Here is a 57154-nt window from a genome sequence, read left to right on the forward strand (position 1 = left end):
TAGCTGCCGTTGCCGCTGCCCTGCAGGGTGATGCAGGTCGTCGTGCAGGTGAGCGTGCCACCGGCCGCCTGAGCACCGGGCACATCGTTGTCCAGATCCACATCCGCAGTGGCCGTGCTGGTGCAGCCGTTGGCGCCCGTCACCACCAGGGTGTAGGTGCCGGCGGCGCACACCGTCGGGTTCTGATCGGTGCTGCTGAAGTTGTTCGGACCCGTCCAGCTGTAGCTGCCATTGCCGCTGCCCTGCAGGGTGATGCAGGTGGTGATGCAGGTGAGCGTGCCGCCGGCCGCCTGGGCACCTGGCACATCCACATCCTCCAGCACATCGGCCGTCGCCGTGCTGGTGCAGCCGTTGTCGCCCGTCACCACCAGGGTGTAGGTGCCAGCGGCGCACACCGTCGGGTTCTGATCGGTGCTGCTGAAGTTGTTGGGGCCCGTCCAGCTGTAGCTGCCGTTGCCGCTGCCCTGCAGGGTGATGCAGGTGGTGGTGCAGGTGAGCGTGCCACCGGCCGCCTGAGCACCTGGCACGTCCACATCCTCCAGCACATCCGCAGTGGCCGTGCTGGTGCAGCCGTTGGCGCCCGTCACCACCAGGGTGTAGGTGCCGGCGGCGCACACCGTCGGGTTCTGATCGGTGCTGCTGAAGTTGTTCGGACCCGTCCAGCTGTAGCTGCCATTGCCGCTGCCCTGCAGGGTGATGCAGGTGGTGATGCAGGTGAGCGTGCCGCCGGCCGCCTGGGCACCTGGCACATCCACATCCTCCAGCACATCGGCCGTCGCCGTGCTGGTGCAGCCGTTGTCGCCCGTCACCACCAGGGTGTAGGTACCGGCGGCGCACACCGTCGGGTTCTGATCGGTGCTGCTGAAGTTGTTGGGCCCCGTCCAGCTGTAGCTGCCGTTGCCACTGCCCTGCAGGGTGATGCAGGTCGTCGTGCAGGTGAGCGTGCCACCGGCCGCCTGGGCGCCGGGCACATCGTTGTCCAGCTCCACTTCCGCCGTCGCCGTGCTGGTGCAACCGTTGGCGCCCGTCACCACCAGGGTGTAGGTGCCGGCGGCGCACACCGTCGGGTTCTGATCGGTGCTGCTGAAGTTGTTCGGACCCGTCCAGCTGTAGCTGCCATTGCCGCTGCCCTGCAGGGTGATGCAGGTGGTGATGCAGGTGAGCGTGCCGCCGGCCGCCTGGGCACCTGGCACATCCACATCCTCCAGCACATCGGCCGTCGCCGTGCTGGTGCAGCCGTTGTCGCCCGTCACCACCAGGGTGTAGGTACCGGCGGCGCACACCGTCGGGTTCTGATCGGTGCTGCTGAAGTTGTTGGGCCCCGTCCAGCTGTAGCTGCCGTTGCCACTGCCCTGCAGGGTGATGCAGGTCGTCGTGCAGGTGAGCGTGCCACCGGCCGCCTGGGCGCCGGGCACATCGTTGTCCAGCTCCACTTCCGCCGTCGCCGTGCTGGTGCAACCGTTGGCGCCCGTCACCACCAGGGTGTAGGTGCCGGCGGCGCACACCGTCGGGTTCTGGTCGGTGCTGCTGAAGTTGTTGGGGCCCGTCCAGCTGTAGCTGCCGTTGCCGCTGCCCTGCAGGGTGATGCAGGTGGTGGTGCAGGTGAGCGTGCCACCGGCCGCCTGAGCACCTGGCACGTCCACATCCTCCAGCACATCCGCAGTGGCCGTGCTGGTGCAGCCGTTGGCGCCCGTCACCACCAGGGTGTAGGTGCCGGCGGCGCACACCGTCGGGTTCTGGTCGGTGCTGCTGAAGTTGTTGGGGCCCGTCCAGCTGTAGCTGCCGTTGCCGCTGCCCTGCAGGGTGATGCAGGTGGTCGTGCAGGTGAGCGTACCGCCGGCCGCCTGGGCGCCGGGCACATCGTTGTCGAGCTCCACTTCCGCAGTGGCCGTGCTGGTGCAGCCGTTGGCGCCCGTCACCACCAGGGTGTAGGTGCCGGCGGCGCACACCGTCGGGTTCTGGTCAGTGCTGCTGAAGTTGTTCGGACCCGTCCAGCTGTAGCTGCCATTGCCGCTGCCCTGCAGGGTGATGCAGGTGGTGATGCAGGTGAGCGTGCCGCCGGCCGCCTGGGCGCCGGGAGGTGTGGTGTTCACGGTCACGTCGACCTGGTCGGTGGCCGTACAACCGGTCTGGGGATCGGTGACGGTGAGGACGTAGGTACCTTGTTGGTTGACGGTCGGGGTGGCCGAGCCTGCTCCGGAGACGATGCCTGGACCGGTCCATGCGAAGTTCAACCCGGACGGGATGCTTCCTCCGTTCAGTTGAACGGAGGCACCCGTGGTGCAGTTGATCTCCGCATCGCTACCGGCGAGTGCCGTGGGTGGCGTGGTGCCGGAGATGTTCACCGGAAGGGTCACCGAACATTGGTTGAGGTCGGTGACGGTCACGGAGTAAGGGCCTGCGGGCACGTTGGAGAGGACGGGTCCCACGGCACCGGTGCTCCAGACGTAGCCATAGCCCGGGGTTCCACCCGTTCCGCTGGCCGTGGCTCCGCCCGTACCGGTGTTGCAGGCATCCAGGGTGGTGTTGATGGTGGCGGAGAGCGGTGCGGGCTGGCCCACGACGAAGTTCGCCGTGGCACTGCAGCCGTTGGCGTCGGTCACCGTTACGCTGATCGGCCCTGCGCCAAGGTTGATGGCAGTGGCTCCGGTCTGTCCATTGCTCCAGGCGAAGGTGAAGGGTGCCTGACCATCGGCGGTGGCGGTGACGCTGCCGTCATTGCCGCCGTTGCAGGAGACATCGCTCACCGTGCCACTGGCGGTCATGATGCGCACCTTCACCACCTGGTCGGCGGCTCCGGCGAGGATGCAGGCATCCCCACCGATGATGCGACGGATGTAGGTGTCTGCCGTGATGGCCCCGATCGAGGAGCCGGGCAGATCCTGGCCGGTGGCACCTGCGATGTCCGTCCAGGTGAGGCTGTCAGTGCTGATCTGCCATTGGTACGTGGCGGCGCTGCCGAACGAAGGGTAGGGGGAGGACGCATTGTTGCGCAGGATGGTGGGCAGCACATAGCTCGGTTCCGAGCCGGTGACGTCGCCCGGCGTACTGCCCGGGCAGATGGCCACGCCTTGATAGATGATGCTGTTCCCAAGGAGGTCGGGCGGATTGGCCCACACCACCAGGCCGGGTTCGTACCGCGAGGTGGAACTGTTCTTGGTCGTATTGATCGCGCCTTGGGTGAGGGGGATGTTGTTGCTGCGGGCCGTGACGATGGTATAGATCCGGCAGTTGCTGAACTTGATGCCGCGCTCTCCGACCGGATCGTAATCGTCCGCCGTGCCGCCATAGTAGGTGCTGAACAGCAACGCGCTCAGGTCGTTCTCCAGTTTGGAGAAGGTCTTGTCGTTGCTGCCCTGGTTGGTGGTCTGCAGCGGCACGTTCGGCGCGGCACTGATCGGGAAGTTGGTGCTGTTCGAGTACCCGAAGACGTACACGTCATTGTTCTGGTCGACGTTGAGGCCCATCATGTTGACCTCATTGCCGCTGCCGCCGAGATAGGTGGCGCCGAGGAACGTCTGATCGATGCCCATGCGGCACACGTAGAAGTCGTTGCTTCCGTTGTGTGAACTGTCGAACACTCCGGACCCGCTGATATTGGCGGCGGCGAGCCCGGTGGTGACCCCGCCGAAATAGAGCTCCGTCCGGGTCGTGTTGAACTCCATGCACAGCACGGAGGCCGCCGCACTGGAGGCGGAGCTGAAGTAGCTGCTCCAGGAGACCGCGCCGGTGGAGGTGAGCCGCTGGAGGAAGCCGGCCGAGTTGCCGCCGCGCGTGGCCTGCCTGGGGCTGACCGTCGGGAAGGTGGTGCTGGCGGTGCTACCCCCGACGAAGATGTCGCCGGTGTTGTCATCGTTCAGCATGATCGTGGCGACATCACTGCCGGAGCCACCGCTGTTCCGCATCCAGACCATCGCTGAGAGGTCGGCGTTCACCCGGAACACCAGGGCGTCATTGCTGCCCGCGTTCGAGTTGGTGGCACCGCTGCCCGGGTTCGTCGTAAGCAGGTTGTTGCTTGTGGTGGCGCCACAGACCAGCACATCGCCGTTGGCCGTGGTCCGGAGGTCATAGGACAGTTCGCCACCATTGCCGCCGACCACGCAGGCCTTGATGCCGGTGCCGGCCTGGTTGATCTTCAGGACGAAGATGTCGTCACCGGACTGAGCCTGCTGATCGATGCTTGTGCCGCTGAAGCCGGTGCCGCCGAGGAGCGGGAAATTGGTGCTTCCGGTAAGGCCAGTGATATACAGGTTGCCGTCCGGTCCCTGTTCGATGGCGTAAGGGTTGTCGTCCTGTCCGCCGCCGATGTAGGTCTGCCATACGCGGGTGCCGGCACCACCGACCGTGGCAGGCTCCAGGTACTTGCCCACGATGATCTCCAGGTTTCCGTTGGCGGTCTCATCGAAGGCCCCCACGGTGATGTTGTCCGTGGTGCCCACCACGCGGGCCAGGACGTAGATGGCCCCGTCGTTCGGGTCCACCCAGATGCCGTGGCCGTGGTTGCCGCCGCTGCTGTTGGTGTTCACCCAGGTGGCCCAGCGCAGGGCGATGGGATCGATCACCAGGGGCCGGGTGCGGTCGTAGGCCCCCAGGGTGAAGCGCACCACGTTCCCTTGAACGGTGTATGCGGCATCCACACGTTGTTCGCCAAGTTCGCCACCTTGGTACACCACCGGGGCGGGAAACAGCATCTCACCGAGGCTGGTCGGCACCACGAGCTCACCCTTGTCGGTGACCCGAAGCTTCTCAATGCCCCGGAGCTCAAGCTGGATGTCGGCCGGATCGCTTCCGGGCTTGCAGATGATATCGTACTCCAGCGCGCCGTCCTCGGCCGCGTAGTAGCGCACATCGGTCCTGGGGTACACATCCTTGTACCAGATCTCCTCGAAGCTGCTGACGCCGGTGGCGTGGCGCGAGGCATCGCCCAGGAAGTAGTTGGCCGCATCGCCATGCGGCTTGAGGCCTTCGATGCGCATGGTGGGGAGGGCCCCGCGGAAGTGCATCATCCAACCATGGCCCCGTTCACGCCAGACCAGGGGACGGTTGGGCAGGCCTTGGCGGGCCTCCTCCTCGATGCGATGCCCCTCGGCCTCGCGGGCGGCCACGGCCTCCGGATCATACGCCTTCACCAGCATGCCCTCGGATGTGGCCAACGCCTGGCCGAGCGGGAAGTCGGCCCGGAACATCACCCCGGGGTTGAACTGGCCACGGTTCTCGGTGAAGTGGATGCGCTGCTCATAGGCGTGCAGCAGTTCATCCAGGCCGTCGGCATGGCCGTTGTGCGGTCGATCGGGCGGTGTGTGCGCCAGCGCGCCCGTGGCCGCGAGCACCAGCGCCGACAGGCAGGCCTTGGCGCGTCGCAGCAGGTTCGTGGGGTGTGATCGGTGTTGCATGGGTCCTTGGTTCGGTTGGCGGTTGTTCAGGATGCGATGCCGGAGCACGGCATCAGGGGTGGAGCAGCATCAGGAGGCCGACCAACAGCAGGCACCAGAGTTCACCATCGGCCATCCAGGCCGGCAGTGCCTTCCACCGTCGGTACATGAGCGCGCTCACGCGCTCCGGGGTCTTCGCGGTCCTCATCGGTGATCCTGTTGGTGTCCAAGTAGCCCACAGGGTCGATCGAAGCCGGACGAACGGGCACAAAGCAACGGCGAAGCGGCCGCCGCTGTCAAGTTTCATCGAACAAGAAGAGGGTTTCGTCGATACTTTCGGCTGGTCCAGAGTCGCATTGCCGCTTCTTCACCCAGGCTGGAGCGACACGACCTGTTGAAAACTTTCCGCCGGTTTTTTTGGCGATCGGGGTGACGCGTTGCTTAATTGTCCGGCGTTCGACTGACGTAAAAGACGTCAAGCGGTCAGGCGGACGATCAACGCGACAACAAACCCGAAACACATGGCAGCGGTGGAGATCAACAAGGAGAAGCTGAAGGCGCTTCAGCTTACCATGGACAAGATGGAGAAGACCTTCGGCAAGGGGGCCATCATGAAGCTGGGGGACGATGCGGTGGAGCAGGTCGAGGTGATCCCCTCCGGATCGCTGGGCCTTGATCTCGCCTTGGGCGTGGGCGGCTATCCGAAGGGCCGGATCGTGGAGATCTATGGACCTGAGAGCTCGGGAAAGACCACCCTCGCGATCCATGCCATTGCGGAGGTGCAGAAGAAAGGCGGCATCGCGGCCATCGTGGACGCCGAGCATGCCTTCGACCGCTTCTATGCGGAGGCGCTCGGGGTGGACACGGAGAACCTGCTGATCAGCCAGCCGGACAATGGCGAACAAGCCCTGGAGATCGCGGACAACCTGATCCGCTCGGGCGCGATCGACCTCTTGGTGGTGGACAGTGTGGCGGCTTTGACCCCGCGGGCGGAGATCGAAGGAGAGATGGGGGATGCCTCACCCGGCATGCAGGCACGCCTCATGAGCAAGGCCCTGCGCAAGCTCACCGGCACCATCAGCAAGACCGGCTGCTGCTGCATCTTCATCAACCAGTTGCGCGAGAAGATCGGGGTGATGTTCGGCAACCCGGAGACCACGACCGGCGGCAATGCGCTCAAGTTCTACGCAAGCATCCGCATCGACATCCGTCGCACCAGCCAGATCAAGGATGGGGAGAACGCGGTGGGCAACCGCACCAAGGTGAAGATCGTGAAGAACAAGGTGGCTCCGCCTTTCCGCAAAACGGAGTTCGACATTCTCTTCGGAAAGGGCATCAGCAAGTCCGGGGAGATCATCGACATGGGTGTCGAGCAGGGCATCATCAAGAAGAGCGGAAGCTGGTTCGCTTATGAGGACAACAAACTGGGTCAAGGCCGTGACGCCGTTCGGCAGCTGCTGGAGGACAATCCGGAGCTGTGCGAGGAGCTGGAGAAAAAGATCAAGGACGGTCTAAGGGAAGCCGCTCCTCAAAACGCCTGAGGCGCCCTCCGGTCCGACCCTACCTTAGAGGCCCCTTCCCCCGGAAGGGGCTTCTTCGTTCCCATGACCCACGGCGCACGCCCCCTCGGCCACCTGCTCGTCCTGATGATGCTGGCCTGCCGGCCCTCGACCCCGCCGCCCGCCGACAGTACCGTCCCTGCCGCGTCCACGGGCGGCCTTGCCGAACAGCTGGCCGCGCTTGAGCAGCGGATCGTGGCCGACCCCACCAACGCGTCGCTCTACGCCGAGCGTGCGCGGTTGTACACCGCGGCGGACAGCCTCCGGCAGGCCTTCCGGGACTGGGAACGGGCCATCGCTGCGGACAGCACCCATGCAGGATACCGGATCGAGCGGGGCGACCTGTACTACCGGCAGACGATGGTGGATCGGGCGCGGTCCGAGTTCGAACGGGCCATCGCCCTGGCACCGGATCAGCCCGAGCCGAGGTTGAAACTGGCGGAGATCGAGCTGGTGCTCCGTCACCATCGCGAGGCCATGGAGCTGGTGAACACCGCGCTCCGCATGGACCCCCACCTGGCCAAGGGGTACTACCTCAAAGGGTGGATCTACAAGGAAGCAGGCGACACCGCGCTGGCCATTTCCAGCCTGCGCACGGCGGTGGAGCAGGACCCGGGCCATTACAGTGCCTTCATCCAGCTCGGGCTGTTGCACGCCGGGCTCCACGACCGACTTGCCGTGGACTACTACCGATCGGCGCTGGCCATCCGGCCCAACAGCGTGGAAGCCCTGTACAACCTGGGCATGTATCAGCAAGACCATGGCGAGGACAGCCTGGCGATGGACACCTACGCCCGCATTGCCGAGGTGGACAGCCTGAACGCGCTGGCGCCGTACAACACCGGCTACATCCATCTGGAACACCGGCAGGACCCGCGCAGTGCCATCGCCTGGTTCACCAAGGCCACGGAGCTGAACACCAACTATCACCAGGCCTGGTACAACCGGGGTGTGGCGTACGAACGGCTGGACCGGCTGGACAGTGCTGCGGCCGATTACCAGGTGGCCCTGCTCATCCGCCCGGATTATGACCTCGCCGCGGAAGCCCTTCAGCGGGTGTATGCGAACGGTGCGTACGTGAAGGCCTTCGACCGCGAACGAGGACGCTGAGCAGGAGCCTCAGGGCACGTACTCATAGCAGCCCAGATCGGGCGGGAAGGAGCGTGGCTGCCCATCCAGGTCCGTGAGCGCCTCGATGGTGCTGTTGATGCCCCGGTCGATGCAGGGTGACCCGGAGGTGAGGTGCTGATCGCCCGTGCTCACGAACGCCGGGTTCAGATTCCGGATGATCGACGGTTGATCGGGGAAGTGGACCCCATCGTTGGTGGGCTGGTCGGTGCGGAACAGGTAATTGGTGAAGGTGTAGTCCGTGGTCGCACCAGGCTCCAGTTCGATGAGGAACTCGTTGCTGTTGGCCCCGTGGATGACCCCGTTCCGGAAGGTGCTTCCCGTGATGTCGCGCACCTGCACGACCCCGTCGATGCCCTGATAGGTATTGGTCAGCAGGAAGGCCGGATCGTTCCGCACATCGTAGGACCAGAAGTTGGAGATGGTGGTGTGGTTGAAGAAGTACTCACCACCGCCGGTCAGGGCCATGCAGAATTGCCCTGCATCGGCCACCAGCAGGTTGTTGCTGGTGATCCGGTAGTTGCGGCTCAGGATGCCGGCGGCCGAGCAGTTCCGGATGCTCACATTGTTCAGGACGAGCTTGGCCGCGCTCGTTGGGGCCAAGGGGTCGAGCGGGAAGGTCTCGCATTGAACACCGATCAGGGCGTTCCGAATCTGCACATGCTCGAACACGTTGTCCTGATTGGCCTCACCTTCATTGATCCAGATCCGATCCCACTGGCCGGGCAGATCCTGATAGGCGGGCTCCAGCCGATCGCCCTGGAACACGATCGGCTGGTCCACAAGACCTTGGGCGGTGATGCGCCCGTACTTGTAGACCCACAGCCCACCCCCTCCATGCACATAGATCCGCGTACCGGGCTGGATGACCAGCGCATTGCAGCTGTCCACCACGGCGTAGCCCAGGATGAGGATGGGCTTTTCAGGGGTCCAGACCACGGTCTCCCCACAGATCTGGTTCCCGTTCTGGTCAAAGCCGCCCGCGACATAGGTGAAGGGGGGGAATCCCTGAACGAACTCATCCGGCCGGTACACCACCGCATCCTGCCCCCAGACCTGAAGGAGCACGGACTGGTCCACCCCGTTGGTGTTGAAGCGGATGAAGTCCTCCACCAGGAACGGGGTGTTCACCCCGCCGGCACCCGGCAGCACTTCGACGAACACGAACAGGCTGTCCTCGCCAAGGATCTCCACGTCCTCAAAGCTCTCTCCGCTGAGGCCGTCCACATTGATCCGGAACGGCGAGGGGGCTCCGCCGACCAGGGCGATGTCGACCTTCACCGCGTTGGCGTCCGGGTTCCGGACGGTGAAGCGCTTGGTCACCGAGGTGGTCAACGTGGTGAACACCGTGTCGAACAGCACCGTGTCGCGGCTGAAGTCCAGCGTGACCCCATCCTCGGTGAACCGCAGGTCCTTACGGCAGCCCGCCAGAATGATGAGACCGGCGGACAGAGCGAGGAACGTGCGGGTCGACATGGGGTGCAAAGATGGCTCGGCCTCCAATACGGAAGGGGCCGGACGATCATTGCCCGGAAGACCATTTGGTGAACTCGTCGATCCGGCTTACTTTTGCGCCCCCGCTGCACGAAGTGGCGGATCGAGAACCGCAGAACCATGAAGGACGGCATCCACCCCGAGAACTACCGCGTCGTGGTGTTCAAGGACATGTCCAACGACTACATGTTCCTGAGCCGCAGTTGCGCGGCCACCAAGGAGAGCATCAAGTGGGAGGACGGCAACGAGTATCCCCTCGTGAAGCTGGACATCAGCCATACCTCTCATCCGTTCTACACCGGCAAGATGATGCTGATCGACACCGCTGGCCGGGTGGACAAGTTCAACAAGCGGTACGCGCGCCACAACAAGGAGGCGAAGTAAACCGCCCCCTACGGAGATGGAAGCCCTCGGTCCCTGGACCGGGGGCTTTTCCGTTCGTGCTGGTGGCCTCAGCTCTTGACGCGGTATCGCTCGTTCCGTGTCCGCCCCTCCCGGATATCCTGGTACGCCTCGGCCACCCGGCGTTTGCGGGTCTCGTCCTTGCGTGCGTCGGTGATCCACTCCACGTATTCACGCTGCTGCGCCGCGGTCATGTCTTCCCAGTGCGACCAGGCCTCGTCGTCCTTCCGCAGCACGGCATCCAGTTCCTCAGGAAGGACGAGGGCTTTCCGGAGCGGTTTGGCATCCGGAAGCTTTGCGCCACTGAGGTTCACCTTCACGGCCTGCTTCACGAGGTCCATGAAGGCCTTTTCATCGATCGCCCCGCCTTCCTCGATCCGGTACTTCCGGATGCCCTTGGCTTCATCTTTCTCGGGCTTGTCGAAGAGCTTGTGCGCGTCCTTCAAGAGGGCGCCCTTGTGGAACCAGACGCACACGGCGTGTTTCAACCCGATGGTACCGATCATGATCCCGTCATGATCGAAATGAGGCATGTTCCACCGCCAGGTCTCCTCGATGGTCTCGTCCACCGAGTGGATGAGCTGGCGAAGGCGGACCAGGGTGCGTCGATGCCATTCAGGCTGTTCGGCGATGTACAGGTTGATCTGTTCCTGAGGGAGCATGGCAGAGGGTTCAGAGGTCGGTCCGATCAGCGTCTGGTCTCTTGTTCGAACTGCACGGACAACGGGAACGTCTTGTCTCCTTGGAGCTTGAAGCCGGCCAGCATGACGGTCTCGTTCGGCGCCACGGTCCAGCGCCGCTCGGGCAGCACGATGGCCACATCAGCGCCTCCGTTCACCACGGAGCGGGCCTTTGAGGTCCCGTCCGCCTTGAACTCCAGAAGGAGGGCCTCGCCACCACCGTCCAATGGCGGCACGGGTTCGCCGGACTTACGGCGCTCCTCATTGGCCATATCGTCGTTCAGCAGCACATGAAGGAGGTCATTCTGCACGAAGGCCACAGGCGCCCCGCGTCCCGGTTTCTCCAGGTTGATCTCGCGGTCCAGGACGGTGTACCATACCGTCTCGCCGTTCGCATCCACACGCATCACGTGCAGGTCACGGGTGACGTAGCTTTCACGAGTGACCGGCTGGTTCGCGAAGTTCTTGCTTTGAATGGTGCGCAAAGCGCTTTCGTTCGCCAGAAGGACCGCACCTCCGTCGCTGAACACCTGAAGGTCCTCGGCCACCATGTCCATCTGGAGCTCTTTTCTGTCCTTGATCACCACCGGTTGGAGCGTATGCAGCTTGAACGCCCCCCAGGTGAAGGTCGTGCGGTCGAGGGTGGTGAAGAACAGGCCTTTTGATCGATCACGCGGCAGGGTGGGCTCGCCATAGGTGCCCGCGACCATCAGCGCACCATCCTTCCGAAGGGCCAGGCGTACATCCTGAGCGTAGGGGGCGCCCGGCAGGTCCAGCACCACCTGCTGCTGTCCCGCGCTGTCCATCCGCACAACGGCCCAGGAGAACCCCATCTGTTCCTTGACCTTGGGTGCCGGATCGGTCACCCATTTCACAAGTCGCCAGACCACACCATCGCCATCCAGCACGGTAGCGGCCACAACGATCTCCTTCACCGCGGCATCCACCTCCATGGCGCGCGCCCAATGCAGGCTCATGTCCTTGTGGAACACGGCCGCGAACCAGGGAGCCCCCGGTCGCTGGGTGCTGCGGGGGTCAAGGGTGAGCATGAACCGGGATGTGTCCGAACTGGGGATGCACATCAATCCGACCGCGGCGCCAGGCGTGAACCAGCTATGATCCTTGCCGAACCGATCGAACGGGAGCAACACGTGTTCCTGGGCTCCCTTCACACCTTGGAGGCTCCTGGGATTCATCTCCTGCCGGAGGACCTGGACCCCTGACCGCTCCAGATCGATCTTGGAACCGAACAACCAAAGCTTTCGCTGATGGCGCCCGACCGTTTCCACCGCCACCGGGGTCTCGCCGTACACCATCTTGGGCGCTGCGCTCTTGATGGGGGAGAGGGTGGCGCGGTCGTAGGTCACCAGGCCCCACGTCATGCCCGTCTGCGGATATCCGCCAAGGACCTCGGCGTCAGCGGGCACCTGCATGGCGACCAAGGCCCCTTCATCCCCTTTCACCACCGTATGCAGGGTGGTGCCATCCTCGATCCGGCGACCGAGGTCGGCCTTCACCTTCACACGGACCTTCGGTGGTTGTTGGGCCACCGCCATCAGACCGGTGCTCAAAGCGAGGAGGGCAAGAGTTCGCAACATGGGGTCCTGGAATAGCTGAGGTGAAGGTAGTTCAGCAGCGTTCGAGAATGACGGCATAGCCCTGACCCACGCCGATGCACATGGTGCACAAGGCGTATCGCTTACCGGTGTCCTGGAGCTCGAGGGCGGCGGTGTGCAACAACCGCGCACCGCTCATGCCCAAAGGGTGTCCCAAGGCGATGGCGCCCCCATTGGGATTGAGCCTTGGGTCATCATCAGCGATCCCGAGTGCGCGCGTGCAGCTCAGGACCTGGGCCGCGAACGCTTCGTTGAGCTCAATGATCCCGATGTCGTCGAGCCCGAGCCCGGCGCGCTTCAAAGCCAGCTTGGTGGCGCTCACTGGGCCGATGCCCATGACACGTGGTTCCACCCCTGTCACCGCGGCCGTCACGATCCGCGCCAAGGGTCTCAGGCCATACCGGTTCAAGGCGCCATCCCCCGCCACCAGCACGGCAGCGGCACCGTCGTTCAAACCGCTGCTATTACCGGCCGTCACCGATCCGTTGCGCCGGAATGCCGGCTTCAACCCGGCCAGGGCCTCGAGCGTGGTCGCCGGCTTGATGAACTCATCCTTCTCCATGATCCTGGGGTCACCTTTCCGCTGGGGTACAGGCACCGGTACGATCTCGCGAGCCAGGCGCCCACTGTCCAGTGCAGCTGTGGCTTTGCGCTGGCTCCATAGGGCGAACCGGTCCTGGTCCTCACGGCTGATGGGCGCGGAATCGAGGAGATTCTCCGCGGTCTCGCCCATCTGATCCACACCGTATCTCTCCTTCATGCCGGGATTCACGAAACGCCAGCCGAAGCTGCTGTCGAAAAGTTGAGCGTCCCGTCCATAGGGAGTGCTGGTCTTGCTCATCACCCAAGGGCCGCGGGTCATGTGCTCCACTCCGCCCGCAATGAGCAGGTCGCCATGACCCGCTTGGATGGCCCGCCCGGCCTGAACAACGGCGCTCATGCCACTGGCACAAAGCCGGTTGACGGTCTCACCCGGCACGCTTACGGGCAACCCGGCCAACAACAGCGCCATGCGGGCCACGTTGCGATTGTCCTCACCGGCTTGGTTCGCGCAGCCCAGGATCACATCGTCCACGGCGGACGGATCAATGGTGGGCTGCCGCTTCACCAGTTCACGAAGCACGTGGGCGGCCAGATCATCGGCACGCACGGGTGCAAGGGCTCCGGCGAAGGCCCCGATGGGTGTACGGACCGCATCGATGAGATAAACGTTGGAGGCCATGGGTTCTGGACAAGGCTGCGAAGATGCAACAGGGGGTGTTAAGGTCCGGGCGCAAGTGGCAGAGGAGGGGCCCAGTGAGCCTGCTCAGCGTAGTCGACGCGCAGTCCGCGACCCTGCCCGGCATCCCTCATTCACTTGAGGATCAGAGCCATATCGCGGCGCACGCCTCGATCGTCAGCAAGACAGGGTAGAAGGTGTTCCGCCTTGGGCTTGACGGGGAAGCAGGCCGTTGAAACAGGGATTTGCGGATGTCGTTCTCTGTGGAGCGGGATCTGAAGACGTATGCATGGCCATACATATGTGTGGCTAGGGTGCGCTTTGTACTGGCGTTCGGTAACCTGCTGATCAACAGGGACAAACCATCAACGCCAGCAATACTCTTCACTTGTTCCTATACGGTTCGTAGGCGGGCAACCTGGGTGCATTGGCCGAGCGGATGTCTAGCATTTCCGCCCATTTCCTGGATGATCGAGAAGGTGGGAAAGCCCCATGAACATATGTATGGCCATACATACGATAGAGACCACCGGAGCCATCTACCTTGGCACCATGGACACGCATGACCTGGCTCAACGCGTGGTCGCGACGATGTACGATCGCGACCCCTTCAGCCGGTGGTTAGGGATCGAACGGCTCGTGGTGGCTCCCGGCCGGTGTGTTCTGCGCATGACCGTCAGGGACGAGATGCTGAACGGTTTCGCCATCGCGCACGGGGGCATCGCGTACAGCCTGGCGGACAGCGCTCTTGCATTCGCATCCAATTCGCATGGCGTCCAATCCGTGAGCATTGAGACCAGCATCACCCATACGCGTCCTGTGCGCTCGGGGGATACCCTTACGGCGACCACAACGGAAAAGAACCGCTCCACGCGGTTCGCCACCTATGAGGTGATCGTGACGGACCAGATGGAGCGCACCGTGGCCCTCTTCAAGGGGACGGTCTTTCGTACCGGTGAGGAGTGGGCGGTCTAGTGCTCAGCGGGTCCGCGAGCCAATGGGCAGCGACACGCCCGTGACGTCCAGGACGCTGGTAGGGGTGCACGCGAAAACGCGCTGCATCGGTGTGGGCCTGATCTTGAAGAGACCTTGCCGAAGGCCGAAGGCCGGAAGAACGGTGCTTGTCGGGCTTGTCACGAAGCATGGCAGCGTGATCCGTTGCTGACCGGCTCCGCTCAGCACCACTCCCGGGTGCAAGTGACCTCCGATGCGGTGTCCCGGGCGCTCATCGCTCCGATCCATGGGGTCATGGCGCAGGATGATCCCATCCACCAAGACCTCCTCCTCATGGACCATCAGGCCGGCATCCCGATATCGCCGTTCGCTGAGCCGGTCGTGATTGCCCGGCACGAGGTGGACCTCCTCGTTGCGGGACCGGCACCAAGCCTCGAACCCATCCCAGCTCCGGTTCAGGTCGCTGTGGAACAGATCGCCCAGGATGATCAGCCGGTCAGGCTTGAAATGGTCCAACACCTGCGCGAGCCGCTCCAAGGTGGCCGCATCATCGCCTTCCGGAAGCGGCACACCGGCCTTGCGGAAATGGGCCGCCTTGCCGAGATGCAGATCGGAGACCAGCAGCCAGTTGCGCTCGCGCCAGAACAAGCCGCCCCATGGGTGCATGGTGAATTGAACGCCTGGGCGATGGATCTCAATGTCGAAGGGCAGCATACCGGCCAAGGTACTTCAGTCGCAAAGCGGTCGACTCCTTAGGCACGTACATTCACCACGAACCCATGTTGATCGCCATCCTCGGTTTCGGTGCCTGCGCCGCTGCCATCTGGTTCAGTGGAACACACCTCGCCCGCCTCGGCGACCGCCTTGCCGAGATCACCGGCCTGGGTCGCGCCTGGCTCGGCCTGGTCCTCATGGCCACCGTCACGTCGTTGCCGGAGCTCTTCGTGGGGATCGGATCCGCAGGCATCCATGGCAACGCCGACCTCGCCGTGGGCGATGTGCTCGGCAGTTGCGTGTTCAACCTGCTCATCCTTTCGGTGCTCGATGCCTTCCACCGCGGACCGGGCCTGTTGCGGATGGTCGAGCCCAAGCATGTGCTCAGCGCGGCCTTGTGTATTGTACTCCTCTCTTTGGTCGGCTTCGGCCTCTTCCTGCCCGACCAGTACGTGGTGATGGGCTGGGTGGGCGCGCTCAGTCTGGTCTTTGTCGGCGTCTACCTGGTGGCCATGCGGATGGTGTACTGGCATCTGGGCCAGGCCGCCGGACAGGACGGAACGGAAGCGCCGGGCAGGACGGGGCTCGGTCGCGTATTGGGTTGGTATGCCGTGCATGCCGCCGTGGTCATCGCCGCCGCACTGTTCCTGCCCGGCTTCGCCGAGACCATCACCGAGGAGACAGGTATGAAGGCGTCCTTCGTAGGCACCCTCCTTCTGGCTTTGTCGACCTCATTGCCCGAAGTGGCCGTATCGGTCGCGGCACTGCGCATCGGTGCGTTGGATATGGCCGTATCCAACCTGCTCGGAAGCAACCTCTTCAACATCGTCATCCTCTCGATCGACGACCTCGTGTACCGCGGTGGGTTCCTGCTGAAGGAGGCTTCTGATGCGCACCTCTTGTCGGTCCTCAGCACCATCATCATGAGCGCCATCGTCATCGTTGGGCTCAATTTCCGCACGGCGCCCAAACGCTTCCTGCTCGCTTGGGACACTTTCCTGATCCTCGTGGTTTACATAGTAAACCTGATCCTCCTCTACCGCATCTCGTGAACCATGAAATGGCACTTGCTGGATCTCGGCGAACTGCGCCAGGCCTTGGGCGTGGGCGAGCAGGGCTTGAGCGAGGCCAATGCGGCGGACCGCCTGCTCGAGCAAGGCCCGAACGAACTGGAGGGCAAGCGCCGGCGCACGCTGCTCGGCCTCTTTCTTGCCCAGTTCAAGGACCTGATGATCCTGGTGCTGCTCGCCGCAGCGATCGTTGCAGGTTCCATCGGCGATCTCACGGACACCCTCATCATCCTGGCCATCGTGGGCGTGAACGCGGTGATCGGTGTGGTGCAGGAGTTCCGCGCGGAGAAGGCGCTGGAGGCCCTGCGGCGTATGGCGGCCCCGCAGGCCACCGTGCGGCGCGGCGGCGCGCTTCGTACCCTGCCTGCTCGTGAGCTCGTGCCCGGCGATGTGGTGCTGCTCGAAGCGGGACAAGTGGTGCCCGCCGACCTGCGTTTCACCGCCTGCCACGGCCTGCGCATACATGAGGCCGCGCTCACCGGCGAATCGCTCGACACCATGAAGCAGCCCGGTGAGCTGGAAGGGGAGGACCTCCCGCTCGGCGACCGCAGCAACATGGGCTTCAAGGGCACCGTGGTGGCCAAGGGTCGCGGCGAGGGCATCGTGGTGGCCACCGGCATGCGTACCGAGATGGGACGCATCGCCCAGTTGCTGGACCAGGGCATCAGCGCCACGCCCCTGCAGAAGCGCATGGCCGCCTTCGGCAAGGTGGTGGCCGCGGCCGTGCTCGCCATCTGTGCAGTGCTGTTCACGGTGGGCTGGCTGCGTGGCGGCGATCCGCTCACGTTGCTGCTCACGTCGATCTCGCTGGCCGTGGCCGCCATCCCCGAGGCCCTGCCCGCGCTGATGTCCGTGTCGCTGGCCCTCTCCGCCGCCCGCATGGTGAAGCAGGAGGCCCTCGTGCGCCGGCTGGCCGCAGTGGAGACGCTCGGCTCTGTCACCGTGATCTGTACGGACAAGACCGGCACGCTCACCCGCAACCGCATGCGTGTGGAGGAGCTCGTGGTGCTGGACGAGGCGCAGCGCGCGCGGCTGCTCCAGGCCATGACACTGAGCAACGACGTGCTGCCAGGACCCGATGGTCCGGTGGGTGAGGGCACCGAGCTCGCGCTCTTCGAGCATGCCGAGGCCAATGGTGTGCTGAAGGCTGAAGTCGAACTTCAGCTGCCGCGCGTGGCCGAAGTGCCCTTCGATGCCGTGCGCAAGTGCATGAGCACCATCCACCGCCTCTCCGACGGCCGCCACCAGCTCTTCATCAAGGGCGCGCTCGAATCCCTGTGGGAACGCGTGCCTTCGGCCGATCCCCGCTGGCGCACCGAGGCCGACCGCCTCGCCGCCGAGGGGCTGCGTGTCATGGCCCTGGGCTGGCGCGAACTGCCGCCGGGGCCCTTACCCGAGGACCCGCACCCCCTGGAACGAGAGATCACCTTGCTCGGTCTCGCGGGCATCCAGGACCCGCCGCGCGACGAGGTGCCGCAGGCCATCGCCGATTGCCACGGCGCCGGCATTCGAACGGTGATGATCACCGGCGACCACCCCGTCACCGCGCGCACCGTCGCCCGGCGCATCGGCCTTCTGGGCCCGGCTGAAGCGGAGGACCCGCGCAGTGTGATCACCGGCGCAGCGCTCGCGAAGCTCGATGCCAGGGCCCTGCGTGAGCGGGTGGACCACCTCCGCGTGATCGCCCGTGTTTCGCCCGAGCAGAAGCTCGACATCGTGGCCGCCCTGCAGGAGCACGGGCATTTCGTGGCCATGACCGGCGATGGCGTCAACGACGCGCCGGCCCTCAAGCGCGCCGACATCGGCGTGGCCATGGGCATCACCGGCACCGATGTGTCGCGCGAGGCGGCCGACATGGTGCTGCTCGACGACAACTTCGCCACGCTGGCCCAGGCCGTGCGCGAAGGGCGCCGGGTGTTCGACAACATCCGGAAGTTCATCAAGTACACCCTCACCTCGAACGCCGGCGAGATCTGGGCCATCGCCCTGGCACCGCTCATCGGCCTGCCCATCCCGCTGCTGCCGGTGCACATCCTGTGGATCAACCTGGTCACCGATGGCTTGCCCGGCCTCTTCCTGTCCAAGGAACCGGCCGAGTCCGATGTCATGCGCAGGCCGCCGCGCCATCCCAAGGAGAGCATCTTCGCCCATGGCATGGCCTTTCACATCTTCTGGGTGGGCCTGCTCATGGGTGGCATCACGCTGGCCGCGCAGGCCTGGGCCATCGGTACCGGCCATGCCCATGGGCAGACGATCGCGTTCAACGTGCTTTGCCTCAGCCAGATGGGCCATGTCTGGGCCATCCGCACCGAGCGCTCGTTCTTCCGCACCAGGTTCCTCTCCAATCCCGCGCTGCTTGGCGCTGTGGCACTCACCTTCGGCCTTCAGGCCATGGTCACCTTCGTGCCGGTGTTCCAGGAGATCTTCCACACCCAGGCGCTCACGCTGGAGGAGTTCCTCGTGGTCACGGCGCTATCGTCCGTGGTCTTCTTCGGGGTGGAGGTGGAGAAGCTGGTCTCCAAGCGGCACGCTTAGCGTACCACCACCACGCGTCGGCCGATCACCGGGGCACCATCCCGCTCCACACGCAGCACATAGGCGCCCGTGGGCAGGTCGATGGCGAGCACGGCGCGATCGGATGCGGCGCGTTCCGCAGCCACCACGCGGCCCAGGGCATCCAGCAGGGTCAGGTCCTCGCCGCCTTGGAGGCCGCCGATGTGCAGCAAGCCCGCATCCACAGGCATCGGCCAAACGTTGACATCAACGTGTTGTGCTTCACCGGTGTATGTGACAACGCCGAAGATGTCCTCGAAAGCCTGGGCGTACTCATCAGGTGTGGCGCAGTTCGCGGTGGCGTCCCAGTTGATGCTCCAGGTCATCAGCCCGCGCAGGGTGGGGTAGGTCCCCATACGCTGGTAGCTGCCTGGTTGGTTGCCCACTCCGCGCAGATAGTCCACAGCCTGCTCCAGCACAACGGGCGTTACGTAGCCGCCACCGGCCGCGAGCGGACAGGCAGGCAGGCCGATGGCCACCTTCTCCGGCGGCAGCGGGGCGAAGAAGCCGCCGCCCGTGGTGAAGCCCTGCAGCAGCGCCTCGGTCTGGCTTACGATGAAGTCGGCCGTGCCCTGGGTGTAGATGCCGCCGTCGATGCCGTACATGCTGCCGCTGTTGTACAGCTGCACCTGCAGGATGTCCAGGCGGTTCCGCAGCGCATCGATGATGGGCAGGTACGCGCCCCAGATGCCGCCGTACGCGCTCATGCCGCCCTGCACGTAGGCGGTCTCGGGCGCCATGGTCAGCATCATGGGCACACCGTTCGCGGCCTCGTACTGGTCGGCGATGCTGTTCACCGCATCGATCAGGCGGGTGATGCGGGCATCGGTGGGGGTGGCGATGGTGCCGCCACTGATGGCCACCGACGCGCCCTCAAGGTCGATGTCCAGGCCGTCGAAGCCGTAGGTGTCGAGGATGCCCAGCATGCTGCTCACGAACTGGTCGCGCTCGGCATCGCTGTCCAAATGCACCGTGGCGTTGGCCCCGCCGATGCTGATCAACACCTTCCTGCCCTGGGCCTGCAGCGCGGCCACATCAGCGATGAAGGTGGCGGGCGCGGTCTCGGCCGGGGCGAACACCATGTCGTACGTGCTGCCCACCGCGGGCACGGCGAAGCTCACCTCGATCACCGTGTAGCGCGGGTCCACCTGGCTAAGCTCCAGGTAGGGCGCGTTGCCGTCGTTCCAGTTGTGCCAGTAGCCCACCAGGTCGGGGCCTTGGGCGTGGACGTTGATGAACAGGATCAGGGCTGACAGAAGGGTGAGAGGACGCATGTGCATGATGGTCGGTGCTGCCCGAAGGTGAGGGATCGCGGCCGAATGGCGGGAGCGAGGTGCTCCGATCCTTGGGTAGCTGAGCAGGGTCCACTTCAGCTGGGCCTGGCGCCTGAATGATCGGCCCATCGAGCTTTAGTTCATGAGATTCCTAAAGTATAACTTTAAATAACTCAAAACTGTCCGAAGGCTCACATGCGCTCCATCCACTGCATCAGCTCCATCGCTTTAACGCCATGGGCAAGGCTTTCAGGCGTTCGTCGGTCGCCCTTCCGGTGCAGGATGAAGCAACGTGCGGGGCGGGCCAGCTTGCGTTTTTCTTCGAAAGCCTTGGTGAGCTGTGCCAATGCAGCGGCCATGCCGGGCACCGGTGTGCGCGAGGCCTTGCACTCGATCATGTCCACCCCGCTGTTGGGCGTGGGCACCAGGAAGTCCACCTCCAGCCCCTGCTGGTCGCGGAAGTGGTAGAGCTCGCGGCGCTGGCCGCTGTTCACCTGCCGCTTGATGAGCTCGGCGGCCACGAAGCCCTCCCACAGCGCGCCCAGGAAGGGCGAACGCTCCAGCTCGGCCGCCGTGGTGATGCCCAGCAGGTGGCAGGCCAGCCCGCTGTCGGCGTAGTACACCTTGGGCGACTTGATGAGGCGCTTGCCCAGGTTCTCGTAGAAGGGCGGCACGATGAGCAGCTGCTGGGTGGTCTCCAGCACGCCCAGCCACTGGTTGATGGTGGGCACGCTCACGCCCAGCGGTGCGGCCAGTTCGGTGCGGTTGAGCACCTGCCCGTGCCGTGTGGCCAGCAGGGCCATGAAGCGCCGGAAGGTGGCCAGGTCGCGGACGTTGGTCACGGCGCGCACGTCGCGTTCCAGGTAGGTCTGCACGTAGCTGCTGAACCACAGCGCCGCGCCCTTGGGCCGCGCCACGGCCTCGGGGTAGCCGCCGTGCAGCATCCCCACGCGCGGCGATTCCGTGATGGACAAGGGGTACAGCTGCAGCACGGCCGCGCGCCCCGCCATCGATTCGGTGACACCGCCCATGAGCGCGGCCTCCTGCGAGCCGGTGAGGAACCACTGCCCCGTGCGCCGAGGGTTCCGGTCGATGCGGGAGCGCACGTAGGAGAAGAGCTCGGGCACGTTCTGCACCTCGTCGAGGATCGCGGGAAGCTTCAGCTCATCGAGGAAGCCCTGCGGGTCGGCGCGCATGCGGGCGATCACGTCGGGGTCTTCCAGCAGGGTGTACGAGGCCTTGGGGAAGAGCTTCCGCAGCAGCACGGTCTTGCCCGCGCGGCGCGGACCCGTGAGCACCACGGCGGGGAAGGAGCGGGAGGCCTTCAGCAGTACCGTTCCCAGGTCTCGGTCGGTGTAGCGCATGTTTGAGAATCCTAAAGTACAACTTTAGAAATCTCAAAACAAGCGAAGCGGCACCGAGGGGGACGGTCACGCCTTCTCCAACCGCTCCGTCATCTTCCTGATCCGGTCCTCCAACTGCTCGCTGGTGAGCTTCTCCCGCAGGCGGTCCACGAGGATGGGGAAGGCGAAGGGCGTGAACCGGCCCGGGTCCTTCAGCACGATCCGCTGGCGCTGGATGCGCTCCAAGGCTTCGCGCATGCGCGGCAGTTCCATCTGCACATCGAAGGCCTCGTCGTAGGCCTGGCGCAGCAGCAGGTGGTCGGGCTCGTGCTCGCGGAACACGTCGAAGAAGAGGCCGCTGTTGGCGCGCATATGCCGCTCCTTCAACGGACGCCCCGGCATGCCTTTGAACACCAGCCCCGCGATGCTGGCGATGTCGCGGAACTTGCGCCGGGCCATCTCGGTGGCGTTCAGGCTGCGCTGCAGGTCGCTCAGCAGGTCCTGCGGACTGAACAGGTCGTTGTCCAGCGCCTCCTCGATGGGGATGGGTTGGTCGCTGAGCAGCTCGAAGCCGTAGTCGTTCATGGCGATGCTGAAGGTGATGGGCTTCAGCAGGCTCATGCGGAAGGCGAGGAGCGAGCCCATGGCCTCATGCACAAGCCTCCCCTCGAAGGGGTAGATCACCACGTGGTGCCCCTCGCGGCTCTCGAAGCGCTCGATCAGCAGCTCATCCTCGCTGGGTACGATGCTCGCTTCACGTTGGCGCTCCAGGATGGGCTGCACGGTGGCCATCTCCGCGTTGCGTCCGGGATCGGTGAGCTGCGCCCGAAGCACCTTGGCCATGTAGCTGGTCAAGGGCATTCTTCCGCCCTGCCAGCTGGGGATCTTGCCCTTCTGCTCGCGGCTCTTGCGCACCTGCGCCACCAGCCCCTGCACGCGCACGAACTCCAGGCTGCGCCCCGCGAACCAGAACACATCGCCGGGCTTCAACTGGTTGATGAACCATTCCTCCACCGTGCCGATGCGGCCACCGCCCAGCAGCTTCACGGCGTAACTCTCGCTGCCCACGATGGTGCCGATGCTCAGCTTGTGGCGCAGTGCGATGCGGCGGTCATGCACGCGCACCATACCGTCGGCATCCACCACGGCCTTGCGGAACTCCTCGTAGGCCGTGAGGCTCTTCCCACCGGTGGTGATGAAGGTAAGCAGCCAGTCCCATTCCTCGGGCGTGATGTCCTGGAAGCACCAGGTTGACCGCACTTCGTCATAGAGCGTGGCCGGGGAGAAGCCGTCGCTCACGGCCAGGGTCACCAGGTATTGGGCCAGCACATCGAAGCAGCGGAACAGCGGCTGCCGGGCCTCGATGCTGCCTTCCTCGGTGGCCTGTCGCAGCGCGGAGGCCTCCACCAGCTCCAGCGCGTGTGTGGGCAGGAACCAGATGCGGCTCACGGCATCAGGTCTGTGGCCGCTGCGTCCGGCGCGTTGCACGAAGCGCGCCACGCCCTTCGGTCCGCCCACCTGCACCACGGTCTCCACCGGACGGAAGTCGACGCCCAGGTCCAGGCTGCTGGTGCACACCACGGCCTTCAGCCGCCCTTCGTCCAGCGCCTTCTCCACCCACTCGCGCACCTCGCGGTCCAGGCTGCCGTGGTGCAGGGCGATGGTGCCCGCCAGCTCCGGTGCGATGTCCAGCAGGTGGTGGTACCAGATCTCGCTCTGCGCGCGGGTGTTGGTGAAGATCAGCGTGCTGGTGCTCTGCTCGATGATCGGCAACAGGCGGTGCGCCAGCTTCAGCCCCAGGTGCCCGGCCCACGGGTAGCGCTCCACCTCCTCCGGGATGATGCTGCGGACCTCGATGGGTTTGCGGAGGGTGCTTCGCACCAATACAGGGGTAGGTCGACCCGGTGGGTCGACGCTACTGGTGCGATCTACGATGTCGGTGCCGTGCAGGACCGTCATCGCTTCTTCCAGGTTCCCGATCGTGGCGCTGATGCCCCAGATACCCAGCTGCGGCCGCAAGGCCTTCAGGCGGCTCAGGGCCAGCTCCACCTGCACGCCGCGCTTGCTGCCCAGCAGCTCGTGCCACTCATCGGCGATGAACCAGTCGAGGTGCTTGAAAAGCTCCGCGTAACCCTTGGTGGCCAGCAGCACGTGCAGGCTCTCGGGTGTGGTGACGAGCAACTGCGGCAGGGCCTTCTTCTGTGCCGCGCGCTCCTTGGTGCTGGTGTCGCCGGTACGCGCGCCCACCTTCCAGTCCAGGCCCACCCCGTCGCACATCCGCTGGGCGCTCTCCGCGATCTCGCCGGCCAGCGCGCGCAAAGGCGTGATCCAAATGGCCTTCAGGCCTTGCGCCTTGGAAGGATGCTGCAGCGCATGGTTCACCACACCGCCCCATACCGCGTAGGTCTTTCCCGTGCCGGTGGGCGCGTTCAGCAGGCCGCTGCGCCCTTCGGCCATGTACGCCCACACCTCCCGCTGGAAGGGCTGAGGGCTCCAGCCTTGGGCTTCGAACCATTGCTCCAATGCAGGGTGCGCTCCCGGCATTTTCTGATCTTCTGATCGCCTGATCATCTGATCAATCCTTTCAGGTCATCCAGCGTGTTCGCATCCTCCGGCTTCTTGTCCCTCCGCCAACGGGCTATCCGTGGGAACCGCACCGCCACGCCGCTCTTATGGCGCGTGCTGGGGCTGATGCCCTCGAAGGCGACCTCGAACACCAGCTCAGGCTTCACCTGCCGCACCGGACCGAAGCGCTCCAGCGTGTTCTTCTTCACAAAGGCGTCCACCTCCAGCATCTCCGCATCGGTGAGGCCGCTGTAGGCCTTGGCGAAGGTGACCAGCTCACCGTTGTGCCAGAGCCCGAAGGTGTGGTCGGTGTACAGATCGGCGCGGCGGCCGTGGCCCTGCATGCTGAAGGTGAGCACGGCGTCGACGCTCAGCGGGTCCACCTTCCATTTCCACCAATCGCCGCGGCGGCGACCTACTTCGTAGGTGCTACTGAGCCGCTTCAGCATCAGGCCCTCGATGCTGGCGGTGCGCGCATGCTCGCGGTGCGCCACGATCTCCTCCCACGAAGCGAAGGGCAGCGTGGCCGAGAGGGTAAGCATCGGCTGGCCCGCATTGGACACGATGTCCTCCAACAGCGTGCGTCGTTCGCTGAGCGGCCGCTGACGGATGTCCTCGCCCGTATGCTCCATCAGGTCGTAGGCCATGAAGATCACGGGCACATCGGCCAGTAGCTTCTTCCCAACGCTCTTGCGGCCGATGCGTTTCTGCAGCTCGGCGAAGGAGAGGGGCGCACCATCCTTCCATGCGAGGATCTCGCCATCGAGCACGGTCCCGTCAGGCAGGGCCTTCTGCAGCGCCTCGAGCTCGGGGAACTTGTCGGTGACCAGTTCCTCCCCGCGGCTCCACACGTAGTGCTGGCCACCGCGCACGATGAGCTGCCCGCGGATGCCGTCCCACTTGTGCTCGGCCTGCCATTCGCGTGGGTCGCCCAGCGGAAACAGGTCCTCCAGCCCGGCACCTGCAGCCGTTCCCTCGGGACCCTCAATGCCGTAAGCCAGGTAGAAGGGGTAGGGGCGGCTGTGGTCATCGCCCTCGTTGGCACCGAGCACCAGGTCGTGGAAGGTGGTGGAGTGCGGACTCCAGTGGCCCATCAGCCGGTGCGCCAGAGTGTCCTCGTCCACCCCCGTGGCCTTGCTCAGGCCCTTCACCATCACCTTCTGGCTCACGCCGATGCGGAACCCGCCGGTGATGATCTTGTTGAAGACGAAGAGCTCCATGCCCTCCAGCCCCGCCCACGCGGCTTTCACGCGCACGGCCTTCTCCTCCTCGGGCAGGTCCTTCAGATCCTCCACATACCGTACCCATTCCGCCAGGGGCTTCACCATGCGCTCTTCCAGCTTGGCGATGTGCGTCACGGTCTCTGCGAAGTCGCCCACCACGTGGTAGCTCGCCTCGAAAAGCCAGTCGGGGATGCCACTGACCTCCGCGGCCCATTTGCGGAGCTGGGTGCTGGTCACCGGGCGTTTCGGGCGCCGCCCGCTGAGCAGCGCGATCACCCACAGCTTGTCGGCATTGTCCGCTTCGCGGAAATAGGCGGACAAGGCGTCCACTTTCGCGGTGGTGGACGTGGTGGCGTCGAGGGCGTCGAACAGGGCAGCTTCCCTCTTCATGGCGCGGGCTTTTCGGGTCGACCCGTTGGGTCGACGCTACGGGTGCTTTCCGCACCCTCGCTGATGACCTCACCACCACCTTCTCCCTTGAATTCCGTGGACTCTGCCGCCGCATCAACCCCAACGCTCCGCAGGTACTGGCTGAACAGATCCGTGTACCCGTGGGTCGCGATCACCCGTTCGGCGCCGCTTTCCTTCACGGCCAGCAGCAGCGCGTCCCAATCGGCGTGGTCGCTGAGGACGAAACCCTTGTCGATATTGCCACGGCGCCGCCAGCCGCGCAGTTGCATCCATCCACTGGCCATGGCCGTGCTGTAGGGCTTCATCCGATTGGTCCAAGGCGTATCCAAGGCTGAGCCAGGTGTGATGACCAGCGCGTTCCTGAACCGCTTCTTCGGAGTGTCCTTGTTGATATGCTCCCACGGCGGCAGTTCCAGCCCGCAGTCCTGCAGCACCTCATTCATGTTCGCCACGGCACCGTGCACCAGGATCGGACCGATGCTCGGGTCCACGCCGGTCATCACGCGCTGTGCCTTGCCCAGGCTGTAGGCGCTGATCACCGAGCACACGCCGTTCGCCGCATGGCCACGCCACCACGCGTTGATCTCATCGAACACCACGCGCGGTTCCTTCCATCGATAGATCGGCAGCCCGAAGGTGCACTCGGTGATGAGGGTGTGGCAGCGCACCGGTTCGAAGGGGTCGCTGATGCCGTCCGTGTGCCGCTTGTGGTCGCCGGTGGCCACCCACACCTCGCCCTTGTATTCCACCCGTACCTGCATGCTGCCGGGGATGTGGCCCGCCGGGTGGAGCGAGAAATTCACCCCGTTCATGGTGCCGCTCTGCCCAGGCTGCAGCGTGTCGATGCGCAGATCTTCACCCAGCCGTGCGTGCATCAGGGCCTTGGTCGTGGGGGAAGCGAGGTAATGCCGGCTGCCACGGCGGGCGTGATCGCTGTGCGCGTGGGTGATGATGGCCCGGTCCACCGGCCGCCAGGGGTCGATGTACACATCGGCCGGCGCGCACCAGATGCCGCGCGGGGTGAAGGCCAGCAAGGGCGTCGATCCCATGCTCACAAGGTATCGGGCTCAACCGCGCGTTCAGCGCCACGGTTGCCGGTGATCACGTATTTTTCGCATCATGCCCGCTGCCAACGAACGTGTGTGCCTGGAATGTGGGGAGCGCATCGTGGGGCGCCTGGATAAGCGCTTCTGTTCCGACGCGTGCCGCAATCAGTATCATTATCAGGCGAACAACGCCCCCATCAATTATGTGCGCAATGTGGTGAACGCGTTGAAGCGGAACCGAAGGGTGCTCAGCGAACTGAACACGGGGCCGGAAGGGAAAACACGGGTGCACCGTGACAAGCTGATCGAGCGCGGCTTCAACTTCATGTACCACACCAACGTGCACCGCACGAAAGCAGGTAACACCTACGTGTTCTGCTTCGAGCAGGGCTACCTCGACCTGGGGGAGAACTGGTTCATGCTCGTCCGACGGGACGAGTATCTGGCACGCTCGGGTGACCTGGGCAACTAGCTTGCCGCCCAGATGATCAGCACAATGCTGGCCAGGATCATCAAGGCCAGCACGACCGGACCTCCGATCTCGTTCTGTTCCGCCTCTTCGGGAAAGTGCCCTTCGTGATGATGGTCGCTCATGGTGTTGCTGATGTGGCAAATATAGGAGCGCCGTTTACGCAGGCCCAATGCGCTTCGCGTGTTCGCCCAACACCATCCGGTTCATGGCAGGGGGCACCTTCGTCCCGGTCCCATGAGGACCGTCCGGGAGACCCCGGCTTGGTTCCAAGACCGCCCGGGAGTGGAACGGGTGCAGACCCTCGCTCACGCGTGCCTATTCGCGCTGCGAACGAACACGCGGGCTCAACGAACGGGTCCGATGAACCTGGACCATCCCAAGGTGGTCCGTACGCAGGAACACTCCGACCAAGCTGTCGACCGGTAGCTGATGACCGGGCAGGCTCGCGTCCGCTCTTTGTATACGATCAACACAGAAGCTTGGAAACCCATTGGACCATGAGGATCGGTCCTTGGGTTCCTCCTGCCAAGTGTGCCTTCGGTCGCCCTCCGTCAGTTGAGGCTGAAGGTGGGCTGGCGCAGGACCATCCGCGCGATGACGGCGCTCTCGTTGCGACGCATGCGGGACACCAGCGCCAGCACCTGTTCATCCAGCTCACGGTCGGTGAGCTTCGTGAGGTCCTTGTAGACCGGCAGGCTGCTGCGGCTCTTGAGGATCAACGCTATTTTGTAGGCGCGTGACATAGGTTCCATCGGGAAGACGCTGGCCTGGTCATGAGGGATGCCTCTCCGGGGACGGAAAAATGGCCCTGTTCGACGAACGGTCGGACCACCCCAGGCAACGGTGGACAGAAACCCCCTGAGAACGAGGCGATCGGCCGGGTGCGACCCTCTTGGGTGCATACCGCGCCTGGGGCCACGGGGCAAGGCCTTCAGAAGCGCCGCATCGCCCGCCCGGGAATGCAAAAGCCACGGCGATCTGTTCGCCGGGGCTTATCCCTTTCGGGGTGAGTGGATTGCCCGAAGACGGGCTTTCCAGAGGGGGGGGATTGATACGCAAGCCCTGCACGTCGCTTCGCGTCGTGGGGCTTTTTCGTGCATGCCCTCGCTCAAGCTTTGCCTGGCTCGTTCACGCATGCAAAAGCCCCGGCGACTTCGTCGCCAGGGCTTGGTCTGGTCGGGGTGAGTGGATTCGAACCACCGGCCTCTACGTCCCGAACGTAGCGCTCTAACCGGGCTGAGCTACACCCCGTAGCTCCATGGACCGGGAGGGCTCCCGGGCGATGAGGGCGGCAAATATAGGTGGCTTCGGCTCAGGCGTCGAACTTGTAGCCGATCCCTTTGATGGTGCGGATCCGCGTCTCGCCGATCTTCTCACGCAGCTTTCGGATGTGAACGTCGATGGTGCGGTCGCCTACAAACAACTCGTTGCCCCAGATGTGCGCGTAGATCTCCTCCCGCTTGAACACCTTGCCGGGCTTGCTCATCAGCAGGACCAGAAGCTCGAACTCCTTCTTGGGCAGCTGTAATTCCTCGGTGCCTTTGAAGACCAGCACTTTCTCCAGGTCGACGCGGATACCGCTGGCCTCCAGCATCTGCCCTTCATTCCGATCGCCGGGGCTCCTCTTCAGCAGCGCCTTCACCTTGCTGACGAACACCTTCGGGCGCACCGGCTTGGTGATGTAGTCGTCCGCGCCGGCCTCGAAGCCCGCGATCTGGCTGTAGTCCTCTCCACGGGCGGTGAGAAAGGTGATCAGCGCATGCTTCATGTCGGGCATCTGCCGCAACTGATTGCACACCTCCACCCCGTCCATTCCGGGCATCATGATGTCGAGAACGACCAGGTCGGGCCGTTCCGCCTTGGCGATGCGCAGTGCATCCTTGCCGTTCTGCGCGGTGGCCACGCGATACCCTTCGCGTTCCAGGTTATACCGGAGCAGCTCCAGGATGTCCGGTTCATCGTCCACCAGAAGCACCTTGGGTGCAAGGGTTCCCGCCATGTTCACATTGGTCGGCTGCAAAGCAAGGTGGGCTATGAGGGTGTGACGTTAAGGACCTGTCAAAATTAGGTTAAGGTCCACCGCCCCGGAGAAAGGCCCGAGCGCGCCCATCGTTCTATCTTCGCCGCCGTACGTCGCTCGGCGGATTGTGGCGGTGCGTACGCAGGCGGGAGTAGCTCAGTTGGTAGAGCATCAGCTTCCCAAGCTGAGGGTCGCGGGTTCGAGCCCCGTTTCCCGCTCGAAGAAAGGTCCGGCGTTGGCCGGACCTTTCCGTTGTGGACGATATTTGGCACCCATGAGCCGCGGCCGACCACGCACGACCTGCACCCTGCGTGTCGCCGAGCTCTTCGCCGGGGTGGGCGGCTTCCGCCTGGGGTTGGAACGCGCCGGAGGCTATCAGGTCGTGTACAGCAACCAGTGGGAGCCCGGCCGAAGAAAACAACATGCCTCGGCCATCTACGTGGACCGCTTCGGTGACCAGCACCATGACAACCGCGACATCGCCACTGTTCCGGTGGCGGAGGTGCCCGCGCATGACGTGCTGGTGGGGGGCTTCCCTTGCCAGGACTATTCCGTGGCCAGCACGTTGCGGAACGCCCGCGGCCTGGTGGGCCGCAAAGGAGTGCTCTGGTGGCAGATCCATCGGCTGCTGCGCGACCATCCGCATCCGCCGTCCCATCTGGTGCTGGAGAACGTGGACCGGCTGCTGGGCTCACCGGCCGGTCAGCGGGGCCGCGATCTGGCGGTGATGCTGAGCTCGCTCTGGGGGCTGGGCTATGCGGTGGAATGGCGGGTGATCAATGCGGCCGACTATGGCATGCCACAGCGTCGCCGCAGGGTCTTCCTGGTGGGCCACCGGCTGGATCGGATGAGCCCGTTGAAACCCGAACAGCTGGAGGCTGATGGGGTTCTGGCCGGGGCCTTCCCGTATGCTCTCAAGCACGAAAGGCCGTCCCTTCAGCTGGAGCGCGATCTGCGCAAGCTGTCCGAGCGGTTCAACCGGAACGGGGACCGGTCCCCGTTCGGCAACGCAGGGGTGATGCTCAACGGTGTGGTGCTCACCCGGGACGTGGTCGCCGTCCACCCCGGTCCGTTCACCACGTTGGGCGACATCCTTCAATCCGAAGAAGCGGTACCGGACGCCTTCCGGATCCCCCGCTCCGAACTGAAGCGGTGGCGCTACCTGAAAGGCGCCAAGCGAGAAGCGCGCCATGTGTCGCGGAACGGGTTCGCCTACAACTACAGCGAAGGCGCGATGGCCTTCCCCGATCCGCTGGACAGGCCAGGACGCACGCTGGTCACCGGCGAGGGCGGGAAAGCACCCTCCCGGTTCAAGCATGTGGTGTGCGTGGACGGCCGGCGGTACCGCAGACTGACCCCGATCGAACTGGAGCGGTTGAACATGTTCCCGGATGACCATACCGCCGGAGCTCCGGACACCTGGAGGGCCTTCTTCATGGGCAATGCCCTGGTCGTCGGCGTTGTGGAGCGCATCGGCCGGTCCTTGACGGTTTTTCACGATCACCACGAACGATGACCGATACAAGGCCGTTGTTCCATGCGATGCGCGCCCCCTTCACCCTGTCCCTCGCTCTTGTCGGCATCTGCGCCTGCGAGGGTCGTGTACGACCTGCAGAGAACACCACATCCATGACCGATATGGCCGCCGCACCGAACATGCCCACCACCACGGACACCGCCGTTCTCGGCGCCGGCTGTTTCTGGTGCGTGGAGGCCGTCTTCACCGAACTGGAGGGCGTGCTCGAGGTCACCAGCGGTTATGCCGGAGGCCACGTGAAGAACCCCAGCTACAAGGAGGTCTGCGCCGGCACCACCGGCCATGCCGAGGTGGCCCGCATCGTGTACGACCCCTTCCGGATCACCTTTGACGAGCTGTTGGAGGTGTTCTGGCAGACCCATGATCCGACGACCCTGAACCGCCAGGGCGCGGATGTCGGCACCCAGTACCGGTCGGCGATCTTCGCCACTTCGCCCGAACAACGCGAACTGGCCGCCTCCTACAAGGCGAAGCTGGACGCCAGTGGGGCCTTCCCCGCACCCATCGTCACCGAGATCACGGACCTCACCACCTTCTATCCGGCCGAGGACTATCACCAGAACTACTACGCGCAGAACGGCGAACAGGGGTATTGCCAGCTGGTCATCCGGCCCAAGCTGGAGAAGTTCAGGAAGGTCTTCGCTGAGAAGCTTAGGCGCTGAGGGGATACCTTGCAGCCATGCGCGCTCCGCTCCACCCGGTCCTGGCCCTGTCGTTCCTGGCCTCCATGGCCACCGATGCCCAGAACCTGGTCCCGAACGGGAGTTTCGAGGTGATCAAGGGCAAGGTTTCCGCCTTGAACCAGATCGGCCGTGCGGAAGGGTGGAGCGCGGTGACCCTGGGGTTCGCCGACCTGTTCACACGCGAAGCAGGCACGCCGGACGCGTCGGTGCCGGCGAACCTGTATGGCAGCATGGAACCTGCGGACGGGGACCGGTACGCCGGCCTGTTCGCCTGGAAGGATGACGGTCGCTTCAACGCCTACGAAGAGGGGCGTCAGGATCCATTCGCGACCGGGTGGAACGTCTACGCCGAATACATCCGGATCGAACTGACGCGGCCGCTGACCGAAGGAGAGGTCGTGCAGGTGCGCTTCAAGGCAGCACTGGCCCCCATGAGCGACCGGGCGGTGAGCGGCCTGGGGGCCTACTGCTCACCGGTCGTCCTTGAGGGCAACCATCGGCGCTTCCTGCAGGAGAAGGCCCAGGTGGCCTCATCGGTGGTCCTTGACAGGCGGGGTGAATGGGTGGACGTGAGCGGGACCTTTGAAGCCGATGGCGGTGAACGACATTTGGTTATCGGCACATTCCCGTATGTGGGCTTTGAAGCGACCCGCCTTGTGGAAGGCCCGGACAACAAGTTCGCCTACTACTACATCGACGCGGTGAGCGTTGAGCCGGTCATCAACTGACCGTTGTTCATCCCCATTTGTGCCGACCGGTTACATTTGCGGCGCTGGAACGCTCCACAAGGGGCTTTGCCAAGCGCACCAAACCGAACACCATGAAGTTGCACTACTCCATGTTCCTGGCCCCGGCCCTGCTTTCGTTGCAGGCGGTGGCCCAGACCGGTCCGAACCTGGTGAAGAACCCGGGCTTCGAAGAAACGACCGGGACGGTGAAGACCTGGGACCAGCTCCATCTGGCCGCAGGGTGGTCGAACGCCAACGCCGGATCCGCCGACCTCTTCAACAAGGACGCCTGCTATGTAGGGGTCCCCGACAACGACCTGGGCAGCACCGCCGCGTTCGAGGGTGAGCGCTACGCCGGGTTCGTGGCCTACAAGGATGATCAGCGGCGCAACTGGAAGCGCGTGATGGACCACAACGAAGGTCCGTTCCGCCCGGCCTACCAGAACTACAGCGAATACCTCCAGCAGGAGCTCACCAGCCCGCTGACCGCCGGCCAGGAGTACGATGTGGTGCTGCGCGTGAAACTGGCGGGCAACAGCGACCGCGCCGTGAGCCATATCGGAGCCTACTTCTCACCCGTCCAGCTTGCGTACAACCACCGTCACTTCATCACCGAGAAGGCCCAGGTGTCGAGTGCTGACATGGTGACGGACAAGCAGAACTGGACCGAGGTGACGGGCAGCTTCGTGGCCGATGGCACCGAGAAGTTCATCATCATCGGTGCGTTCCCCGCCGCCGGCATGGACAAGAGCAAGGCCGTGGAAGGGGGTGACAGCCAGCGCGCCTACTACTACCTCGATGGCGTGAGCCTGACGGTGCATCCGGAGCCGGACACCGATGGTGATGGCGTGATCGACAAGGAGGACAAGTGCCCGCAGGAGCCGGGTCTGGCCACCTTGGGCGGATGCCCCGACCGCGACGGTGATGGCATCACCGATAAACTGGATGCCTGCCCGGATGCCGCCGGGCCCGCAGACAAGCAGGGCTGCCCGGACCGTGATGGGGACGGCTTTGCGGACAATGTGGACCGCTGCCCGGATGTGGCCGGCGTGGCCAGCATGAAGGGTTGCCCGGAGATCAAGGAGGAGACCAAGAAACTCTTCGAGAAGGCCCTGACGGGCATCCAGTTCGAGACCGGCAAGAGCACGATCAAGAAGGTCAGCTTCCCGATCCTCGACCAGGTGGTGGCCGTGATGAAGGAGAATCCCAGCTACAACCTCGAGGTCCACGGTCACACGGACAGCCAGGGTGACGATGCCGCCAACCTGAAGCTCTCCGAAGCCCGGGCGGCCGCCGTGGAGAAGTACCTCGAGGACAAAGGCGTCAACGCGGAAAGCGTGCGCTCCTTCGGCCATGGGGAGACCGAGCCTGTGGCGGACAACAAGACCTCCGCCGGTCGTGCCAAGAACCGCCGGGTGGAGTTCAAGGTGGTGTTCTGGGAGTAACCCCGCGAACACACTTGCGAAGAAGGGAGAGGCGATGCCTCTCCCTTCTTCTTTCCCGGTGATCCGTGTCACCTTCGGCAAGCGTCCTTCTGCTGACCTTTGACCCGAATGAAGAAAGGACAGAAGCTCTACAGCATCCTTCGGTTCAAGTGCCCGCATTGCCACGAAGGGGCATTCTTCGAGAACGACAACCCGTTCGTGTTCAGCACCATGGGCGAGGTGCGCAAGGGCTGCCCGGCCTGCGGCAGAAGCTATCACCGGGAGGTGGGCTTCTACTACGGCGCGATGTACGTGAGCTACGCGTTGGCCGTGGCCACCTTCGTCACGGTGTACGTGGCGGTAAGCGTGCTCTTTCCCGCAGCGAGCGCAGGGTTGGTCGTCGCCGCCGTGCTGGGTTCCCTGTTCCTGCTGGGCCCCGTGCTCTACGCGTTGAGCAAGATCATCTGGGCCAACCTGTTCTACAGCTATCAGGGGCCGGCCGCAGCGTCGCCGGAGGCCAAGGCGAAGTGACCGCCACCTACAGCGCGGGTTCCGCCTCGCTCGGGTCGGCCACGAAATCCATGGCGATCACCAACCACTGGTACGGCAGCTTTTTTCCATAGGCGCCGATATCCGTACAGCCCACCAGTTCCATTTCGTCCATGACGGCCTGGTCCGAGATGCGGTCCTGCATCGGCGGTCCGACAGGGGTCTCCGCCGGCATGAAATCCACAAGGATCAACGGGGCCGGGGTCTTCAAGGCCGACCGCACCTGCTTGAAGTACTCGATGCGATCGGGGATCGTCACATAGGACCGTGCGCAGAACGCCATGTCCGCTTCGCCAGGCTTCAACCCTGTCCCTTGCTCGACCAGGCGCACTTCCAGCACTTCCGGACCGATGCCCTGGGCCTTGGCGCGTTGCTTGATGCGCTCCGCCAGGTCGGGGTCCCGTTCGATGGCGATCACCCGGGCTCCGGCCTTCACCAGTTCGAACGCGTAGTACCCATCACCCGCGAACAGGTCGGCCACCGTGGTGCCCGCCACGTTCGGAATGAGGGTCCACAGGACCTCGGGTTGCCGCCAGGCCGCCTCTTGGGCCCATTGCGCAGGGTCGACGGTCGATGTGGACGGCGTGGTGCTCCCGGTCGTGTTCGCGGCGGGAGGCGCGGCCGCCGGGTCGCAGGCGGCCAGGAGGAGCAGGAGGACGGTCGTTGAGGCGGTTTGACGGAGGCTCATGGGCGTGGCAAAGAGGCACAAAAGTAGGGGCAGGCGTCACGCTCGGATCGGTCACCATGGAACAGGGCCCCTGGGTTAATTTTACCCCATGCCCGCATTGGAGGATGAACTGAAGAGCCGGTTCGAGAGCGATCAGCACAAGGCCCTGCTCAACGTCCTGTTCACCGCGAACTGGTTCAAGGGGGGCCATGCCCCGCTCCTGGCGGCGCATGACCTGAGCCTGCAGCAGTACAACATCCTGCGGATCCTGCGCGGAGCGAAGGGCCGGATGAACATGCACCAGGTGAAGTGCAGGATGTTGGATCGTTCCCCGAACGCCACACGCCTCACGGACAAGCTCATCCACAAGGGCCTCGTGGAGCGGGTGCGCTGCGAGGAGGACCGCCGGGTGGTGTATGTGAGCATCACCGCCAAGGGCCTCGAGCTGCTCCAAGAGGTGGACCAGGCCCTGCGACCGGTGCTGGCCGAGAAACATGCCCGGCTGACCAAGGAGGACGCGCGTACGCTGAACCGGATCCTCGATCACCTGCGCGGATGAACCCTTTGCCGAGCGGAACGTTCATTCGGTCCTGAGCTTCGTTCGCATGGACCGATCCCGATCCAGCCTCGCTCTACTGCCCGCCATAAGCGGGCGATACAGCCCACGGGCGTTCATCGACCGCGCGGTGACCGATGACGAATTGACCCTGGTGCTGGAAGCGGCCCGGTGGGCGCCCAGCAGCATGAACGAGCAGCCCTGGCGGTTCCTGGTGACCCGCCGGGGCGGAGAGGGCCACGAGCTGTTGTTGGACTGCCTGAACCCGAGCAATCGGATCTGGGCGGACAAGGCGCCCGTACTGATGCTGGCCATGGCACATCGCATCCTTCATCGCATCAATGCGGAGAACCATCACGCGCGGCACGACCTGGGTGTGGCCGTGGGACAGTTGGGCGTGCAGGCGACCTCCATGGGTCTGGGCCTGCACCAGCTGGGCGGGTTCGATCCGGGCAAGACCCGTCAGGCCTTCGGCATCCCCGAGGAACTGGACGTGGTGACAGTGATCGTGCTGGGCTGGCCCGGCAAGGCCGAGGACCTGCCGGAGCACCTGCAACAGCGCGAGCGCACCCGGAGCCCAAGGCGCGCATTGAGCGAACTGGTGCACTACGGGCGGTTCGCCGGCTAGGCTATCTGCGCGTTGGCGGTTGCGGGAACGCTCGGGTCCACTTTTCGCCCCCCTGGGCGTCGAAGGCCCGGATGGTGAGCACACGCTGTCCCTTGGGCCCCTCCACGGTGAGCGTGCAGAACCCCCGCTCCTGCAACAAGGTGCCTTCCACCTGCAGCGTGTTGGGCGACTTGGGGCCGTAGGTGCCCGAGGTGAGGGGAGAAGCGGTCAGGTCGAGGATCCACCGCCCATCCGCAAGGTCCAGGCGGCTCAGCTCCGTGAAATGCCGGTCGCCCGTGAGGAAGACCACACCGCTGATGCCCTCACGGTCGATGCGGTCCAACAACTGCCTGCGCTCGGCCTCGAAGGTGGCGTAGTTCTCGAAGTCGGCGGCCGTGCTCAGCACCTGTCCACCCACGGCCACGAACCTGAAGGTGGCATCGCTGTACTTCAAGGCCCGGATCAGCCAGTCGACCTGCCCTTTCCCCAGCATCGTGGGCTGGTCCGTGAGCACATCGGGCGGCACCCGATAGGTGCGGTCATCCAGCAGGAAGAGGTCGGCGTCGGCGTGGCTGAAGGCGGTGGTGATGCCTTCGGGCGCGCCGGGCACGCCGCTGCCCGGGTTGGGCCAGAACAGATCGAACGCCTCGCGGGCCATCCCGGCGTTCACGAAGCTGCCATCGGCATCGTTCGGGCCGAAGTCATGGTCGTCCCATGTGGCATAGTGATGCGTGGCGCGCAACAGCCGCTGCAGGGCAGGCTCGCTCCGTGTGTGTGTGTAGCGATGAAGGAAGCCGGTCCACGAACCCCAGTCAGGCTCGCGCAGGTACACGTTGTCGCCCAGCCAGAGCATGAGGTCGGGATGCTTCGCGGCGATGGCATCGAACACGGGATAGGCATCACCGTACGGCTTCCCTGGCCTGTCGTACGCCGGTTCATTGATGTAGGCACAGCTGCCCACGGCCATGGTGAAGGGGGGCGGATCGGTTCGCCACTTCCACAGCGGTTGCGTGCGGAACCGGAGATCGGCGCCATCATCCACCACACGCCCGTCCAACAGCACGTTGTACCCGTAGGTGATGCCCGGTCTTACCTGGTCCATGCGGAACTCCAGGGCATGGGCCCGATCGGGGTCGCTCACCAGCTCACGGGTGAAGAGCACGCTGTCCGGCCGGTCGATGGGCCAGTAGGCCAGTTGGGCGCGACAGGCCTGCCGGCATTGCAGCCAGATGGTGGCCTCCAGGTGGTCGCTGTGTCCGGGCATGGGCCCGTTGATCATGGGCTGGGATACCGCAGAGGTGGCCAGCACCATGATGGCGCCGGGGAGAACGATGCGCATGAGGCAAAGATGGGGACGGACCTTGCGCAAGCCTGACCCGGGTGCGTCCCGATGGAGGGGCTCAGCGGTTAGCTTTGGCCGGAACCTGAACCGCAACGGATGGAATTCAACCTGATCGAGGCGTGGCTTGACCTGAAGCGCCAGCTCCCCGAACTGCCCATCGAGGGCGTGGGGGCGAAGTACATCTACCCCCTGTTCATTCTGCTGATGATCGGCGAGTACGTGCAGGCCCGCCATCTCTTCGACCTCAAGGAAAGCTGGGCCGGAGTGGTGATGGGCCTGGTGGCGACGCTGATCAAGGTGATCGCCAACGTGTTCGAGATCAGCATCATGCTGTTCCTGTTCCACTGGGCCGAGCCCTTCCGCGAGCAGTACCTCGGGTACAGTACGCTGGGCACCGCCTGGTACGTCTGGATCATCTGCCTGCTCTTCGATGACCACAACTTCTACTGGCACCACCGCATCGCGCACAACGTGCGGTTCCTCTGGGCGGCCCACCTGCCGCACCACTCGGGCAGGATGTTCAACCTGACGGTGAGCATCCGCAACGGCTGGTTCATCGAGTTCTTCAAGCCGATCTACTGGATGTGGATGCCGCTGGTGGGCTTCGAGCCGATCATGATCGCCACGTGCCTGATCATCAACTCCTTCTACCAATTCTTCCTGCACACGCAGCTGGTGCCCTCCCTCGGCTGGTACGAGAAGATCTTCAACACCCCCTGGGTGCACGTGGTGCACCACAGCAGCAACACCGAGTACCTGGACCGCAACCATGGGGGCATCCTCGTGATCTGGGACAAACTGTACGGCACCTGGCAGGAACCCATCAAAGGCGTGGTGCCCAAGTACGGCATCAGCCACAACCCGGACTCCTACAGCCCGATCACCCACAACCTGTTCGAGTTCCAGGAGATCTGGAAGGATGTGAAGCGGGCGCCCACGCTGAAGGCGAAGCTCATGTACATCTTCGGGCCTCCGGGTTGGAGCCACGATGGCAGCAGCAAGACCAGTCGCCAGCTGCAAGCCGAGCTGAAAGCTCAACAGGCCGCCGGACAGGCCGCGGCGTGACCTCGACATGTCGAACGGAAAAGCCGGGCCTGGGCCCGGCTTTTCCGTGTGCATGCGGTCCGTTCAGCGCTTGAACCAGCGCAGGATGCCGCCGCCTTCCTTTTTCTCCTCCTGTTTCGGCCGGTCGACCTTCCCGCGGCGCTCCTCCTCGGCGAACAGCTCACGGGTGAGCTTGTCGTAGTCGGGCCTGGCGGTCTGCTCGCGGCGCTCGCCGGGACGCTGCTCGCGTTGCCGCTGCTGCTGCGGGCGGTCGCTGCGCTGCCCCTGCTGCACCGACCTGGGACCACGCTGGCCATGCTGCTGCGGGCGGCCCTCGCTGCGGCGCTGGCCCTCCTGGCGCGGGCGGCCTTCACCACGCGGGTGACGCTCACTGCGCACCTGCTGGGGCTTCCGGTCGCCCTGCTGCGGACGGCCTTCCCGGCGCTGCTGGCCCTGCGGGCGGTCGCTGCGCTGCCCCTCGCGCGGGGCCCGCTGACCGCGGCCCGGACCACGCGGCTGGCGGGGTTCGCGCACCTCGGGCTCGGCCTTTTTCGGACCGCCCACCATCACGTACGGGTGTTCGGCGACGACAGGGATGTCGCGCCTGATGAGCCGGGTGATGTCGCGCAGGAAGGCCTTCTCCTCGTGATCGCAGAAGCTCAGGGCCTTGCCCGATGCGCCGGCACGGCCCGTTCGACCGATGCGGTGCACGTAGGTCTCGGGGATGTTCGGGATGTCGAAGTTGATCACGTGCGTGAGCCCGTCGATGTCGATGCCGCGTGCGGCGATATCGGTGGCCACCAGGGCGCGGAGCTTGCCCTCCTTGAAGTTCTTCAAGGCGTTCTGGCGGGCCGTCTGGCTCTTGTTGCCATGGATGGCCTCCGCGGCGAACCCGGCCTGTGTGAGCACCTTGGCCACCTTGTTGGCGCCGTGCTTGGTGCGGGTGAAGATGAGGGCCTCCCGGATGGCATCGCCCTGCAGCAGGTGCAGCAGCAGCTTGTTCTTGTCCGTGCGGTCCACGAAGAACATGTGCTGGTCGATGGTCTCGGCCGTGCTGCTCACAGGCGCCACCTCCACCTTGATGGGCTCGGTGAGGATGCTGTTGGCGAGCTTGGCGATCTCGGGAGGCATGGTGGCGCTGAAGAAGAGCGTCTGGCGCTTCTGCGGCAGCTTGGCGATCACCTTCTTCACGTCGTGGATGAAGCCCATGTCGAGCATGCGGTCGGCCTCGTCCAGCACGAAGATGTCGAGGTCGTTCAGGTGCACGTAGCCCTGGCCCATGAGGTCGAGCAGGCGGCCCGGGGTGGCGATCACGGTGTCAACGCCGCGTTGCAGCGCATCGGTCTGGGGCTTCTGGCCCACGCCGCCGAAGATCACGGTGTGCCGCTGCTTCAGGTGGCGGCCGTAGGCGGCGAAGCTCTCGCCGATCTGGATGGCGAGCTCGCGGGTGGGGGTGAGGATGAGCACCTTGATGGGGCGCTTGCCACCCTGCGCGCCGATGCCCCGCTCATGCAACTCCTGCAGGATGGGGATGGCGAAGGCGGCGGTCTTACCGGTGCCGGTCTGCGCGCAGCCCAGCAGGTCCCGTCCTTTCACCAGGTGCGGGATGGCCTGCGCCTGGATGGGGGTGGGGTGGGTGTAGCCTTCTTCCTGAAGGGCTTTGAGGATGGGCTCGATGAGCCCGAGGTCGTTGAACGTGGTCCGTTCCATGATGTGATCCGCCTGTTCCCGGGCGAAGCGGGTGTAATGGTCGGCATGCACAGGCCATTGTCCCTGGGCACACCCTGTTGAGGTGTTGTGATCGCCCCTTCGATCCGGTCCGGCGTGCAATGATCCGCTGGGAGATGGCGCCTGGACAATTCGGACGTCGACCTGGGCCGACACGGAGAGCTGGGCGCTCGGGGCATGTCCACCTTGCGGTGAACGCGGCCAAAGATACGCGAAATGGCCGTGAATGGTTCTGCACGGCCTTCGATGAACGCGAACGCCCGACCATCCCATGGACGATCGGGCGCACACGAATGCAAGGGGATCAGCCCTTCAGCGCCTTGTTGGCATCGAGCATGTCCTTGATGCCGCCCACGCTGCTGAGCACACCGGTGGCCTCGTAGGGCATGTAGATCACCTTGTTGTTCTGGCCGCTGGTCATCTCCTTGAGCGTCTCCAGGTACTTCATGGCGATGAGGTAGTTGGTGGGGTCGCCCTTGCCGCCGGCCACGGCCTCGCTCACCAAGCGGATGGCCTCGGCCTCGCCCTGCGCGCGGCGGATGCGGGCCTGGGCATCGCCCTCGGCCTCCAGGATCTGGCTCTGCTTCTGGCCCTCGGCCTGGGTGATCTGGGCCTGCTGGACACCCTCGGCCTGCAGCACGGCGGCGCGCTTGCTGCCCTCGGCGTCGATGATCTGGGCGCGGCGGTCGCGCTCGGCGCGCATCTGCTTCTCCATGGCCTCGCGGATGTCGCGCGGCGGATTGATGTCCTGCAGTTCCACCCGGTTCACCTTCACGCCCCACTTGTTGCTTGCCTCATCGAGGATGGTGCGCAGCTTCATGTTGATGGTGTCGCGGCTGGTGAGGGTCTCGTCCAGGTCCAGCTCGCCGATCACGTTCCGGAGGGTGGTCTGCGTGAGCTTCTCGATGGCCAGGGGAAGGTTCTCGATCTCGTACATCGCCTTCACCGGGTCCATGATCTGGAAGTAGAGCAGCGCGTTGATCTCGGTCATCACGTTGTCCTTCGTGATCACGTTCTGCCGCGGGAAGTCGTACACGGTCTCCCGGAGGTCGATGCGTTCCTTCTTGACGAACTGGACGAACTTGTTGCCATCGGGCAGGTCGCGCGTGAAGCGGAAGACGATCTCGCGCGGCTTGTCCACGATGGGGATGATGACGTTGATGCCGGCGGTCAGGGTCTTGTGGTACTTGCCCAGGCGTTCCACGACCATGGCTTCGCTCTGTTGCACGATGCGCAGGCCCTTGGCCACGATGAACACCACGAATAGGGCGAGCAGGATGAGGATGATGGTTCCGGCTGACATGTTGGGGAGGTTGGGGGGTTGGGGATCGGGGACGCGGTGTTCGGAGGCCGCTCAGGGTTCGACGGGTCTCACCACGAGCGTGTTGCTTTCCACACGGACGATATCGACCAGGTCGCCGACATGCAGCGCGCGTTCCGTGGTGCACTCCGCCCGCCAGTCGTCGCCATCGATGGCCACGCGGCCGAGCCGGAGCGCCGGTTCGAAGTCCTGGGTGACACGCGCGCGCCGGCCGATCAACGCATCCACGTTGGTGCGCACCGTTTCCCCCGACCAGAGCTTCTTCATCAGCACGGGGCGGATGGTGAAGAAGGCGATGAGGGCCACCGCGGAGAAGGCGATCAACTGGACGGGTGGACCGGCACCGAGGGCGGCGGCGATGCTGCCACCGGCGCAGCCGATGCCCAGGCAGAGCAGAAAGAACCCAGGCACGAAGATCTCCGCGATCAACAGGACGAGCCCGAGGCCCGCCCACCAGTGCCATTGAAAGAGGATGTCCATGGTCGTCGCGGTGTTGCGGCCCGAAGATAGACGGGGGCGAAATCCACGGACGGCCCGTGTCGGATGAGCGGGGGGAGGGAGGGAGGAGCGGCCGGACCGCCGGTCGGTGGCGCCTATCTTGGCCGGCCATGCTCCACCGGCTGCTGGCCTCTCTGCGCACACGACAGGGGCGCGACCATGTGCTGACCTACCTGGGCGAGGGCCTGGTGCTGGCGGGCACCCTAGTGGTGTACCGACTGGCGGCGGACGCCGGGCGCGAGGAGCTCGACCTCTATGTGGTGGTGCGCCGTACGGTCTCCTTCGCCTTCCCCTTCGTGCTGCTCGGCTCGGCCGTGGGCATCACGCGCTTCGTGGCCATGCGGGGCGCAGAGGAGGAGCAGCGGCGTTACCTGGCGGCCTCGCTGGGCTGGGTGGTGCCCCTGGCCTTGCTGACCCTGCTGGCCGGGCTGGTCTGGCAGGCTCCCCTGTCGTGGATCGTGTTCGGCTCGGGCGCACAGGCGCACCTGGTGCCCCCCCTCGCGCTGATGGTGGCGAGCGTGAGCCTGTACGGCCTTGGGTACTCGTACCTGCGGGGACGAGGTCGCCTTCTGGCGGCCAACATGGCGCAGGTGCTCGCGCTAGCGGGCTCTCCGTGGATCGCGTTCCTGCTGTTCGACGACCTCGAAGCGGTCTGCTGGGCCACGGGGGCGGGCTGGGCCTTGATCGCCCTGGCCTGCATCGCACCGCAGTTCAGGGCGGGGCTTCCGCGGGGCGTGGGGCGCGAGCGTGGCGACCTGTTGCGCTATGGCATGCCCCGCGTGCCGGGCGACCTTGCGTTCGGCGCGTTGCTCACCGTGCCGGTGTACGCCGTGGCGCGCACCCATGGTCTGGCGGCCAGCGGCGAGGTGGGCTTCGGGGCCACCTTGCTCAACATCACCGCCGCGCTCTTCGCCCCGATGTCCCTGGTGCTGCTGCCCACCTCCGCCTCACAGCTGGCCGCGGGCGACCACGCGGGCCTCAGCGCGCGGATCGCCCGCCTGTCGCGCCTCACCCTGCTGGCCTCCGTGGCCATGACGGTCGCCTTCGAGCTGGCCGCCGGTCCGATCCTCGAACTGTATCTGGGCCCCACGGCCCGGCATTACGTGGACATGAGCCGCATCGCCTTCCTGGGAGCCCTGCCGTTCGGGGTGTTCATCGGCCTGCGCAGCCTGCTCGACGCCTACTACCACACCCCGCGCAACGGCATCAACCTCACCACGGCGTTCCTGCTGCTGGTGCTCGGCAGTGTGTTCCACTTCGTGGTGCCCACACCCGCAAGCCTCATGGCGTGGATGATGGCCGGGGCCCTGGGCTACCTCGGCTGGGCCACCTGGCGCGACGTGGCCCACGTCCGTGCCGAACTGGACCGCCATGCGGCCGCGGTCGACAACACGCTGCGCGTACTGGTGGTGCGCAGCACGCCCCATGGTCCCCATGGCTTCGAAGGCACCGGGGTCCACGTGCAGGAGCACATCATCGGAACTCGATCGTGGTCCCTGCGCTCACGCGACCGGTGGCGCTTGAAGCGCACCCTGCGTGCCTTCCGTCCCGATGTCGTGCTGGTGCCCGACGCCGATGGTCCGGGCCTGTTCACCGTGCTCAGCAGTTCGGTGCCGGTGGTGATCACCTTCGGGGAAGCACCGGCGCGTGGGGTCGCGCGCTGGACGGGCCAGGCGGCGGCCTTCTTCGGAGCGGGCATCCTGTGCGTGGACGAGGCGGCTCGTGAGCGGCTGTGGTGGCGGCGTGAGGAGGCCCGGGTACTGCCGGCCGGCGGCGCGGAACGCTCCCGGGTCCTGATGACCGTTCTGCGCGGTGCGACCATCACCGGCCAGGCCGGTTGAGCCCGTCCGTCGCACGCGATCCGCATCTTTGGACCCGAACCGCGAACCGCATGCTCAAAGGCAAGACCGTCGCCGTCGTCGTTCCCTGCTACAACGAGGAGAGCCAGATCGGCTTCGTGATCGACACGATGCCCGACTTCGTGGACCGCATCGTGGTGGTGAACGACCACAGCCCCGACCGGACGGCCGAGGTGGTGAAGGAGCTGATCGCACGCGACCGCGCCAAAGGGGAGGGGCGGCGCATCCCGCCACACAAGGTGGAGCGCACCCGCTGGAACGAGGCCGAACTGGTGCTGCAGGAGGAGAGCGAGCGCGAGATGGCGCACTACGTGCCCAGCGAGGTGCTGAACGAGCACCCCGAGACCGACCGCATCATCCTCATCAACAACCTGAAGAACGGCGGGGTGGGGGCGGGCATCGCGCGCGGCTACAAGTGGTGCCAGGACCACGCGATCGACTGCACGGCGGTGATGGCCGGCGACGGGCAGATGGACCCCCATGAACTGGAGAGCATCTGCCTTCCTGTGATCGAGGAGGGCATCGACTACGTGAAGGGCAACCGCCTGATCCACCGCAGCGCCTGGCTGGTGATCCCGCGGGTGCGGTTCTTCGGCAACAGCATCCTCAGCATCCTCACCAAGCTGGCCAGCGGCTACTGGCGCGTGAGCGACACCCAGACCGGCTACACGGCCATCGGGCTGCGCGCGATGCAGGCCATCAAGCTGCACCGGATCTACCGCAGCTACGGCATGCCGAACGACATGCTCGTGAAGCTCAACATCGCCCAGTGCACCCTGCGCGAAGTGGAGATCAAGCCCGTGTACCGCGTGGGCGAGCAGAGCAAGATGAAGGTCTTCAAGGTGATCCCGCGGGTGAGCCGCCTGCTGATCAAGAGCTTCTTCATCCGGCTGTGGCGCAAGTACCTGTTCAAGGACTTCCATCCGCTCTTCATCTTCTACAACTATGCGATCGTGGCCGGCCTCATCACCCTACCCTATGCTTGGAAGATCGGGAAGGCCTTCCTCACCGGCGCGAACGTGGCCACCGAACCGCTGATCGCGTTCCTGTTCCTGGCCACCAGCAGCTTCCAGGCCCTGATCTTCGCCATGTGGATGGACATGCAGGACAACGAGCGCCTGTACCGGTAGGCCGCAAGGCGGCGGGTATCTTTGCCGCCCATGTGCGGCATCTTCGGTCTCATCGCCCGGTCCGACGCGGGCCTTGACCGGCCCTTCACCGAGCGGGTGATGCGCGACCTGTTCATGCTGAGCGAATCGCGTGGCAAGGAAAGCAGCGGGATCGCCGTGCGCGATGCGGCAGGACGGTCGATCCACGTGACCAAGGACGATGTGCCGGCGACCGACCTCATCCGCTCGGCCGCCTACGCCGCTTTTCTCGACCAGGCCCTGACACCGGCCTTCGGCGAAGGACAGCGTGAGCTGGCACTGATCGCGCACAGCCGGCTGGTGACCAACGGGAGCCAGGAACACAACCACAACAACCAGCCCGTCATCAAGGACGGCATCGTCATGATCCACAACGGGATCGTGACCAACGTGGAGGCGCTCTGGGCGAAGTACGCCGGCCGCATCGAGCGCCGCTACGAGGTGGACACCGAGGTGCTCGCCGCGCTCTTCCGCATGTTCCTCAGGGAAGGGAAGGGGCCGGTGGAGGCCGTGCGCGCTGTGTTCAGCGAAATGGAGGGTGCGGCCAGCGTGGCGATCCTCTTCGCGGATGCGGCGCAGGTGCTGCTGGCCACCAACACCGGCTCGTTCTACACCCTCACCGACCCCAAGGGCAGCCTGGTCTTCGCCTCGGAGGCGTACATCCTGCGCACCTTCCGCGACGGCGAGGCCATGAAGGCCCGGTATGGCGGGCTGGAGGCCGAGTGGCTGGAGCCGTTCACCGGCAAGCTCATCGACCTGACCACGTTCACCGTCACCGACTTCGGGCTGAAGGAGACCGCCCCAGGCCCCACGCTGGCCGCCACCGAGCCGTTCCGGATCACCGACCATTCCGAAGGTGGAGCGCCGGCGGCCCCGGCCATGGCCACCAGCGATGAGGGCCGGCTGCGCCAACTGATCGAGTTCCCCGAGGAGGTGATGCGCAGCATCCGGCGCTGCAGCCGGTGCCTGCTGCCCGAGACCTTCCCCTACATCAGCTATGATGGGAAAGGGGTCTGCAATTACTGCCACAGCTACAAGCCGAAGGGCCTGAAGGTGGACAAGCGGCCGCAGTTCGAGGAGGTGCTGCGGAAGTACCGCCGCAACGATGGCAAGCAGGACTGCATCGTGGCCTTCAGCGGCGGGCGCGACAGCAGCTACGGCCTGCACCTGCTGGTGAAGGAGTTCGGCATGACCCCGCTCACCTTCACCTACGACTGGGGCCTGGTGACCGACCTGGCGCGGCGCAACATCGCCCGCATGACCGGCAAGCTCGGGGTGGAGAACATCCTGGTGAGCGCGGACATCAAGATGAAGCGCCGCAACGTGCGCCTGAACATGGAGGCGTGGTTGAAGCAGCCGCGCCTGGGCATGATCCCCCTGTTCATGGCCGGGGACAAGCACTTCTTCGTGCACGTGAACAACATCCGGCGGCAGACGGGCATCCACTGCGACATCTGGATGGAGAACAAGCTGGAGAACACCGACTTCAAGGCCGGCTTCGCCGGCATCCGGCCCAACTTCGACAAGGAGCGCATCGACAAACAGACCACGCTGGCCAAGCTGCAGATGCCGCTGTACTACCTGCGCAACTTCGTGGCCAACCCCGGCTACCTCAACGCCAGCCTGCCCGACACCTACAGCGCGTTCAAGGCCTACTACACCGAGCCCCGCGACGTGTACCTGCTGCTCTTCGACTACATCCCGTGGAACGAGGAGACGCTGGACCGCACGCTGAAGGACGAGTACAACTGGGAGATCTCGCCCGACACCACGAGCACCTGGCGGATCGGCGATGGCACGGCGGCCTTCTACAACTACGTGTATGGCCTTGTGGCGGGCTTCACCGAGTTCGACACCTTCCGCAGCAACCAGATCCGCGAGGGCATGATCACCCGGGAGGAAGGCCTGGCCCATGTGCTGCGCGAGAACCGCCCGCGCTTCGAGAGCATGCACTGGTACTTCGAGACCATCGGCGTGGACATGGAGCGGGCCCTGAAGGCGATCAATGCCATGCCGCGGCTCTATCGCCGGCAGGGATCCTGATGGACGAGCGGTTGCACTTCCTGCTGGTCCTCACCATCACCAACATCGGGATGGGCGGTGTGATGGCCGCGCTGCTGCTCCGGTGGGACCACCGGCTGAGGCTTCCGCATGGAGCGGTCATCCTGCTGGGGCTGGCGCTGGGGCCCTTCGTGGCCTCGCTGCTGCTCTACTACCAACTGCTGTTACTGCCCGGACGAAGCGCTCCTGCGGTGCTGCTGACCACGCTGGTCATCGCCGCCGGGGCGGGCCTGCTGGCGGGCCGGGGATGGACCGCGCTCGGCGGACGGATCCGCGCGGTGCCCGCGCTCCTGCGCGACGACGTCTGGATGCGTTGGTTCGCCGCGGGCACCCTGCTGATGCTGGGCATCGCCGCGGTGGTGCTGGCCACCAAACCCTTGGTGGACCATGATGTGCTCGAATACGCGGTGCGGGGGCGCTGGTTCCTGGACACCCTGGAGGTGACCTACGAGCGCCATCCCTTCGATGCGCGCAACGGCTTCTACTACGTGGGGCTGCACGGCCACTCGTTCCCGCTGCTGTTCACCTGGGACGGGCTCTGGCAGCGGATCACCGGCGCCACGGGCGACCTCTGGCCGCGCAGCATCACCCTGTGGTACGCCTGGCTGCTGATCGCCCTGACGTGGTCCGTGCTGCGCCAGTGGGACCGTGCGCTGGCCTTCGTGGGCGTGCTGAACATGGTGGTGCCCTTCGGGTTCGCCCTGCTGTTGGTGATCCACCACCTGGACAGCTACCGCATCACCCTGTTCACGGCGATGGTGCTGCTGGTGCTCGTGCTCCGCGAACGGCCGGAGCTTCCGCTGGTGCTGCTCTTCGGCGCGGTGCTGGGGGCCCAGGCCTTCATCCACAGCACCGGGGCCATCCTGGGCGGTGTGCTCTGGGTGCTCTGGTTGGTGATGCATCCGGGAACGCTGCGTACGAGGATGCGCCACGCCGGCGCCTCCGCCGTACTTGCGCTGGCCTTCGGAGGCGTTCACTACGTGCTCGACACGATGATCGGCACCCGTTGGATCTTCAAGGACATCATCTGGTTCTGACGATGGACGGACGACAGTTCAGCCGGATGATGTGGGCGCTGCTCGTCGCCTTCGGCGTGATGCTCCCGGTGGCCTACTACGGCTGGCTGATGCCGCTGGAGGTGGGGGACATGGACCCGCAGCTCTTCGAACGCGGCATCGGATCACCGCTGCTGGCCTGGCTGAACGGCTACCTCGGCGTGCTCTTCAACTACCGGTACCTCGGCGCCACGAACTGGCTGGTGCTGATCCCCATCGGCATGGTGCTGGCCACCTGGCGGCGCCGGGCGCCCTGGCAGCGCGGGTTGGTGGTGTTCTACACCGCGGCGCTCGCCCTCATCGGCGCGATGGGCGGCTTCAACTATCGCTATGCGCTCACCCTTCAACCCCTCACCATCGCCGCCACCTGCGTGTTCGTGTGGCTCACCTTCGAACGGAAAGGCAGGAGCGCGCGCGAGCGGGGCGCGTTCGTGACGGTCATGGCCCTGCTGGGCGTGCTGAACTCGGCCGCCTCCATCCACTATCACTTCCGGGTGGCCTCGGTGATGGCCGCCCCCCCACCGGAGGCGCGCCCCGGCGCCACGCTGGCCGAGCGGCTCGATGCGGGGCCCGAGGACCTGGAGCGCTGGCTGAACGACCATGGCGTGAGACCCACCGACACGGTCCTCGTCAACAATCTGCCCGTGTGGTACTACCGCACCCGGCGGCCCGGCATCTACTTCTGGTGCGGATCGGACCAGCTGTTCCTACGCGACGGCACGCACGCCCTCCTCGCCGGACGCACGGTCCCCGGGGCGGCTTCACTGCTGCGCGACAGCCTGCACTGCCGGTACATCTTCAGCACCGGTGAGCTCAGCGCGTTGTCACCGCCCTTCACGCGGTTCCTGGCCGAAGCCTGCGAGCCCGTGGCCACCGATCCCAAGGGCCACACCCTCCATCGGGTGAAGGATACCTTGCGCCGTTGACGATGCGGCCGCTCCGGGGCAAGTTCTCCACCGACCTGATCTGGAACGCAGGGGCCTTCGGCCTCAGCGCCCTCATCGGGGTGCTGCTGAACGTGCTCATCCTGCGCACGCATGGCGCGTCAGCGCTCGGGATCTTCAATCAGGCCTACGCCCTGTACATCCTGCTGAGCCAGCTGGCCGTGGGCGGCGTGCACCTCGCCGTGCAGGCCTTCGTGCCGCGGGAGCTGCAGGCGGACCGACGACCCGACGTGCAGCTGACCGTCGCGCTCGTCCTGAGCACCGCGACGGCGCTGACGGTGATGGCGCTTGCCTGGCTGCTGCGCGATCTGCCCGGTCGATGGTCCGGCAGTGCCGGCGTGGGGGAGGCCTTCCCGCTGGTGATCCCGGGCCTGCTCTTCTTCACCTGGAACAAGGTGCTCTTGAGCTACCACAATGGAGCCCGCCGCATGCGCTTGTTCGCCGTGTTCCAGCTGCTGCGCTTCGTGCTGATGCTGGCGGCCCTGGCGGCACTGGTGGCCCTGAAGCGTCCGGCCGATGAACTTGCCGTGCTGCTCACCCTGGCAGAGGCCGCGTTGCTGCTCGTCCTGCTCCCGGCCACGCTGCCGCATTGGCGACCGGGGCGTTCACAGGGCGCCCGGCAGGTGGCGCGCGAACAGTTCCGCTTCGGCAACCGGGCGCTGGCCGGCAACTTCCTGCTGGACGTCAACACCCGGGTGGACGTGTTCCTGCTGGGCTTCTTCCTGGACGATCGTGCGGTGGGCCTGTACAGCATGGGCGCCACCGTGGCCGAGGGTGTGATGTACCTGCCGGTGCTCTTCCGCAACACGATCAACCCGGTGATCACGCGGGCCTGGCACCAGGGTGGTCCGGAGCTGCTGCGGAAGGTGGTCCGCCGCAACCGCCGCAGCTTCTTTCGCCTGCTGGCCCCGCTCATCGCGCTCACCATCCCCCTGTTCCCGGTGGGCATGTGGATGCTGGGGATGCGCGAGGAACCGTTCACCGTGTGGGCCGTGTATGCCATCCTGGTGGCGGGCGTGGCCCTGACGGCAGGCCATCAGCCGTTCCTGATGCTCTTCAGCCAGGTGGGCCGACCCGGCACACAGACCCTGTTCATCGCGGGCATCTTCACGGCGAACGTGCTGTTGAACCTGGCCCTGATCCCCGCGCTGGGGCTGCTGGGTTCGGCCCTGGCCACCGCGCTCAGCAGCGGGGCGCTCGTGCTCCTGATGGACCACCTGGCCCGCACCCGGCTGCGGCTCCGCCCATGAAGCTGCCGCCGCTGCCCCCCGTGCCGCGCGTCAGCGTGGTGATCCCCTGCCTCAACGAGGCGGGCCACATCGGCCGATGCCTGGCCTCGCTGGAAGCAGCGGACCGCACGGGCATGGAGCTGAGCGTACTGGTGTGCGATGGAGGCAGCACGGATGGCACGCGGGACGAGATCGTCGTGCACCAGGAACGCTCCCCGGTGGTACACCTGGTGGAGAACCCCGACCGCACCACCCCGCACGCCATGAACCGCGGCCTGGCCGCCCGGCCCTTCGATGTCGCCATCCTGCTGGGCGCCCACGCTACGGTGGAGCCGGACTGGTTGGTGCGCAACCTGGCCGCCCTGCGCAGCGATGCCGGGGCAGGCTGCGCGGGCGGTGTCATCATCAACACCTACACGGACCGCACCTCCAGGGCCATCGGAGCTGCGATGGGCCACCCCTTCGGCGTGGGGAACGCGCACTTCCGCACGGGGACCAAGGCGGGACCGGTGGACACCGTGGCCTTCGGAGCCTATCGCCGCGAGGTCTTCGAGCAGGTCGGCACCTTCCATGAGGCGCTGGTGCGCAACCAGGATGACGAGTTCAACCACCGGGTCACCAGGGCCGGTTTCCGCATCCTGCTCGACCCGGCGATCCGCTCCTCCTACGCGGTGCGCGCCTCCTTCGCCAAGCTCTATCGCCAGTACCACCAGTATGGCTACTGGAAGGTCTTCGTGAACCGCCTGCACCGCACGGTGACCACCTGGCGGCAGGTGGTGCCCGCCGCGTGGGTGGCGGGACTGGTGCTGGGGCCTGCGCTGGGGCTGGTGTGGCCTTGGGCGGCCTGGGCCACGGGCGCCGGTGTGCTGGGCTACCTCGCCGCAGCGGGCTGGAGCGCCTGGCGCGCCGCGGAGCAGCCGGCGGACGTGCCGCGCGTCCTGTACGCCTTCCTGATCCTCCATCTCGCCTACGGTCTGGGCTATTGGAAAGGCATCGTGCACTTCGTGCTGCTCGGACGACAGCCGGGGCAGCGGGCAGGGCGTCTCACCCGATAGGCGAACCACCTTTGCGCGATGCGGACCATCACCGGCCAAGGCGATCCTGCCGTCCAGCATGCGTTCGCGCTGCTGCTGGTGCTGCTGCCCCTGGCCCCGGCGCTGGTGCCGCTGGCCGTGGTCCTGCTCGCCGTGGCGGTGATCCGCCTGCGGTGGAGATCCTCCAAGGTCCCCTGGCGCCTGGAGCGGGGTGACGGTTCACTGCCGCTGATGGCCGCCTACTACGCGTTGCACGTGGTCGGCATGGCGTGGACCACCAACACGGCGTTCGGTGCGTTCGACCTGGAGGTGAAGGCCGCCTTTCTGCTCTTCCCTGTGCTGGCCGTGGTCCTGCCCGTGCGTTCGGCGCTGGACGTCCGTCCGTTGCTCACGGTCTTCGTGCTCGCGAACGCGGTTGCGGCCCTGCTGTGCCTGCTGCTCGCGGTGGGGGCCATCGTGGCCGAGCGCGTCCACCCGGATCCCGGTGGCGCCGTGGTCGGCATCTCCCATCTCTTCGAGTCGCGCTTCTCGCGGTTCCTGCACCCGACCTATATGGCGATGTACGCCGTGTTCGCGCTGGCCATCCGGCTGTTCGGGGGGGTGGGGCAGCGCGGTGGTCCGTGGAGCAGTGCCGGGGTGGTGCTGCTCCTCGTCGCGGCGGTGGTGCTCAGCAATTCGAAGATGGGTTGGATCACCCTGGTCGTGCTGCTGGTGCACGGTGCCTGGCACTTCCGGCGGGATCGAACGATGCGGCGTGCACTGGTGGGCGGCCTGCTGGCGGGCGCGGTCCTCTTCGGCAGCCTGTTCGCCGCCGTGCGGCCCGTGCGGCTGAAGGTGTTGCAGGCCTTCGAGGCCACCCGGGGCTTCGATCCGGGGTCCGACCGCAGTTCGGACCTGCGTCGCATGACCTGGTCGGTGGGCCTGGACCTGTTGCGGGCGCATCCCTGGACCGGGGTCGGCACGGGCGACATCAAGGACGAGCTCCACGCCGAGAGCGCCCGCAGGGGGTATGTGCATGTGGTGGACAAGCGGCTCAACGCCCATTCGCAGTTCGTGCAGAGCGGCATCGCCCTGGGCTGGCCGGGGCTGATCCTGTGCGCGGCCCTGCTGCTGGTGCCGCTGTTCGCGGCGATCCGCAGGCAACGGCCGGTGGCCGCGGCCTTCCTTTACCTTGTGCTGCTGAACGCGACCGTCGAAAGCCTGCTGGAAGTGCAGGCCGGCGTGGTGTTCCTGGCCGCCTTCGCCTTCATCTTCCACGTTCCGCATGCCCCCGATCCCGTTCAGCCCGCCACGCATCGATGACCGCACCGTGAAGGCCGTGGAGGAGGCCCTCCGCAGCGGATGGATCACGACCGGCCCCCGCACCAAGGAGTTCGAGCGAAGGCTGGCCGCCTACTGCGGCGTGGAGCGGGTGATCGCGCTCAACAGCTGGACCAACGCGTGCGAGCTGGCCCTTCGGTGGTTCGGCATCGGGCCGGGTGACGAGGTGATCGTGCCCGCCTACACCTATTGCGCCACCGCCAACATCGTGATGCATGTGGGCGCCAAGCCGGTGCTGGTGGACGTGCTGGACGACTTCACGATCGATCCCGATGCCGTGCGGCGGGCCCTGACACCGCGCACCAAGTGCATCATCCCGGTGGACATCGGAGGGCTGCCCGCTCGGGTACCCGAGATCATGCGGCTGGCGGAGGAGTGCTCCCCGCTGTTCACCCCGGCGGTGAACCTGCGCGTGGCGGGCAGCAACCCGCAGATGCGCCTCGGGCGCGCACTGGTGCTCGCCGATGCCGCGCACTCCTTCGGGGCCCGCATCGATGGCCGACCGGTGGGGACCCAGGCCGACATCACCGGCTTCAGCTTCCACGCCGTGAAGAACCTCACCACCGCCGAGGGCGGGGCGCTCGCCTTCAACCTGCCCGCGCCCTTCGACACCGACGAGCTGTACCGCCACTTCAACACCATGAGCCTGCACGGACAGAGCAAGGATGCCCTGGCCAAGACGCAGCCCGGTGCCTGGCGCTACGATGTGGCCTTCCCCGGCTGGAAGTGCAACATGACCGATCTGCAGGCCGCGATCGGGCTGGTGGAACTGGAGCGCTACGAGGACGACACCCTCGTCCGCAGAAGGGCCATCTGCGAACGGTACGACCGGGCCTTCTCCGCGGATGAACGCTTCATCGTGCCCACCTTCCACGACGGAAAGCGCGCGAGCAGCCACCACCTGTACATGCTCCGCGTGCGGGGGGCCTCCGAGGAGCAGCGCGATGCCATCATCACGGCCATCGCCCGGCGCGACGTGAGCGTGAACGTCCACTTCATCCCGCTTCCGCTGCTCAGCTACTACAAGGGCCTGGGCTACCGGATGAGCGACCACCCGCGCAGCTTCGAGCTGTACTGCAATGAGATCAGCCTGCCCGTTTTCTACGACCTCACCGACGACCAGGTGGACACCGTGGTGGCCGCGGTGAAGGGGGCGGTCGCCGAGGTGCTCGGATGATCCATGGCTTTCAAGCGCGCCTTCGATATCGTCTTCGCGAGCGTGGCGTTGGTGCTCCTGCTTCCGCTGCTGGTGCTCTTCGCCCTCGCGGTGGCCTTCACTTCGCCGGGCGGGGCGTTCTTCCGCCAGGTGCGTGTGGGGCGCCACGGAAGACCGTTCAACCTGTTGAAGTTCCGCAGCATGCGGCCGGGGAGCGAGGCGCTGGGTCAGCTCACGATCGGTGGCCGCGACCCACGGATCACCGGGGTGGGGCATTTCCTACGGCGGACCAAGCTGGATGAACTGCCCCAGCTCTGGAACGTGCTGAAGGGCGACATGAGCGTGGTGGGGCCCCGTCCCGAGGTGCCGCGCTACGTGGCGCTGTACACCACCGACCAACGACAGGTGCTCAGCGTCCGCCCCGGCATCACCGGCATGGCCAGCCTGGACTATGTGGACGAGAACGAACTGCTGGCGCGGTCCGACGATCCGGAACGCACCTACGTGGAGGAGGTGATGCCGGCGAAGCTCGCCCTGGACCTGCGCTACGTGCGCGAGCGCACCTTCGCCCTGGACCTGCGCATCATCGCAGCCACACTACGCCTCATCTTCAGGGCTCGAGCCGCTTAGGCTCATCGGGCATCGGTCCCAACAGCTGGCGCAACCGGTCCAGTTCCGCGGCACGCTCGCCATCGCCCTGCTTCACGTAGCTGTGGTGCAGGTTGTTCAGCTGGCGCCGAACGATGTCGCGGTTGGTGCAGGGCTGGTAGAAGCCCTCCTGCGGCGCGATCTGCAGCTTCTGCAGGAACTCGTCGATCTCGTTGCGGCCCAGGATGTCGCCCTGGCTGAAGGGGTTCACGTAGAACAGGATGTTCTGCTGAAGCCCGCCGCCCACGCTGCCCTCCTCGAGATAGGCCAGCACGAAGTGGTTCGGCAGGTTCACCCCGCGCAGGGGCAGGTCCAGGTCCTCGGCCACCACCTGATAGATGATCGACAGGGAAAGCGGGTTGCCCTTGCGGCTGTCGAGCACATCGTTGATGTAGCTGTTCTGCGGGGCGTGGTAGTTGCGTTTGTTGCCCTTGAAGCCGTGCACCTGAAAGAAGATGTGGTTGAACACCCGCACCTTCTCGAAGGCGGTGAGGTGGTCGTTCAGCTCCAGCCAGATGTCCTGCCGGATGGCGGCCAAGCGGGCCTTGATCCGTTGCTCGTCCAGGTCGGGATACCGATAGCGGCATACGATGAGGGCGCCTTCGAGCAGGTCCTCGCAGCCGCGGTCGCACCAGTCCTTCAACCGGGCCTCCACATGGTCCAGATGCAGGGTGTGCAGCAGGTCCTCCACGCGGGAACGGAAGAGGTCGCCCTGGTCGTCGATCTCCCATGCCCGCTCCAGCACAGGCCGCACGCGGTCGCCGAGCGATACGATGCGCGACCTGACCTGTGCGTAGATGTCCTCGTCGGGATCGTCGATCAGGGTGATCAACGCCTGGATCTCGTTCTCGCTCATGCCCCCCGATGGCCGTTGCCCGGCCTCGACGAAAGTACCCGGGGCCCTCCGGGGGCGCGGTGCCCCGTCGGCGTACTTTCAACCACTAGGCTGTTGATCGCTCCAGCACTTCGCCCACCATGGTCCGCACGGCGGCATGATGGTCCCGGCTGAACTCGCGGCGGAAGCGGTTGGCCACCACCGTGCACACCGTGCAGGTGCGGTGCCCGAGCAGCGCGCCCAGGCCATAGAGCGCACTGGTCTCCATCTCGTAATTGGCGATGCGCAGGCCATCGTGCCGGAAATCGGTGAAGCGCGCGTTCAGCCCCTCCACCGCCGTGCCGAGGCGCAGCTGCCGCCCCTGCGGGCCGTAGAACCCGCCCGCCGTGGCGGTGATGCCCGCATGGTTGCCTTCGGCCATCACCCGCACGAGCTCGGCATCGCCCGTGGCGAGGTAGGGCCGGGGCAGCGCCTCGGGCCATGGCACGTGCGCCATGAAGGCGTTCAGCACCTCCCGTTCATGCGCGTCCTGCTCGTGGGCGTAGTAGTGCAGCACGTTGTCGAGGCCGAGGCCGTGGGTGCTGACGATGCGCGCGTCCACGGGGATGTCGGGCTGCAGCGATCCACAGGTGCCCAGCCGCACGATGCGCAGGCTCCGATGCGTATCGAGCGGCGTGCGCCGTTCCAGATCGATGTTCACCAGCGCGTCCAGCTCGTTCAGGACGATGTCGATGTTGTCCGTGCCGATGCCGGTGGCCAGCGCGGTGATCCGGGTGCCGTGGTACACCCCGGTGTGAGAAACGAACTCCCGGTTCTGGGCGCGGTGCTCGATGCGCTCGAACAGGGCGCTGATGGTGGCGATGCGGCCGGGATCGCCGGCGACCAGGACCAGGTCGCCCACATGCTCCGGGCGCAGGCCGAGGTGGTACACCGAACCATCGGGGCCCAGCACGAGCTCGCTATCGGCCAGAGGGCTGCCGGCGGGGATCGTTCGCGAGGCACGCATGCGGACGTCAGTTGCCGAACACCCGCTTCAGCAGGTCGGTGGTGCGCGCCAGGGGGTTCTCGCGGATCTTCCGCTCCTCGTCCGCCAGCAGGGTGAACAGCCCGATGATGGCCTTGTCGGTGACATAGGCATTGAGGTCGGGATCCACCGCCTTGCCACCCGTGAACAGGGCCGCCCCGTTGTACGCGTTGGCCAGCGGTGTCCAGTAGCTGGTGAGGGCGACCTGGGCGGTGGCCTTTTCCACGATGGGACGGAAGCGGCCGGTGAGAGCCTCGGTGGTGCGCTGCCGCAGCAGGGTGGTCGCCGCGTCGGGCCCGCCTTTGAGGATCGCGAATCCGTCCTCCACGCTCAGGCCCGTGATGGCGTCCACGAACACCGGCACGGCCTCCTTCACCGCGGTCTCGGCGGCCTTGTTCATGGTGCGCTCGAAATCCTCCACCGGTTTGGTCATGCCCAGGCCCAGCAGGGTGGTGCGCACCTTCTCGGCCTCGGCGGGGAAGGGGATGCGGATGCGTGGCTCGTTCCAGAAACCGCCGTCGGCGCCGGCCAGGTCCACGCTGCGCTGGCTGCCCACCTCCAGCGCCTGCTTCAGTCCGCGCACCACCTCCTCGTTGCTGAGGCCTGCGCCGCTTCCCGCACCACCCAGCATCTGGCCCGCGGTGCCCAGGATGCCCTGCAGATCCTGTGCACGAGGGATCAGCGGCATGGCGAGGAGGGCGAAGAGGCCCAGGACGTGGAAGGAAGTTCTCATGGTCGTGCGTCCTGGTCCAGGACGAGGCGGATGCGTTCGGGGATGGGGATCGTGGTGTGGGTGAGGTAGTTGAAGCACACCATCACACTGCGGCCCTCGGCACACAAGGTCCGTGCCGCGCCGTTCAGCACGTGCACCCCATAGGCCAGCTCGAAGCTCCTGCCACCCACGCGGGTGCACCAGCAGTCCACCTCCACCCGGTCGTTCAGCCGCACCGGACGCCGGTAGTCCACCTCGTTGCGGCCGAGGATGAGCCCTTCACTGGTCCAGTCATGCTCCGCTCCGAAGAGCGGGTTCAGGTAGCTCATG

General features: G+C 65.5%; 47 protein-coding genes and 2 tRNA genes (2 of these 49 cut by a window edge). 26 read left to right on the plus strand and 23 right to left on the minus strand.

Translation table 11 applies throughout. The features are described 5' to 3' along the window. A protein-coding gene (locus tag IPM49_02365) for an SBBP repeat-containing protein (protein MBK9273370.1) crosses the window boundary here: on the minus strand, positions 1-5393 show its 5' portion. Its footprint begins 3823 nt before the window's first position; the window shows 5393 of its 9216 coding nt (coding positions 1-5393); the start codon lies at positions 5391-5393; its stop codon lies off the left edge, out of view. Positions 5394-5893: 500 nt separating this feature from the next. On the opposite strand from IPM49_02365, the gene recA reads away from it, so the two are divergent. Further along, positions 5894-6913 (plus strand): recombinase RecA, encoded by a 1020-nt coding sequence (gene recA, locus IPM49_02370; GenBank protein MBK9273371.1) that lies wholly within the window; start codon positions 5894-5896, stop codon positions 6911-6913. Positions 6914-6976: 63 nt separating this feature from the next. Then, the gene (locus IPM49_02375) at positions 6977-8041 is read left to right on the plus strand and encodes a tetratricopeptide repeat protein (protein ID MBK9273372.1); all 1065 of its coding nucleotides are present in this window, start codon (positions 6977-6979) and stop codon (positions 8039-8041) included. Between the two features lie 9 nt (positions 8042-8050). On the opposite strand, the gene IPM49_02380 is transcribed toward IPM49_02375, so the two are convergent. After that, complete coding sequence (locus IPM49_02380; GenBank protein MBK9273373.1) at positions 8051-9535, minus strand: hypothetical protein; 1485 nt, start codon at positions 9533-9535, stop codon at positions 8051-8053. Positions 9536-9673: 138 nt separating this feature from the next. Between IPM49_02380 and IPM49_02385 the strand changes: the two genes are divergently transcribed. Beyond that, complete coding sequence (locus tag IPM49_02385) at positions 9674-9937, plus strand: type B 50S ribosomal protein L31 (GenBank protein ID MBK9273374.1); 264 nt, start codon at positions 9674-9676, stop codon at positions 9935-9937. Positions 9938-10005: 68 nt separating this feature from the next. Here the strand turns inward: IPM49_02385 and IPM49_02390 are convergent, their stop codons facing one another. From IPM49_02390 to pcaF, 3 genes are read right to left on the minus strand one after another with little or no spacing between them, the layout of a single operon-like run. Further along, positions 10006-10617, minus strand: a complete 612-nt coding sequence (locus IPM49_02390; protein ID MBK9273375.1) for a YdeI/OmpD-associated family protein — start codon at positions 10615-10617, stop codon at positions 10006-10008. A gap of 26 nt (positions 10618-10643) precedes the next feature. Next, positions 10644-12233, minus strand: coding sequence for a hypothetical protein (locus tag IPM49_02395; protein MBK9273376.1), 1590 nt, complete (start codon positions 12231-12233; stop codon positions 10644-10646). A 31-nt stretch (positions 12234-12264) separates the two neighbouring features. After that, positions 12265-13473 carry a 3-oxoadipyl-CoA thiolase gene (pcaF, locus tag IPM49_02400; GenBank protein MBK9273377.1) on the minus strand — a complete coding sequence of 403 codons (1209 nt, stop codon included), beginning with the start codon at positions 13471-13473 and terminating at the stop codon, positions 12265-12267. Between the two features lie 549 nt (positions 13474-14022). On the opposite strand from pcaF, the gene IPM49_02405 reads away from it, so the two are divergent. Next, positions 14023-14445 carry a hotdog fold thioesterase gene (locus IPM49_02405; GenBank protein MBK9273378.1) on the plus strand — a complete coding sequence of 141 codons (423 nt, stop codon included), beginning with the start codon at positions 14023-14025 and terminating at the stop codon, positions 14443-14445. A 3-nt stretch (positions 14446-14448) separates the two neighbouring features. Here the strand turns inward: IPM49_02405 and pdeM are convergent, their stop codons facing one another. Next, on the minus strand, positions 14449-15138 hold the full coding sequence (gene pdeM / locus IPM49_02410) for a ligase-associated DNA damage response endonuclease PdeM (protein ID MBK9273379.1): 690 nt from the start codon (positions 15136-15138) through the stop codon (positions 14449-14451). A gap of 65 nt (positions 15139-15203) precedes the next feature. On the opposite strand from pdeM, the gene IPM49_02415 reads away from it, so the two are divergent. Together IPM49_02415 and IPM49_02420 are read left to right on the plus strand one after the other, a co-directional pair. After that, entirely contained in the window at positions 15204-16190 is a 987-nt protein-coding gene (locus tag IPM49_02415) for a sodium:calcium antiporter (GenBank protein ID MBK9273380.1), read from the plus strand. 3 nt (positions 16191-16193) lie between these two features. After that, positions 16194-18743: a cation-translocating P-type ATPase gene (locus IPM49_02420; protein MBK9273381.1), complete on the plus strand. Its 2550-nt coding sequence runs from the start codon at positions 16194-16196 to the stop codon at positions 18741-18743. On the opposite strand, the gene IPM49_02425 is transcribed toward IPM49_02420, so the two are convergent. The 5 genes from IPM49_02425 to IPM49_02445 all read right to left on the minus strand — a co-directional run bounded on the left by IPM49_02425 (position 18740) and on the right by IPM49_02445 (position 26626). Continuing rightward, on the minus strand, positions 18740-20035 hold the full coding sequence (locus tag IPM49_02425; GenBank protein MBK9273382.1) for a hypothetical protein: 1296 nt from the start codon (positions 20033-20035) through the stop codon (positions 18740-18742). The two genes, IPM49_02420 and IPM49_02425, sit on opposite strands and share 4 nt — an antisense overlap. Positions 20036-20226: 191 nt before the next feature. After that, positions 20227-21399 carry an ATP-binding protein gene (locus IPM49_02430; GenBank protein MBK9273383.1) on the minus strand — a complete coding sequence of 391 codons (1173 nt, stop codon included), beginning with the start codon at positions 21397-21399 and terminating at the stop codon, positions 20227-20229. 66 nt (positions 21400-21465) lie between these two features. After that, positions 21466-23922, minus strand: coding sequence for a ligase-associated DNA damage response DEXH box helicase (locus IPM49_02435; protein MBK9273384.1), 2457 nt, complete (start codon positions 23920-23922; stop codon positions 21466-21468). A gap of 23 nt (positions 23923-23945) precedes the next feature. After that, on the minus strand, positions 23946-25556 hold the full coding sequence (locus IPM49_02440) for an ATP-dependent DNA ligase (GenBank protein MBK9273385.1): 1611 nt from the start codon (positions 25554-25556) through the stop codon (positions 23946-23948). Further along, on the minus strand, positions 25553-26626 hold the full coding sequence (locus IPM49_02445; protein MBK9273386.1) for a ligase-associated DNA damage response exonuclease: 1074 nt from the start codon (positions 26624-26626) through the stop codon (positions 25553-25555). The genes IPM49_02440 and IPM49_02445 overlap by 4 nt, the downstream gene beginning before the upstream one ends. Before the next feature lie 70 nt (positions 26627-26696). Between IPM49_02445 and IPM49_02450 the strand changes: the two genes are divergently transcribed. Then, on the plus strand, positions 26697-27095 hold the full coding sequence (locus IPM49_02450; protein ID MBK9273387.1) for a hypothetical protein: 399 nt from the start codon (positions 26697-26699) through the stop codon (positions 27093-27095). 551 nt (positions 27096-27646) lie between these two features. Here IPM49_02450 and IPM49_02455 read toward each other — a convergent pair. The 3 genes from IPM49_02455 to IPM49_02465 all read right to left on the minus strand — a co-directional run bounded on the left by IPM49_02455 (position 27647) and on the right by IPM49_02465 (position 29094). Further along, a complete protein-coding gene (locus IPM49_02455) occupies positions 27647-27838 on the minus strand; it encodes a hypothetical protein (GenBank protein ID MBK9273388.1) in 192 nt (63 codons plus the stop codon). A 430-nt stretch (positions 27839-28268) separates the two neighbouring features. Beyond that, positions 28269-28346, minus strand: a tRNA-Pro gene (locus IPM49_02460). Between the two features lie 61 nt (positions 28347-28407). Further along, positions 28408-29094, minus strand: coding sequence for a response regulator transcription factor (locus tag IPM49_02465; GenBank protein ID MBK9273389.1), 687 nt, complete (start codon positions 29092-29094; stop codon positions 28408-28410). Between the two features lie 166 nt (positions 29095-29260). On the opposite strand from IPM49_02465, the gene IPM49_02470 reads away from it, so the two are divergent. From IPM49_02470 to IPM49_02495, 6 genes are all read left to right on the plus strand, one after another. Beyond that, a tRNA-Gly gene (locus IPM49_02470) sits at positions 29261-29333 on the plus strand. A 56-nt stretch (positions 29334-29389) separates the two neighbouring features. Further along, positions 29390-30631 carry a DNA (cytosine-5-)-methyltransferase gene (dcm, locus tag IPM49_02475; GenBank protein ID MBK9273390.1) on the plus strand — a complete coding sequence of 414 codons (1242 nt, stop codon included), beginning with the start codon at positions 29390-29392 and terminating at the stop codon, positions 30629-30631. A 26-nt stretch (positions 30632-30657) separates the two neighbouring features. Further along, the gene (gene msrA / locus IPM49_02480; GenBank protein MBK9273391.1) at positions 30658-31314 is read left to right on the plus strand and encodes a peptide-methionine (S)-S-oxide reductase MsrA; all 657 of its coding nucleotides are present in this window, start codon (positions 30658-30660) and stop codon (positions 31312-31314) included. Between the two features lie 17 nt (positions 31315-31331). Beyond that, a complete protein-coding gene (locus IPM49_02485; GenBank protein ID MBK9273392.1) occupies positions 31332-32063 on the plus strand; it encodes a hypothetical protein in 732 nt (243 codons plus the stop codon). A 92-nt stretch (positions 32064-32155) separates the two neighbouring features. Beyond that, positions 32156-33508: an OmpA family protein gene (locus IPM49_02490; protein MBK9273393.1), complete on the plus strand. Its 1353-nt coding sequence runs from the start codon at positions 32156-32158 to the stop codon at positions 33506-33508. A 108-nt stretch (positions 33509-33616) separates the two neighbouring features. Then, positions 33617-34018 carry a DUF983 domain-containing protein gene (locus tag IPM49_02495; protein ID MBK9273394.1) on the plus strand — a complete coding sequence of 134 codons (402 nt, stop codon included), beginning with the start codon at positions 33617-33619 and terminating at the stop codon, positions 34016-34018. 7 nt (positions 34019-34025) lie between these two features. Here IPM49_02495 and IPM49_02500 read toward each other — a convergent pair whose 3' ends face one another. After that, positions 34026-34724, minus strand: a complete 699-nt coding sequence (locus IPM49_02500) for a class I SAM-dependent methyltransferase (GenBank protein MBK9273395.1) — start codon at positions 34722-34724, stop codon at positions 34026-34028. An 88-nt stretch (positions 34725-34812) separates the two neighbouring features. On the opposite strand from IPM49_02500, the gene IPM49_02505 reads away from it, so the two are divergent. Together IPM49_02505 and IPM49_02510 are read left to right on the plus strand one after the other, a co-directional pair. Next, positions 34813-35262: a MarR family transcriptional regulator gene (locus IPM49_02505; GenBank protein MBK9273396.1), complete on the plus strand. Its 450-nt coding sequence runs from the start codon at positions 34813-34815 to the stop codon at positions 35260-35262. A 46-nt stretch (positions 35263-35308) separates the two neighbouring features. Next, positions 35309-35887, plus strand: coding sequence for a nitroreductase family protein (locus IPM49_02510; protein MBK9273397.1), 579 nt, complete (start codon positions 35309-35311; stop codon positions 35885-35887). 1 nt (position 35888) lies between these two features. Here IPM49_02510 and IPM49_02515 read toward each other — a convergent pair whose 3' ends face one another. Continuing rightward, complete coding sequence (locus IPM49_02515; GenBank protein MBK9273398.1) at positions 35889-37205, minus strand: alkaline phosphatase family protein; 1317 nt, start codon at positions 37203-37205, stop codon at positions 35889-35891. A 99-nt stretch (positions 37206-37304) separates the two neighbouring features. Here IPM49_02515 and IPM49_02520 point away from each other — a divergent pair, with 99 nt between their 5' ends. Next, positions 37305-38273 (plus strand): sterol desaturase family protein, encoded by a 969-nt coding sequence (locus IPM49_02520; protein MBK9273399.1) that lies wholly within the window; start codon positions 37305-37307, stop codon positions 38271-38273. Between the two features lie 63 nt (positions 38274-38336). Here the strand turns inward: IPM49_02520 and IPM49_02525 are convergent, their stop codons facing one another. The 3 genes from IPM49_02525 to IPM49_02535 form a co-directional block, all read right to left on the minus strand. Next, positions 38337-39962, minus strand: a complete 1626-nt coding sequence (locus IPM49_02525) for a DEAD/DEAH box helicase (protein ID MBK9273400.1) — start codon at positions 39960-39962, stop codon at positions 38337-38339. A gap of 322 nt (positions 39963-40284) precedes the next feature. Next, on the minus strand, positions 40285-41283 hold the full coding sequence (locus IPM49_02530; GenBank protein ID MBK9273401.1) for an SPFH/Band 7/PHB domain protein: 999 nt from the start codon (positions 41281-41283) through the stop codon (positions 40285-40287). A 51-nt stretch (positions 41284-41334) separates the two neighbouring features. Further along, a complete protein-coding gene (locus IPM49_02535) occupies positions 41335-41781 on the minus strand; it encodes an NfeD family protein (GenBank protein ID MBK9273402.1) in 447 nt (148 codons plus the stop codon). Positions 41782-41909: 128 nt separating this feature from the next. Here IPM49_02535 and IPM49_02540 point away from each other — a divergent pair, with 128 nt between their 5' ends. The 10 genes from IPM49_02540 to IPM49_02585 are packed head-to-tail and all read left to right on the plus strand — an operon-like array spanning position 41910 to position 54235. Further along, entirely contained in the window at positions 41910-43640 is a 1731-nt protein-coding gene (locus IPM49_02540) for a hypothetical protein (protein MBK9273403.1), read from the plus strand. Positions 43641-43690: 50 nt separating this feature from the next. Next, entirely contained in the window at positions 43691-44788 is a 1098-nt protein-coding gene (locus IPM49_02545; protein MBK9273404.1) for a glycosyltransferase, read from the plus strand. A 30-nt stretch (positions 44789-44818) separates the two neighbouring features. Then, positions 44819-46849 carry a hypothetical protein gene (locus IPM49_02550; GenBank protein ID MBK9273405.1) on the plus strand — a complete coding sequence of 677 codons (2031 nt, stop codon included), beginning with the start codon at positions 44819-44821 and terminating at the stop codon, positions 46847-46849. Continuing rightward, entirely contained in the window at positions 46849-47904 is a 1056-nt protein-coding gene (locus tag IPM49_02555; GenBank protein ID MBK9273406.1) for a hypothetical protein, read from the plus strand. The genes IPM49_02550 and IPM49_02555 overlap by 1 nt, the downstream gene beginning before the upstream one ends. 2 nt (positions 47905-47906) lie before the next feature. After that, on the plus strand, positions 47907-48848 hold the full coding sequence (locus IPM49_02560) for a hypothetical protein (GenBank protein MBK9273407.1): 942 nt from the start codon (positions 47907-47909) through the stop codon (positions 48846-48848). Between the two features lie 2 nt (positions 48849-48850). Then, positions 48851-50116 carry an oligosaccharide flippase family protein gene (locus IPM49_02565; GenBank protein MBK9273408.1) on the plus strand — a complete coding sequence of 422 codons (1266 nt, stop codon included), beginning with the start codon at positions 48851-48853 and terminating at the stop codon, positions 50114-50116. Further along, positions 50113-51150 (plus strand): glycosyltransferase family 2 protein, encoded by a 1038-nt coding sequence (locus IPM49_02570; protein ID MBK9273409.1) that lies wholly within the window; start codon positions 50113-50115, stop codon positions 51148-51150. The genes IPM49_02565 and IPM49_02570 overlap by 4 nt, the downstream gene beginning before the upstream one ends. Positions 51151-51168: 18 nt before the next feature. Continuing rightward, on the plus strand, positions 51169-52431 hold the full coding sequence (locus IPM49_02575; GenBank protein ID MBK9273410.1) for an O-antigen ligase family protein: 1263 nt from the start codon (positions 51169-51171) through the stop codon (positions 52429-52431). Then, a complete protein-coding gene (locus tag IPM49_02580) occupies positions 52394-53626 on the plus strand; it encodes a DegT/DnrJ/EryC1/StrS family aminotransferase (GenBank protein ID MBK9273411.1) in 1233 nt (410 codons plus the stop codon). Before IPM49_02575 ends, IPM49_02580 begins: the two co-directional genes overlap by 38 nt. Positions 53627-53629: 3 nt before the next feature. Further along, a complete protein-coding gene (locus tag IPM49_02585; protein MBK9273412.1) occupies positions 53630-54235 on the plus strand; it encodes a sugar transferase in 606 nt (201 codons plus the stop codon). On the opposite strand, the gene IPM49_02590 is transcribed toward IPM49_02585, so the two are convergent. The 4 genes from IPM49_02590 to IPM49_02605 form a co-directional block, all read right to left on the minus strand. Continuing rightward, positions 54216-55109: a transglutaminase family protein gene (locus IPM49_02590; protein ID MBK9273413.1), complete on the minus strand. Its 894-nt coding sequence runs from the start codon at positions 55107-55109 to the stop codon at positions 54216-54218. The genes IPM49_02585 and IPM49_02590 overlap by 20 nt on opposite strands. An 85-nt stretch (positions 55110-55194) precedes the next feature. Then, positions 55195-56094: a nucleoside phosphorylase gene (locus IPM49_02595; GenBank protein ID MBK9273414.1), complete on the minus strand. Its 900-nt coding sequence runs from the start codon at positions 56092-56094 to the stop codon at positions 55195-55197. 7 nt (positions 56095-56101) lie between these two features. Then, complete coding sequence (locus tag IPM49_02600) at positions 56102-56845, minus strand: DUF4197 domain-containing protein (protein MBK9273415.1); 744 nt, start codon at positions 56843-56845, stop codon at positions 56102-56104. Beyond that, positions 56842-57154: the 3' portion of an acyl-CoA thioesterase gene (locus tag IPM49_02605; GenBank protein MBK9273416.1), read on the minus strand. The gene runs 107 nt beyond the window's last position; the window shows 313 of its 420 coding nt (coding positions 108-420); its start codon lies beyond the right edge, outside the window; it ends in the stop codon at positions 56842-56844. Before IPM49_02605 ends, IPM49_02600 begins: the two co-directional genes overlap by 4 nt.

The sequence above is a fragment of the Flavobacteriales bacterium genome (assembly GCA_016715895.1).
Classification (GTDB): domain Bacteria; phylum Bacteroidota; class Bacteroidia; order Flavobacteriales_F; family PHOS-HE28; genus PHOS-HE28.

Excerpts from the sequence above, each read along its gene's own strand:
- IPM49_02505 (MBK9273396.1), top strand. The coding sequence starts at position 34,813 with ATGCCCGCATTGGAGGATGAACTGAAGAGCCGGTTCGAGAGCGATCAG.
- IPM49_02590 (MBK9273413.1), bottom strand. The coding sequence starts at position 55,109 with ATGAGCGAGAACGAGATCCAGGCGTTGATCACCCTGATCGACGATCCC.
- IPM49_02405 (MBK9273378.1), top strand. The coding sequence starts at position 14,023 with ATGGACACGCATGACCTGGCTCAACGCGTGGTCGCGACGATGTACGAT.
- msrA (MBK9273391.1), top strand. The coding sequence starts at position 30,658 with ATGCGCGCCCCCTTCACCCTGTCCCTCGCTCTTGTCGGCATCTGCGCC.
- IPM49_02430 (MBK9273383.1), bottom strand. The coding sequence starts at position 21,399 with ATGCGCTACACCGACCGAGACCTGGGAACGGTACTGCTGAAGGCCTCC.
- IPM49_02540 (MBK9273403.1), top strand. The coding sequence starts at position 41,910 with ATGCTCCACCGGCTGCTGGCCTCTCTGCGCACACGACAGGGGCGCGAC.
- IPM49_02535 (MBK9273402.1), bottom strand. The coding sequence starts at position 41,781 with ATGGACATCCTCTTTCAATGGCACTGGTGGGCGGGCCTCGGGCTCGTC.
- IPM49_02515 (MBK9273398.1), bottom strand. The coding sequence starts at position 37,205 with ATGCGCATCGTTCTCCCCGGCGCCATCATGGTGCTGGCCACCTCTGCG.
- IPM49_02395 (MBK9273376.1), bottom strand. The coding sequence starts at position 12,233 with ATGTTGCGAACTCTTGCCCTCCTCGCTTTGAGCACCGGTCTGATGGCG.
- IPM49_02525 (MBK9273400.1), bottom strand. The coding sequence starts at position 39,962 with ATGGAACGGACCACGTTCAACGACCTCGGGCTCATCGAGCCCATCCTC.
- IPM49_02380 (MBK9273373.1), bottom strand. The coding sequence starts at position 9,535 with ATGTCGACCCGCACGTTCCTCGCTCTGTCCGCCGGTCTCATCATTCTG.
- IPM49_02545 (MBK9273404.1), top strand. The coding sequence starts at position 43,691 with ATGCTCAAAGGCAAGACCGTCGCCGTCGTCGTTCCCTGCTACAACGAG.
- IPM49_02375 (MBK9273372.1), top strand. The coding sequence starts at position 6,977 with ATGACCCACGGCGCACGCCCCCTCGGCCACCTGCTCGTCCTGATGATG.
- IPM49_02575 (MBK9273410.1), top strand. The coding sequence starts at position 51,169 with ATGCGGACCATCACCGGCCAAGGCGATCCTGCCGTCCAGCATGCGTTC.
- IPM49_02600 (MBK9273415.1), bottom strand. The coding sequence starts at position 56,845 with ATGAGAACTTCCTTCCACGTCCTGGGCCTCTTCGCCCTCCTCGCCATG.
- IPM49_02565 (MBK9273408.1), top strand. The coding sequence starts at position 48,851 with ATGCGGCCGCTCCGGGGCAAGTTCTCCACCGACCTGATCTGGAACGCA.
- IPM49_02500 (MBK9273395.1), bottom strand. The coding sequence starts at position 34,724 with ATGAGCCTCCGTCAAACCGCCTCAACGACCGTCCTCCTGCTCCTCCTG.
- IPM49_02445 (MBK9273386.1), bottom strand. The coding sequence starts at position 26,626 with ATGGGATCGACGCCCTTGCTGGCCTTCACCCCGCGCGGCATCTGGTGC.
- IPM49_02585 (MBK9273412.1), top strand. The coding sequence starts at position 53,630 with ATGGCTTTCAAGCGCGCCTTCGATATCGTCTTCGCGAGCGTGGCGTTG.
- IPM49_02555 (MBK9273406.1), top strand. The coding sequence starts at position 46,849 with ATGGACGAGCGGTTGCACTTCCTGCTGGTCCTCACCATCACCAACATC.
- pdeM (MBK9273379.1), bottom strand. The coding sequence starts at position 15,138 with ATGCTGCCCTTCGACATTGAGATCCATCGCCCAGGCGTTCAATTCACC.
- IPM49_02560 (MBK9273407.1), top strand. The coding sequence starts at position 47,907 with ATGGACGGACGACAGTTCAGCCGGATGATGTGGGCGCTGCTCGTCGCC.
- IPM49_02450 (MBK9273387.1), top strand. The coding sequence starts at position 26,697 with ATGCCCGCTGCCAACGAACGTGTGTGCCTGGAATGTGGGGAGCGCATC.
- IPM49_02570 (MBK9273409.1), top strand. The coding sequence starts at position 50,113 with ATGAAGCTGCCGCCGCTGCCCCCCGTGCCGCGCGTCAGCGTGGTGATC.
- IPM49_02435 (MBK9273384.1), bottom strand. The coding sequence starts at position 23,922 with ATGCCGGGAGCGCACCCTGCATTGGAGCAATGGTTCGAAGCCCAAGGC.
- IPM49_02465 (MBK9273389.1), bottom strand. The coding sequence starts at position 29,094 with ATGGCGGGAACCCTTGCACCCAAGGTGCTTCTGGTGGACGATGAACCG.
- IPM49_02425 (MBK9273382.1), bottom strand. The coding sequence starts at position 20,035 with ATGCGTCCTCTCACCCTTCTGTCAGCCCTGATCCTGTTCATCAACGTC.
- IPM49_02385 (MBK9273374.1), top strand. The coding sequence starts at position 9,674 with ATGAAGGACGGCATCCACCCCGAGAACTACCGCGTCGTGGTGTTCAAG.
- IPM49_02510 (MBK9273397.1), top strand. The coding sequence starts at position 35,309 with ATGGACCGATCCCGATCCAGCCTCGCTCTACTGCCCGCCATAAGCGGG.
- IPM49_02595 (MBK9273414.1), bottom strand. The coding sequence starts at position 56,094 with ATGCGTGCCTCGCGAACGATCCCCGCCGGCAGCCCTCTGGCCGATAGC.
- IPM49_02420 (MBK9273381.1), top strand. The coding sequence starts at position 16,194 with ATGAAATGGCACTTGCTGGATCTCGGCGAACTGCGCCAGGCCTTGGGC.
- IPM49_02520 (MBK9273399.1), top strand. The coding sequence starts at position 37,305 with ATGGAATTCAACCTGATCGAGGCGTGGCTTGACCTGAAGCGCCAGCTC.
- IPM49_02490 (MBK9273393.1), top strand. The coding sequence starts at position 32,156 with ATGAAGTTGCACTACTCCATGTTCCTGGCCCCGGCCCTGCTTTCGTTG.
- pcaF (MBK9273377.1), bottom strand. The coding sequence starts at position 13,473 with ATGGCCTCCAACGTTTATCTCATCGATGCGGTCCGTACACCCATCGGG.
- IPM49_02415 (MBK9273380.1), top strand. The coding sequence starts at position 15,204 with ATGTTGATCGCCATCCTCGGTTTCGGTGCCTGCGCCGCTGCCATCTGG.
- IPM49_02530 (MBK9273401.1), bottom strand. The coding sequence starts at position 41,283 with ATGTCAGCCGGAACCATCATCCTCATCCTGCTCGCCCTATTCGTGGTG.
- IPM49_02485 (MBK9273392.1), top strand. The coding sequence starts at position 31,332 with ATGCGCGCTCCGCTCCACCCGGTCCTGGCCCTGTCGTTCCTGGCCTCC.
- IPM49_02455 (MBK9273388.1), bottom strand. The coding sequence starts at position 27,838 with ATGTCACGCGCCTACAAAATAGCGTTGATCCTCAAGAGCCGCAGCAGC.
- IPM49_02580 (MBK9273411.1), top strand. The coding sequence starts at position 52,394 with ATGCCCCCGATCCCGTTCAGCCCGCCACGCATCGATGACCGCACCGTG.
- dcm (MBK9273390.1), top strand. The coding sequence starts at position 29,390 with ATGAGCCGCGGCCGACCACGCACGACCTGCACCCTGCGTGTCGCCGAG.
- IPM49_02440 (MBK9273385.1), bottom strand. The coding sequence starts at position 25,556 with ATGAAGAGGGAAGCTGCCCTGTTCGACGCCCTCGACGCCACCACGTCC.
- recA (MBK9273371.1), top strand. The coding sequence starts at position 5,894 with ATGGCAGCGGTGGAGATCAACAAGGAGAAGCTGAAGGCGCTTCAGCTT.
- IPM49_02495 (MBK9273394.1), top strand. The coding sequence starts at position 33,617 with ATGAAGAAAGGACAGAAGCTCTACAGCATCCTTCGGTTCAAGTGCCCG.
- IPM49_02550 (MBK9273405.1), top strand. The coding sequence starts at position 44,819 with ATGTGCGGCATCTTCGGTCTCATCGCCCGGTCCGACGCGGGCCTTGAC.
- IPM49_02390 (MBK9273375.1), bottom strand. The coding sequence starts at position 10,617 with ATGCTCCCTCAGGAACAGATCAACCTGTACATCGCCGAACAGCCTGAA.